Origin of the sequence: Stenotrophomonas sp. GD03794, assembly GCF_029842145.1 — a bacterium.
In the GTDB taxonomy this organism is placed as follows: Bacteria; Pseudomonadota; Gammaproteobacteria; order Xanthomonadales; family Xanthomonadaceae; genus Stenotrophomonas; species Stenotrophomonas riyadhensis.
The window spans coordinates 1-57,433 of sequence record NZ_JAOCFV010000010.1; the positions used below are offsets into that span (position 1 = coordinate 1).

49 protein-coding genes (1 of these 49 cut by a window edge) are annotated in these 57,433 nt (G+C 66.6%); 38 read left to right on the forward strand and 11 right to left on the reverse strand.

The annotated features are described in order from the left end of the window. The first annotated feature begins 343 nt into the window (after positions 1-343). A complete protein-coding gene (locus tag N5D91_RS07740) occupies positions 344-1,144 on the forward strand; it encodes a DUF6708 domain-containing protein (RefSeq protein ID WP_180854502.1) in 801 nt (266 codons plus the stop codon). Positions 1,145-1,380: 236 nt separating this feature from the next. Here N5D91_RS07740 and N5D91_RS07745 read toward each other — a convergent pair whose 3' ends face one another. Further along, on the reverse strand, positions 1,381-1,572 hold the full coding sequence (locus tag N5D91_RS07745; RefSeq protein WP_180854501.1) for a hypothetical protein: 192 nt from the start codon (positions 1,570-1,572) through the stop codon (positions 1,381-1,383). Between the two features lie 320 nt (positions 1,573-1,892). Here N5D91_RS07745 and N5D91_RS07750 point away from each other — a divergent pair, with 320 nt between their 5' ends. The 3 genes from N5D91_RS07750 (at position 1,893) to N5D91_RS07760 (ending at position 5,035) form a co-directional block, all read left to right on the forward strand. After that, the gene (locus N5D91_RS07750; RefSeq protein ID WP_180854500.1) at positions 1,893-2,834 is read left to right on the forward strand and encodes a DUF6708 domain-containing protein; all 942 of its coding nucleotides are present in this window, start codon (positions 1,893-1,895) and stop codon (positions 2,832-2,834) included. Between the two features lie 96 nt (positions 2,835-2,930). Next, positions 2,931-3,983, forward strand: coding sequence for a DUF6708 domain-containing protein (locus N5D91_RS07755; protein ID WP_180854499.1), 1,053 nt, complete (start codon positions 2,931-2,933; stop codon positions 3,981-3,983). Between the two features lie 2 nt (positions 3,984-3,985). Continuing rightward, positions 3,986-5,035 (forward strand): hypothetical protein, encoded by a 1,050-nt coding sequence (locus tag N5D91_RS07760; protein WP_279922664.1) that lies wholly within the window; start codon positions 3,986-3,988, stop codon positions 5,033-5,035. A 39-nt stretch (positions 5,036-5,074) separates the two neighbouring features. Here the strand turns inward: N5D91_RS07760 and N5D91_RS07765 are convergent, their stop codons facing one another. Next, positions 5,075-5,272, reverse strand: a complete 198-nt coding sequence (locus N5D91_RS07765; protein ID WP_180854498.1) for a hypothetical protein — start codon at positions 5,270-5,272, stop codon at positions 5,075-5,077. Between the two features lie 51 nt (positions 5,273-5,323). Next, positions 5,324-5,776 carry a hypothetical protein gene (locus tag N5D91_RS07770; protein ID WP_153855589.1) on the reverse strand — a complete coding sequence of 151 codons (453 nt, stop codon included), beginning with the start codon at positions 5,774-5,776 and terminating at the stop codon, positions 5,324-5,326. A gap of 500 nt (positions 5,777-6,276) precedes the next feature. Between N5D91_RS07770 and N5D91_RS07775 the strand changes: the two genes are divergently transcribed. The 6 genes from N5D91_RS07775 (at position 6,277) to N5D91_RS07800 (ending at position 14,500) form a co-directional block, all read left to right on the forward strand. After that, entirely contained in the window at positions 6,277-7,158 is an 882-nt protein-coding gene (locus N5D91_RS07775; protein ID WP_279907104.1) for a M15 family metallopeptidase, read from the forward strand. 102 nt (positions 7,159-7,260) lie between these two features. Continuing rightward, positions 7,261-7,521, forward strand: coding sequence for a PAAR domain-containing protein (locus N5D91_RS07780; protein ID WP_180854496.1), 261 nt, complete (start codon positions 7,261-7,263; stop codon positions 7,519-7,521). A 42-nt stretch (positions 7,522-7,563) separates the two neighbouring features. Continuing rightward, on the forward strand, positions 7,564-8,997 hold the full coding sequence (locus N5D91_RS07785; protein WP_180854495.1) for a hypothetical protein: 1,434 nt from the start codon (positions 7,564-7,566) through the stop codon (positions 8,995-8,997). 15 nt (positions 8,998-9,012) lie between these two features. Further along, positions 9,013-12,732, forward strand: coding sequence for a type VI secretion system membrane subunit TssM (tssM, locus tag N5D91_RS07790; RefSeq protein WP_180854494.1), 3,720 nt, complete (start codon positions 9,013-9,015; stop codon positions 12,730-12,732). Then, on the forward strand, positions 12,729-13,712 hold the full coding sequence (tagF, locus tag N5D91_RS07795; RefSeq protein ID WP_110712638.1) for a type VI secretion system-associated protein TagF: 984 nt from the start codon (positions 12,729-12,731) through the stop codon (positions 13,710-13,712). Before tssM ends, tagF begins: the two co-directional genes overlap by 4 nt. Before the next feature lie 2 nt (positions 13,713-13,714). Further along, positions 13,715-14,500: an OmpA family protein gene (locus tag N5D91_RS07800; RefSeq protein ID WP_110712637.1), complete on the forward strand. Its 786-nt coding sequence runs from the start codon at positions 13,715-13,717 to the stop codon at positions 14,498-14,500. A 51-nt stretch (positions 14,501-14,551) separates the two neighbouring features. Here the strand turns inward: N5D91_RS07800 and tssA are convergent, their stop codons facing one another. Further along, the gene (tssA, locus tag N5D91_RS07805; RefSeq protein WP_110712636.1) at positions 14,552-15,613 is read right to left on the reverse strand and encodes a type VI secretion system protein TssA; all 1,062 of its coding nucleotides are present in this window, start codon (positions 15,611-15,613) and stop codon (positions 14,552-14,554) included. Between the two features lie 236 nt (positions 15,614-15,849). Between tssA and N5D91_RS07810 the strand changes: the two genes are divergently transcribed. From N5D91_RS07810 to N5D91_RS07870, 13 genes are all read left to right on the forward strand, one after another. Further along, on the forward strand, positions 15,850-18,609 hold the full coding sequence (locus N5D91_RS07810) for a type VI secretion system Vgr family protein (RefSeq protein WP_258011547.1): 2,760 nt from the start codon (positions 15,850-15,852) through the stop codon (positions 18,607-18,609). A gap of 5 nt (positions 18,610-18,614) precedes the next feature. After that, entirely contained in the window at positions 18,615-19,181 is a 567-nt protein-coding gene (locus N5D91_RS07815) for an Ivy family c-type lysozyme inhibitor (protein WP_180854493.1), read from the forward strand. Further along, positions 19,178-20,632 (forward strand): hypothetical protein, encoded by a 1,455-nt coding sequence (locus N5D91_RS07820; protein WP_180854492.1) that lies wholly within the window; start codon positions 19,178-19,180, stop codon positions 20,630-20,632. The genes N5D91_RS07815 and N5D91_RS07820 overlap by 4 nt, the downstream gene beginning before the upstream one ends. Continuing rightward, positions 20,625-22,826: an SH3 domain-containing protein gene (locus tag N5D91_RS07825; RefSeq protein WP_180854491.1), complete on the forward strand. Its 2,202-nt coding sequence runs from the start codon at positions 20,625-20,627 to the stop codon at positions 22,824-22,826. The genes N5D91_RS07820 and N5D91_RS07825 overlap by 8 nt, the downstream gene beginning before the upstream one ends. A 2-nt stretch (positions 22,827-22,828) precedes the next feature. Further along, positions 22,829-23,422: a hypothetical protein gene (locus tag N5D91_RS07830; RefSeq protein ID WP_110712632.1), complete on the forward strand. Its 594-nt coding sequence runs from the start codon at positions 22,829-22,831 to the stop codon at positions 23,420-23,422. A gap of 113 nt (positions 23,423-23,535) precedes the next feature. After that, complete coding sequence (locus N5D91_RS07835; protein WP_279907105.1) at positions 23,536-24,189, forward strand: hypothetical protein; 654 nt, start codon at positions 23,536-23,538, stop codon at positions 24,187-24,189. A gap of 96 nt (positions 24,190-24,285) precedes the next feature. Beyond that, on the forward strand, positions 24,286-24,903 hold the full coding sequence (locus N5D91_RS07840) for a hypothetical protein (RefSeq protein ID WP_279907106.1): 618 nt from the start codon (positions 24,286-24,288) through the stop codon (positions 24,901-24,903). A gap of 118 nt (positions 24,904-25,021) precedes the next feature. Further along, on the forward strand, positions 25,022-25,639 hold the full coding sequence (locus N5D91_RS07845; protein WP_180854488.1) for a decarboxylase: 618 nt from the start codon (positions 25,022-25,024) through the stop codon (positions 25,637-25,639). Between the two features lie 119 nt (positions 25,640-25,758). Continuing rightward, positions 25,759-28,530 (forward strand): type VI secretion system Vgr family protein, encoded by a 2,772-nt coding sequence (locus tag N5D91_RS07850; protein ID WP_180854487.1) that lies wholly within the window; start codon positions 25,759-25,761, stop codon positions 28,528-28,530. A gap of 2 nt (positions 28,531-28,532) precedes the next feature. Next, positions 28,533-29,396: a DUF4123 domain-containing protein gene (locus N5D91_RS07855; protein ID WP_180854486.1), complete on the forward strand. Its 864-nt coding sequence runs from the start codon at positions 28,533-28,535 to the stop codon at positions 29,394-29,396. 19 nt (positions 29,397-29,415) lie between these two features. Continuing rightward, positions 29,416-29,913 (forward strand): hypothetical protein, encoded by a 498-nt coding sequence (locus N5D91_RS07860; protein WP_164161586.1) that lies wholly within the window; start codon positions 29,416-29,418, stop codon positions 29,911-29,913. Further along, positions 29,900-31,597, forward strand: coding sequence for a DUF2235 domain-containing protein (locus N5D91_RS07865; protein WP_180854485.1), 1,698 nt, complete (start codon positions 29,900-29,902; stop codon positions 31,595-31,597). The genes N5D91_RS07860 and N5D91_RS07865 overlap by 14 nt, the downstream gene beginning before the upstream one ends. Before the next feature lie 56 nt (positions 31,598-31,653). Continuing rightward, a complete protein-coding gene (locus N5D91_RS07870; RefSeq protein ID WP_180854484.1) occupies positions 31,654-32,427 on the forward strand; it encodes a CDP-diacylglycerol diphosphatase in 774 nt (257 codons plus the stop codon). Here the strand turns inward: N5D91_RS07870 and N5D91_RS07875 are convergent. Next, a complete protein-coding gene (locus N5D91_RS07875) occupies positions 32,424-33,023 on the reverse strand; it encodes a GNAT family protein (protein WP_180854483.1) in 600 nt (199 codons plus the stop codon). The two genes, N5D91_RS07870 and N5D91_RS07875, sit on opposite strands and share 4 nt — an antisense overlap. A 215-nt stretch (positions 33,024-33,238) precedes the next feature. Here N5D91_RS07875 and N5D91_RS07880 point away from each other — a divergent pair, with 215 nt between their 5' ends. Next, positions 33,239-35,965 (forward strand): TonB-dependent receptor, encoded by a 2,727-nt coding sequence (locus N5D91_RS07880; protein WP_180854482.1) that lies wholly within the window; start codon positions 33,239-33,241, stop codon positions 35,963-35,965. 341 nt (positions 35,966-36,306) lie between these two features. Continuing rightward, the gene (locus N5D91_RS07885; RefSeq protein ID WP_258011545.1) at positions 36,307-36,702 is read left to right on the forward strand and encodes a hypothetical protein; all 396 of its coding nucleotides are present in this window, start codon (positions 36,307-36,309) and stop codon (positions 36,700-36,702) included. A 29-nt stretch (positions 36,703-36,731) separates the two neighbouring features. Here N5D91_RS07885 and N5D91_RS07890 read toward each other — a convergent pair whose 3' ends face one another. Next, entirely contained in the window at positions 36,732-37,373 is a 642-nt protein-coding gene (locus N5D91_RS07890; protein WP_153855572.1) for a hypothetical protein, read from the reverse strand. Positions 37,374-37,556: 183 nt separating this feature from the next. Here N5D91_RS07890 and N5D91_RS07895 point away from each other — a divergent pair, with 183 nt between their 5' ends. Then, positions 37,557-38,717 (forward strand): amidohydrolase family protein, encoded by a 1,161-nt coding sequence (locus N5D91_RS07895; protein WP_180854480.1) that lies wholly within the window; start codon positions 37,557-37,559, stop codon positions 38,715-38,717. A 49-nt stretch (positions 38,718-38,766) separates the two neighbouring features. Here the strand turns inward: N5D91_RS07895 and N5D91_RS07900 are convergent, their stop codons facing one another. Further along, on the reverse strand, positions 38,767-39,204 hold the full coding sequence (locus N5D91_RS07900) for a DUF3806 domain-containing protein (RefSeq protein WP_153855570.1): 438 nt from the start codon (positions 39,202-39,204) through the stop codon (positions 38,767-38,769). A gap of 173 nt (positions 39,205-39,377) precedes the next feature. Continuing rightward, positions 39,378-40,259 (reverse strand): LysR substrate-binding domain-containing protein, encoded by an 882-nt coding sequence (locus tag N5D91_RS07905; protein ID WP_110712619.1) that lies wholly within the window; start codon positions 40,257-40,259, stop codon positions 39,378-39,380. 121 nt (positions 40,260-40,380) lie between these two features. Between N5D91_RS07905 and N5D91_RS07910 the strand changes: the two genes are divergently transcribed. The 5 genes from N5D91_RS07910 to N5D91_RS07930 all read left to right on the forward strand — a co-directional run bounded on the left by N5D91_RS07910 (position 40,381) and on the right by N5D91_RS07930 (position 45,907). Then, entirely contained in the window at positions 40,381-41,079 is a 699-nt protein-coding gene (locus tag N5D91_RS07910; protein WP_180854479.1) for an ankyrin repeat domain-containing protein, read from the forward strand. A gap of 52 nt (positions 41,080-41,131) precedes the next feature. Beyond that, entirely contained in the window at positions 41,132-42,589 is a 1,458-nt protein-coding gene (locus N5D91_RS07915; protein ID WP_180854478.1) for an amidohydrolase family protein, read from the forward strand. A 113-nt stretch (positions 42,590-42,702) separates the two neighbouring features. Next, the gene (locus N5D91_RS07920) at positions 42,703-43,758 is read left to right on the forward strand and encodes a histidine kinase (protein WP_248857886.1); all 1,056 of its coding nucleotides are present in this window, start codon (positions 42,703-42,705) and stop codon (positions 43,756-43,758) included. Then, positions 43,755-44,477 carry a LytTR family DNA-binding domain-containing protein gene (locus tag N5D91_RS07925; RefSeq protein ID WP_180854476.1) on the forward strand — a complete coding sequence of 241 codons (723 nt, stop codon included), beginning with the start codon at positions 43,755-43,757 and terminating at the stop codon, positions 44,475-44,477. The genes N5D91_RS07920 and N5D91_RS07925 overlap by 4 nt, the downstream gene beginning before the upstream one ends. Positions 44,478-44,527: 50 nt before the next feature. Beyond that, a complete protein-coding gene (locus tag N5D91_RS07930; RefSeq protein WP_258011544.1) occupies positions 44,528-45,907 on the forward strand; it encodes an acyl-CoA thioesterase/BAAT N-terminal domain-containing protein in 1,380 nt (459 codons plus the stop codon). Between the two features lie 182 nt (positions 45,908-46,089). On the opposite strand, the gene N5D91_RS07935 is transcribed toward N5D91_RS07930, so the two are convergent. Together N5D91_RS07935 and N5D91_RS07940 are read right to left on the reverse strand one after the other, a co-directional pair. Beyond that, on the reverse strand, positions 46,090-46,743 hold the full coding sequence (locus tag N5D91_RS07935) for a response regulator transcription factor (RefSeq protein WP_180854475.1): 654 nt from the start codon (positions 46,741-46,743) through the stop codon (positions 46,090-46,092). Beyond that, positions 46,736-49,765 (reverse strand): sensor histidine kinase, encoded by a 3,030-nt coding sequence (locus N5D91_RS07940; protein ID WP_180854474.1) that lies wholly within the window; start codon positions 49,763-49,765, stop codon positions 46,736-46,738. Before N5D91_RS07940 ends, N5D91_RS07935 begins: the two co-directional genes overlap by 8 nt. Positions 49,766-49,861: 96 nt before the next feature. On the opposite strand from N5D91_RS07940, the gene N5D91_RS07945 reads away from it, so the two are divergent. The 7 genes from N5D91_RS07945 (at position 49,862) to N5D91_RS07975 (ending at position 56,644) form a co-directional block, all read left to right on the forward strand. After that, the gene (locus N5D91_RS07945) at positions 49,862-50,197 is read left to right on the forward strand and encodes a hypothetical protein (protein ID WP_110712614.1); all 336 of its coding nucleotides are present in this window, start codon (positions 49,862-49,864) and stop codon (positions 50,195-50,197) included. A 77-nt stretch (positions 50,198-50,274) separates the two neighbouring features. Beyond that, positions 50,275-50,691, forward strand: a complete 417-nt coding sequence (locus tag N5D91_RS07950; RefSeq protein ID WP_258011543.1) for an AraC family transcriptional regulator — start codon at positions 50,275-50,277, stop codon at positions 50,689-50,691. Continuing rightward, positions 50,688-51,344 carry a hydrolase gene (locus N5D91_RS07955; RefSeq protein WP_100434852.1) on the forward strand — a complete coding sequence of 219 codons (657 nt, stop codon included), beginning with the start codon at positions 50,688-50,690 and terminating at the stop codon, positions 51,342-51,344. The genes N5D91_RS07950 and N5D91_RS07955 overlap by 4 nt, the downstream gene beginning before the upstream one ends. A 2-nt stretch (positions 51,345-51,346) precedes the next feature. Continuing rightward, positions 51,347-51,772 (forward strand): DoxX family protein, encoded by a 426-nt coding sequence (locus tag N5D91_RS07960; protein ID WP_049398467.1) that lies wholly within the window; start codon positions 51,347-51,349, stop codon positions 51,770-51,772. Between the two features lie 119 nt (positions 51,773-51,891). Continuing rightward, on the forward strand, positions 51,892-53,739 hold the full coding sequence (locus N5D91_RS07965; protein WP_180854503.1) for an amidohydrolase: 1,848 nt from the start codon (positions 51,892-51,894) through the stop codon (positions 53,737-53,739). Then, the gene (locus N5D91_RS07970; protein WP_180854472.1) at positions 53,718-55,001 is read left to right on the forward strand and encodes an alginate export family protein; all 1,284 of its coding nucleotides are present in this window, start codon (positions 53,718-53,720) and stop codon (positions 54,999-55,001) included. Before N5D91_RS07965 ends, N5D91_RS07970 begins: the two co-directional genes overlap by 22 nt. Then, the gene (locus N5D91_RS07975; protein ID WP_110712609.1) at positions 54,995-56,644 is read left to right on the forward strand and encodes an MFS transporter; all 1,650 of its coding nucleotides are present in this window, start codon (positions 54,995-54,997) and stop codon (positions 56,642-56,644) included. The genes N5D91_RS07970 and N5D91_RS07975 overlap by 7 nt, the downstream gene beginning before the upstream one ends. 123 nt (positions 56,645-56,767) lie before the next feature. Here the strand turns inward: N5D91_RS07975 and N5D91_RS07980 are convergent, their stop codons facing one another. Then, positions 56,768-57,433, reverse strand: partial view of an alpha/beta hydrolase gene (locus N5D91_RS07980; RefSeq protein ID WP_110712608.1) — the 3' portion only. The gene runs 159 nt beyond the window's last position; only the last 666 of its 825 coding nucleotides appear in the window; its start codon lies beyond the right edge, outside the window; the stop codon is at positions 56,768-56,770.

Consider the following 57,433-nt stretch of genomic DNA (forward strand, 5'->3'; position numbering starts at 1 on the left):
GCCAGAGTGAAGAGCTACTGCGCGCGCTTCAATCTACGGCTCAACAGGGGCAATTGATGGCAAGTGCGCGGGCGGCGCCGTTACTGATAGCGGAAAGGTCCAGGGCAGTTGCCGATGCGCCTATGGTGGCGCGCGCGGGCGCAGGTATCATCCAAGCAATGGAAGTTGCTAGAGCACAGCTGAAGATCGCCCGGCGAAGAGGATTGACGTGTATACAGGTTGGCTGACGAAATTCAGGACAAACAGGCCGATTGATGCGATTGAGCGACTGGAGAGGCTGCCGCGGGAGCGAGAAGAATGTTGCTCTGAGCGGCACTGTGTAATCAGTATTAATTCCACTTACATGGATGTAATCGATCGCCGCTATCGTTTGAGAGGCATGGTTGGTACAACGGTTGCAACGTTGGTATGTAGTGCGATGGCGCTGTTTGGTCTTTGGATGCTTTCTTTCTGGGTGCCAAACGCTCGGCCGGATGGCGTCTATGATTGGCGGGTCGCCGCTGTGTTTCTTTTGATCTTTGTTGGTCAGTGGCCCTTGGTTTGTTGGCTCACCTTTGGGCGAGATTTTTTTTCCTACAAGTACTATCCAATCAGGTTTAATCGACGCACGCGGATGGTGCATGCTTTCGTTGGAGGTGGAGACGGAGGCGTAATCAGCGTCCCTTGGGAAGATGCGTACTTTCACTTGGGTCACGGGGATCGTGAGAAGTACTTGCGTGATATTCGAGTGCACCTAATGGACGGTGATGTAGTGCGCCGCACTTTCGCCGTTGGTCACTACTTTGACGATGAGAAGAAGGTGAGGGAGATATGGGAGTTCATCCGGCGTTACATGGATGAGGGGCCGGAGCATTTGATTGGCCCTGTGGCACCGCGGCGATTGAACCTCTCCGTGGCAGATTCCTGGAAGAATTGCTATTTGACCGTGGTTATAAGCCTTGGTGAGTCCCTCCTTCAGTTGAGATGGCTGCTTATGCCTTTCCTCATTCCTCTGATAGCGTGCCGCTGGCTTGTACTCAAAAGTAGCAAAGCGCCCACCTGGCCAGCGTATGTCAGGAAGGAATCAATGATTGACGCAGATGACCCGAACCTTTGGCGAGAGCCTGACTATGTCGGCCAGTTCCATGAAGGTGAACGCTTCTGAACGAAATGCGGCGGCGTCTTCTTGCGAAGATGGGGGGCTCTCGTCGGCTGGCATTTGCGACGCCTCTATCGGCCGGATACACAACCATCTTCCTTCCCGCCCAAGCCGCAAGCTCTCATTGCGCCTCGGTTGGGAGCGTGAGCTTCCGGCCTGGCGCCCTTCCTGCCCACTCGCAGAAGTCCATCGCGTCCTGCCATTTCACTCCGGCGGCAGCCTTGAGGTCGGCACGCTACAGATCAGCGTCGATTTTCGACGTGCGCACCCCACGATCGGCCAGCAGCGTCTGTGAAGGCATCAAAATCCGCAATCGACACTTTGTGGGCCATGCTCGAGAAGCCGTCCAGCGTGATCCTCCGGAGGACGTCATCATTCATTGCACCGCAGTAGGGCAGCTTGTCTTCGTTGTGCACGGGGACAAAGTCGCCCATGAGGAACGAACCATAGGTCCGCCATGATTTTCTGCTGCATGGTTGCACCGGAGCCGCACTTCGCCGCGGATGAGAGTGCTTCCCCTCAGGCGGATGCGGATGCAGTGAACGGCAGGATGGCCAACAGAGCTGCGGTCTGGAGCGAGAGCGTGAACATGAGAGATTTCATTGACCCAGTCCCGCACGCTGGCGCGCCTGCCCAGCCAACTCATCCAAACCGGGCACGGTGCGCACTTGGGCAGCCCTCGCGATGACGCCACGAAGCCACCCAGTAACTCAATCCCGTGTCATGCTCACCGGGGACGCTGAAAGGAGATTCGATGTTCACCGGATGGATGCGGGAGTTTCCCCTGGGCCGTGGGCTTTCTCCACATGAGGACGCCACGCGTTTCGATGCCCATAACCCCCAATCCGTGACGCCTGCCGAGCGCGCCTGCCTGGTCCGCTTCAACTCGACCTACATCGATCTGATCGATCGTCGTTTCCGGCTGCGCGGCATGGTATCGACCACCGTGGTCCTGCTTGGCACGCTGGGGCTGTTCCTGCTTGGTTTCTTTCTTCTCTTCACTGTGGTCATCCCCAACCTTGAGGGAGACGGCTGGGACTGGGTGATGTATGCGATGGTGGCTGCGTGCGTGATCGGCGCCCCAGCACTGTTCTGGCATATCACCCTTCGATACGAGTTCTTCACCTACGTCTGGTACCCGACGAGATTCAATCGGCGTAACCGCACGGTCTACTTCTTCACCGGCGGGAAGGAGGGAGCCGTATCCGTCCGTTGGGATGAGGCCGTGTTCTACATCGGGCGAGGAACCAGCGAGGAGTTCCTGCGTGATCTGCGTTGCAGCATCATTGAGGATCACGTCGTCAAGCGGACCTTCGCTGTCGGCCACTACTTCGATGACGAGCAGAAGATACGGGCGATCTGGGAGTTCCTTCGTCGCTACATGGAGGACGGTCCTGCAGAAGTGGTCGACACTATCGACGGTAGGCAGATGAACCTGTCCGTGGTGCCTTCATTGCGCAACTGCTATCTGTTTGTGGTGGCCAGCCTCGGGCCAGCCATGCTGAGTGCCCGATTCATCCTGATGCCGCTGCTGTTGCCCCTGGTGTTCTGCCGGTGGCTGGTCCTGCGATCCTGTCGCATGCCTGTTTGGCCGCAGTGGGTAGAGGAGGCGTGTGCGGTTGATGCGGATGATTCACTTGGACTGGTCGAGACGGACGTCATGGCACAGGAGCAGGCCGTTGCATCATCTACTTGATCGAGCGCTCGTCAGGATGATTGTCGATCAACGCAGAGCGCGGCAGCGGGTGCCGTCCAGCTGCGACTTCGCTTTCATGCGCAGGGAGGATGGGCGATGAGCCAGTTCGCCGGCTGGCTTACCCAGCGGTATCGCAATAATCGTCCCCTTGCCGAGTACGAAAGGGCTGCCGATGTGCGTCATTTCGACTCATCCACGTTTGTCCCGATTGATAAGGGAATCATCGCCATTGATGATGATTGCATCGAGTATGTTGATCGTCATTTCTTGTATCGAGGTTGGGCGCTGATGGGGGCGAGCGTCTTCATCATGCTGGGGCTGTTGTTCGTCATTGCGATCCTGCACGCAACTTCATCGCTGGTTGATCGGACTGGGCCGCTCGAATCGAATGAGGTGTATGCAATCGCAGGCTTGATCGCCCTCGTTCTTGCATTCTTGGCGTTCATTCTATGGAAGATGCTCTTCCGGGATATCCTGCGTTATAGGTACTACCCCATCCGCTTTGATCGCGCTACGCGTCAGGTGCACGTCTTCACGGGTGGGCGCAGCAAGGTGGTGTCGGCGCCCTGGTCGGATGTCCACTTCATCATCGGCAGGGACAAGCCTGCGGGACCCGGCGAGGACTACACCTACGATCTCAGGGGCCTGGTGATGCGCGGCGATCAGGTGGTCCACACCTTCGCAGTCGGGTCGGATTGCGGCTCCAACCCCGCCGTCGTGCTCGCGCACTGGGAAATGATCCGGCGTTTCATGGAAGAGGGGCGTTCCGCGCTCCCGTTCCCGCCGTTGCAGCTCTACACCTCGGTAGCGCCGAGCTTCCGCAATGCATTCATCATTCATGTGTCTTCGGCCGGCTCAGGGCTGATGTGGATCGCGCTGCCGCTCACCTTGCCCTGGGCACTGTTCCGCTTCCTGGCGATGAAGCTGTGCCGCAAGCCAGTCTGGCCCGCGTCCATCGTCAGGGGCACGGCGGCTTCTTCGGGTACGCCGCCACTCCGCGCCCCTGGCGTGTACGGGCGGGTCGATCATGCGGAAGGGCGCGCGGAGAAGATGGAGCACTTCTGGAAGGAGTCGATAGCTGCAGCGAAGGCCCGGAACGATGAGGTGGGGCATCAGCTGAAGGAACGTGCGGCTGAGAGGGAGAGATGAAGGTGTCCGGATTCAAGGTGCTCCCAGGCCAGAACGGGCACTGGGGGCATTTCCTGCAGGAGGTGGGTCTGCCGGGGCGGGCGTCCACGAGCCCTGGTCGTGCGGTTCAGTGGATTGACGAGAGCTCCCTGGTGTTCGCAGGCTGGAAGCGACCCTCGAATCGGGGCTTTCTGTTCGTCCTGTCACTGGTCGCGTCGTTACCACTCATCAGTATGGCGATCAACGTGGCTTTGACGATCGAGAGCTGGGCGCAGGGCTGGCCGCATTTGATTCTGCTGGTCACCTTGTATGCTGGCGGGGCGATCGGTTGTCTGGCGTCGGTCTGTCATCTGTATCGCAAGCCTGCTGAGCCGCCGGTGGTACTCAGTCGCCGGCTTGGAAAGTTCTACTACTGGGTGGACACGAAAAGAGGCTGGGTAAGTCTGGATTACGATGCTGCGGTACCCATCAGCAGGAGAGATCTCGTCCGTGGCAAACATGGCTCCACGCCAGTCCAGGTACTCGCTGTTGTTGAGTTGACGCCAGGCAGTCGCCAGATCGACAAGTTCCTGCCCCTGTCGGAGCCGGAGCTCAACGACGCAGGTCCCGAAGAGCTTTGGGAGTTCATTCGTCATTACATGAACGGGAATATGCGAACGCTTCCTCAGGTTGCCTTCGCTCCGACGACGGGTGGAGTGCAGGCGGATCTGGCACGGATGGAGCGGCTCGTCTTCGATCCCTGGATTGATCCTGACCATCGTGTCAAAGGGCTTTCCGGCTGGTTGTCTGTCCTGTTTCTCGGCAGCCTCATGTTCTGGTTCGAGCTGGCGGGATTCTGGCTGCTGCGTCACGCACCTCGTGTTGCGTGGCCCGACGCCCTGGCCAGCGAGCTGGACTCCCTGACGATGAAGGCACCACTCAACCGGAGCGCATGCTCACAGCAGCGGACAAGCGAGGAACGGGCGCCACGCTTATGGGTCCGCTGGCTGCTGCCGGCATTGTTCAATGCAGTGATCGTGCTCGCGCCGATGGTTCTGCTGGCGCTTCTGCCGTGGACCTCCGGCAACGCCTGATACTCAACCCATGGGGGCTGGACCGGAAGCTCTACCCGGCTAGTGCGTAGCAACGTAGTACACCGTGAAGATGAGCAGCGCCATGGAGCCCAGCAGCGGACTGATCGCCAACCAGCGCTTCGTCTTGGATTGCCAGCGCGAGAAGCGTGCAAGGTAGTGAAAAACCGAGTGCGAGACGAGGCTGAGAAGGCCAAGCACCAACGCAATGTAGACAAGGCTTATCGGTTCGATCTTCACGGGCATTCGTCATCGCTGCGTCGGGCACGGCCCGACGCCGCAGGAGACCAACTACATCGCCGGGCAGGCCGGGTCCTTGCCGCTCACGGCGGCGCAGATCCGCCGGCGGCAATCCACGCCCTTCAGCGAGGTCGGGCTGGGGCAGCTGCGCAGCTGGGCCTGGATGTTCGACTCGGTCGACGCGGATTTCTTGCTGGCCACGCGCTCGAAGGCGGCACGCTCGTCCTCGGTGCGCTTGCGCTGGTCGGCCTCGATCTGCGCGATCAGGTCATCCATGCTCTGCGGCTGGGTACTGGCCTTCGCCTTGCCCTTGGCCTTGTCTTCTTCCTTGATGATGCCGAGCAGGGTGCCGAGCAGGTTTTCATCGCCCTTGCCCTGAGTGCCGGCCCGCGGCGCCTCGCGCGTGCTGCGTGACGCTGCTGCAGGGCTGCGCGCGCTGGTGCCTGTTGTTGCCGTGGCGGGGGCGGCGACTGCCGCGGCTGCATCAGCAGGTGCGGGCGCCATGCTCTCTGCGGGTGCAGGTAGCGCGGGCTCACCCACTGCAGGCGGCGCATCCACGATCATGGCCGCACCGTCGCGTGATGACGTGGCGGGGATATCCGGGTGCCCCGTTGCGTGAGCCGGATCCGGGGCCAGCGAATACTCGCTGGGCTCGGGGTAATCGGCGCTGCCGGAGAGGCCCCACGCAGCAAGCCCGGCAATTGCGACAACGGCGGCGCCGATGCCCAGCCATAGCCCGAGGCGACGGGTGCCACCAGACGATACACGCGCAGCACGAGGCGACGCGGTTGCCTGCCGGCCCTCCATGTCTGCCAGAATACGGCCCGCATTGGGGGCCTGGCCTTTGGTCTGCGCTCCCCCTGAGAGCAGACTTGGCCGGTTGATTCCGCCATTATTCAAGTGCTTCCAGCCCTTGGTTTGAGTCGGCATCTGCCGAAGCGAATTTTCGCATTCTTAGTGAAAGCGGTTGGGGCGTCAACCAGATCGCGTGTCAGGGAGGACCAGTGTTGCCAATCGTGGTTGCAGCCATTGCCGTCGTGCTGCTTGTGGCACTGGTGTGCTGGGTGTTGTTGTTCCCTGAGACGGTGGAGTCGCTGCACCAGGCGTTGGCGCGCCGGTTCGGCGGATTCCGGCGCAGGGCCGGGCGGGTCGGTGACAAGGTCGGTCACGGCGTCACGCGGGTGCGCAGTGGGGTTCGTGAAGAAGCCGGTGCGGCGCATAGCGCGATCCGGCGCCATTGGCCGATTCTGGCAATTGCCACGGCCGCTCTGGTGATTCCTCCAATTGTGATACTGGTCACGCGCCAGACGGTGGTGCTGGAAGATTTTCGCGGCGATGATCTGGCGGAATCCAGTTCGATGGTGGCCCAGCTGTTGCGTGGCGAGCGACTGACCCCGCCGCCGCCGCCGCCGCCGGAGGTGTTCACGACCGCCGAGGTGCGTCGTTTGCGGCCTGAAATTGTCACGGCGGACCGCAAGTGGAACCAGATCGATGCGGATCTGCAGCAGCGCGTGCTGGCCATCTACGAGGTGATGCGGCGCCAGTATGGCTACGAGATGGTGCTGATCGAGGGCTATCGCAGCCCTGAGCGCCAGGCCGAGTTGATGGCCGGAGGCAAGGCGACACGGGCCGGTGCGTGGCAGAGCTGCCATCAGTATGGCCTGGGCGTGGACAGCGCCCCGATCCGTGACGGCAAGCTGCAGTGGGACATGAATGATGAGTGGACCAAGCGCGGCTACTTCCTGTACGGCGAACTGGCTGAACAGGCAGGGCTGGACTGGGGCGGCAACTGGCGCAGCATCAAGGACTATGTTCACGTGGAAATGACATCCCGCTGCCGCGCGGCGCGTGCGGCCAAGCGTGAAGAGCTGTCACGCCAAGGGTGATAACCACACGGTGGTGCTGGTATGGTTATGGCGATGATCTGGGTCGCCGGGGCACAGGGGGCGATGGAGCGCCAGGTCACACAGGATCAAGGAGCATGATGGATGGCACGACCATTTATTGTCGTTGGTGACAAGCTCAGCCACGGTGGCAGCGTGGTGGCAGGCACTGGCGAGACCGACATCAATGGCAAGCCGGTGGCGCGCGTGGGTGACCGTGCCGTGTGCGCGATGCATGGCGCGACCACGATCGTCAGTGGTGACGCAACCGTCATGATCGACGGCCAACCGGTGGCGCGCGACGGTGACCGTACCGGATGCGGGGCGACATTGGTGGCTTCGCAGGCCGCTACCGGCCTGCGCTGATCGGCGCGGTCGACGGGAGCAGCGCATGGAGCAGGGCAACTGATGGCAGGATGGCTGGGCAAGGCAGCGTCGGTGGTGATGGTGTTCATCGCTACCTGGGGCGCGACGATTCTCTATTGGCGCAACAGCGGCACGGTACCGACCGGCATGCAGATGCTGGCCTACCTGGGCCTGCTGCCTGTTGGGCTGAGCAGCGCAGGCTTCATGCTGCGCGGCGCTGTGCGCCGTGGCGCAGAATCGGCGCTGGACAAGGCCACGTCTGATGACGCCAAGGCGGGAGCTGCAAAGCAGGAGGCGACCGATCCGCAGTCCGCTGCGCCGCCTTCGGTCGCGCTGCTTGCCGGCACCCTTCGGTTGGGCGTGGATCTGGATGCGCCGGCGCTGCTGGCGACGGCTGCGGCGCCACCGCGCCCTTCGCTGGATGGGCGCTTCCGTGACAACTACAACCTGCCGGTGCGGATGAGCGCGGCCCAGGATCTGGACGAGTTCGAGGTCGTGCAGGCGCGCCAGGATGGCATCGACACGGCGGCGCATGAACGCCGCGCACTGGCGTTGCTGCGACCGGTGCTGGAAGAGCTGCTGGAAACCGTGTTCACGGTGCTGCCGGAGATCGTGGCCTCTGAGGAAGTGGTGGTGGCAGGGCTGCGTCGTCGCGACGAACAGCGCGTGGAGAACGTACTCAGCATCGAGCTTCTGGTGCCCGGCAGCTGGTCCGATCCGCTGCGCCACTGGGCACAGGACTGGCTGCTGGAGCAGGCGCGCCTGGCGGGCCTGGATGCGCGCCGCTTCGATGTGCGCGTCACCACGCTGGATGGCGCCCGCGAAGTCTGGCCGCATCTGCAGCGGGTGATCGATGCGCTGTCGACGGGGCAGCCGCGCTGGCACCTGGTGCTGGCGGCCACCTCCTTCATCGATTCCGCGCTCGTCGCGGCCTGGCAGGCCTCGGGCGTGCTGGCGACCGCGCAGAATCCCGATGGCCGGGTGCCGGGCGAAGGCGCCGCCGGCGTGCTGCTGTCCAGCCGGGCGCTGGCGCACGACGGGGCCGGCCGCGTGTGGCGCCCGCAACTGGTGCGTGCCGAACAGATCGAAGCGCAGCGCCCGGCCGAGCAGCGCCGGCAGCTGGCGGCGTTGGCCACGCACTGGCATGCCTCCCTCGGCCAGGCGCCGGCGCAGGCGCAGTTCGTGCTGCACGATGCCGATCACCGCGGCGACCTGATGGTCGATGCCGCTGCCATCGCCGCGACGCTGGCGCCCGACCTCGATTTCAGTCCGCAGAGCCTGGCGCTGGCGATCAGTGCCGGCGAGCTGGGGCCGGTGCTGCCGATCGCCCAGCTGGCGCTGGCCCATGCACAACTCCAACGCCAGGTCGAACCGGTGTTGCTGCTCGGCGTTGCCGACAACCAGCAGCGCCTGTTCGGCCTGGTCGACCCTCTTCCTTCCCCGACGCTGCCGGCCGATGCGCCGTCGGCCTCCTGACCCCTGGATCCCTGCATGAGTTTGAGCAATTTCAGCTACTACCTGCGCGACTACCGTCTGTGGATGGTGATCGGCCTGGTCGGCGCCGCTGCGCTGGCCCACTACGGTGAAGCCGAAGCGCGGCAGATAGGCATCTGGGTGGCCGTCGTGCTGGCAGGCCTGCTGCTGCTGGCGCTGCTGGTCTGGGGCATCAAGCGGATCCTCGCGCGGCGTGCGGCCAAGCGGGTGGAGGCGATGGTCAAGGATGAGGCGGACAAGGCGGTGGCCTCGTCGCAGCCGGCGCAGCGCGCCGATACCGAGGCGCTGCGCACCCGCATGATGGATGCGGTCAAGCAGATCAAGTCCTCGCGGATGGGCGTGCTGAAGGGCAACGCCGCGCTGTACGAGCTGCCGTGGTACGTGATCATCGGCAATCCCGCGGCCGGCAAGAGCACGGCCATCCTCAACTCCGGGCTGCAGTTCCCGTTCGAGGACAACCGCGGCAACGTGGTGCAGGGCATCGGCGGCACCCGCAACTGTGACTGGTACTTCACCACCAATGGCATCGTGCTCGATACCGCCGGCCGTTACTCGGTCAGCGTCGAGGACCGCATGGAATGGCTGACCTTCCTCGGCCTGCTGAAGAAGAACCGTCCACGCGCGCCGATCAACGGCGTGATCATCGCCGCCAGCCTGGCCGAGCTTTCCGGCAGCAAGCCGGAATTCGCGATCGAGCTGGCCAAGAACCTGCGCCAGCGCGTGCAGGAAATCACCGAGCGGCTGGAAGTGTTCGCGCCGGTCTACGTGCTGTTCACCAAGGCTGACCTGATCGCCGGCTTCAGCGAATTCTTCCGCAACCTGGACCCGGGCGAGCGCGAGCACGTGTGGGGCGCGACGCTGCCGTTCGACGTACAGCAGCAGGGCGATGCACTGGCAGCCTTCGACAGCCACTTCGATGAGCTGGCCGAAGGCATCAAGGAAATGAGCCTGACCCACATGGCGATGCAGCGTGGCCGCGAGGTGTCGCCGGGCCTGCTGTCGTTGCCGCTGGAGTTCGTCGGCATCAAGCCGGCGCTGCGTACGTTCATCGCCACGCTGTTCGAAGACAATCCGTACCAGTTCAAGCCGGTGTTCCGCGGCTTCTACTTCTCCAGCGCGCTGCAGGAAGGGCGCTCGGTGCACCATGCTTCCGAGCGTGTCGGCCGCCAGTTCAACCTGGAGCGCGGCTCCAATGTCGATGAAGCGCCGACCGGCCACACCGCGTTCTTCCTCAAGGATCTGTTCCGCAAGGTGATCTTTGCTGACAAGGAGCTGGTGCGGCAGTATTCCAGCCCCCATCAGAACCGCCTGCGCTATGGCGTGTTCCTCGGCGCGGTAGGTGTGCTGGCGTTGGCGCTGGGCCTGTGGACCTGGTCGTATACGACCAATGCGCAGCTGGTGGCCAATGCGACCAAGGATCTGGACCAGGCCGTGCGGGTGCAGAAGGACCGCATGGACCTGAAGTCGCGCATCGACGCGCTGCTGCTGCTGCAGGACCGCATGGAGCAGCTGGACCGTTACGGCAAGGAGGGCGGCATCACCACCCACCTCGGCCTGTACCAGGGCACGGCGATCCGCGAGAAGCTGCTGCGTGAGTACAACCACGGCATGCAGCAGGTGATGCTGGCCCCCACCGTATCGAACCTGGAGAACTACCTGGGCCAGGTGGTAGCCGAGCGCGACAAGCTGGGGCAGGGCAACAGTACCGCCGCCGAGAGCGAAGTGCTGTACCAGAATGCCTCGCCGACCAGCACCAACGATGCCTACAACGCGCTCAAGACCTACCTGATGCTGGGTAATCCCAAGTACGTGGAAGGCGCGCACCTGTCGCAGCAGCTGACCCTGTTCTGGCGCACCTGGCTGGAGGCCAACCGCGGCCAGATGAGCCGCGAGGAAATGGTCCGCGCGGCCGAGAAGCTGATGACGTTCTACGTGGCGCAGGCCGGCAAGCCGAGCTGGCCGCAGGTGCAGAACAAGGTCACCCTGGTCTCCGATACGCGCCAGGCGCTGGGGCAGGTGATGAAGGGCCAGCCGGCGATGGAGCGCGTGTATGCACAGATCAAGGCGCGGGCCGGCGCACGTTTCGGTACCACCACGGTCGACAGCCTGGTGGGTGTCGAGCGCAATGGCCGCCTGATCAACGGCAGCTACGCCATTTCCGGCGCCTTCTCGCGCAAGGCGTGGGAGGAGTATGTGCAGGATGCGATCAAGGAGGCGGCCAATACCCAGCTGAGCACCACCGACTGGGTACTGGGCACCACCGAGCAGAGCGACCTGTCACTGGCTGGCAGCCCGGAGCATGTCTCGCGCGAGCTGGTGAACATGTACAAGAACGACTACGCCCGCGAGTGGACCAAGTTCCTGCAGGGCCTGAGCGTGGCGGAGTTCAGCACCTTCGACGAGGCTGTCGGTCGTATCAACAAGCTGGGCGACGCCAGCAACTCGCCGTTGCGCATGCTGCTGGAGCGCATCAACGAGGAGACGGTGTGGGACAACCCGCAGGCGCTGGCACGCTCCAGCAAGGCGCGCAAGGGCTTCGTGGCCTGGTTCCAGCGCACCATCCTGCGCAAGGACCCGGCGGCGACGGCGGCGGCGCAGCCGGTCGGCCCGATCGGCAAGGCCTTTGAAGGCATCGCGCGGCTGACCAGCGAGCGCGGCGACCAGCCTGCCGTCATCACCGCGTACTTCGAGACGCTGGCCAAGCTGCGTGCCCGCCTTAACGCGATCAAGAGCCAGGGCGAAATCGGTGTCGGCACCCGCAAGCTCATGCAGGACACCTTCAGCAACGAGGGTTCGGAGCTGAGCGTGGGCCTGGCACTGGTGGACGAGCAGGTGCTGACCGGGCTGGACGAGAAGCAGCGCGAGGCACTGCGTCCGCTGCTGCTGCGACCGCTGACCCAGACCTTCAGCACGCTGATCGCGCCGACCGAGGATGAGGTCAACAAGACCTGGAAGGCGCAGGTCTACGATCCGTTCAAGGCGCGCATCGGCCAGCAGTACCCGTTCAACCTCAACTCCGATGTGGATGCGGCACCCAGTGACATTGCCGGTATCTTCGGCGCCAGCGGCAGCATCGCCGCCTTCAACAAGGAGGCACTGGGGACGCTGGTGATCCAGCGCGGTCCGCTGCTGGAGACCCGGCGCTGGGCCGGGCAGGGCGTGAACCTGTCGGCCGAGCTGGTGGCCAACTATGGCAACTGGGTGAGCGGTTCGGCGGCTGGTGCGGCGCAGGACACCACGATCTTCGAGATCCTGCCGGCCCCGGCAGCCGGTGCGCTGGAGTACACCATCGAGATTGATGGCCAGGTGCTGCGCTACCGCAATACGCCGCCGCAGTGGACCACCATGCAGTACCCGAACGTCGGCCAGGTGCCGGGCGTGAAGATCACGGCGGTGACCGGCGATGGCAGGACGGTGGAAGTGTTCAGTGCGCCGGGCTCGAACGGCGTCAACCGCCTGATGTCGGCCGGCCAGGTCGAGCGCCTGGATGATTCCAGCCGCATCACCTGGACGGGCAATGGCGTGTCGGTTCCGGTCGAGATGCGCATCGTGCGCCGCGCCGGTGAAGCGGCGCAGGGTGGCGGTGATTGGCAGCGCGGCCTGCAGTTGCCCGAACGGGTAGCCGGTGGCGAACCCGGCGCACCGGCGGTGCCCGCTGCCGCGCCGCCGGCGACACCGGCCCCGGCCCCGGCCCCGGCCGCTGGAGGTGCCCGATGAGCCGCGTGGTCAGCGCAGGTGTGTCGTACTTTGGCAAGGTGCCATCGCGTGGCGATTTCGTGCGTGCGGCCGACAACCATCAGTTGCTGGGCTGGCTGGATCGCTGGGCCGGCGAAAGCCTGGAGCTGCTGAGCCAGAGCCCGGACTGGAAGCAGCGCTACGACGAAGCACCGGAGATCCACTACGCCTTCCTTGGCTCGCGCAGCAAGATGGTGTTGTGCGGTCACTTCCTGGCCAGCCGCGATGCGTCCGAGCGACGCTTCCCGCTGCTGTCGGCGCTGCGCCTGGATGCACCGGAACCGCTGCCGTTCATCGGCCGCAGCCCGCTGGCGATGTCCAACGCGTGGTCGGGCCTGGCCCGTCTCGCCCGCCAGGCCTACCAGGACAGTGATGCCGCACAGGCACTGGCGCAGCTGGCCGACGCGCGTTTCAGCATCAGCACCGATCCCGGTGACTACAACGGCAGCTTCCAGGATTTCCTGGAGAACACCACGGTCGCCGACCTCGAGCAGCGCCTGCGCGATTCCGGCCATGGTGACGTGGCGCTGCGCCAGGTGCTGCCGGCCCTGGGCCTGCTGCTGCAGCCGGTGCTCAGCGGCGGTGACGTCAACATCGACAAGGCACTGGTGTTCCCACTGGTCCGCGATCCCGCCTATCGCCCGCTGGTGGCGGCATTCTGGCTCGACCTGCTGTCCAGCTTCGTCGCCCGCGGTGATTTCGAACTGGCCGTGCTGATCCGCAATGATGCCGCGCCGAGCATGATCGTCGGCTTCAACGGCGCCGACCGCCAGGTGCTGCGCGCGGTGCTGGATCCGGCCGAGGCCGGCGACTTCCTGATCCGCATCCAGCACTCGGAATGGGTGGACGACTACCTGCGCGGCGACTACAACCTCAACCGCTTCGGCAGCTTCCTCGACCGTGACGACCTGGCCCTGGCCACCGCACGCAAGCTGTTCGGCGAGACTTTCCTGGGAACCTGACGATGCGCCTGTGCAATTCTCTTTCTCTCGTGCTGCCGCTGCTGCTGGCCGTCGCGCCACTGTCGGCGCAGAACGCGCCGGCTGCAGCCCAGGCGACCACGGAGCGCCCGGTGGTGATCGAAGGCGTGGTGCCTGACCAGGCAACCAAGGCCAAGCTGCTCAACAACCTGCGCGCGGTCTATGGGGCCGATCGCGTTGTCGACCGCGTCCAGGTCGAGACCATCGCCACGCCGCCGAACTGGGGCGATTACGTATCCGGCATGATCAACCCTGGCCTGAAGCGGGTGTCGCCCGGCAAGCTGGAAGTGAACGGCCAGGCCGTGAAGATCAGCGGTGAGGTCGGCAACGAGGCCCTGCGCCAGCAGGTCGCCAGTGACCTGAGCCTGGCCAGCAACACCAGCTACACGGTCACCAACGCGCTGAAGGTGGGATCGCAGCAGAACGTGCTGGACCAGACCCTGGCCAACCGCATCATCGAGTTCCAGAGTGGCAGCGCCCGCCTCACGCCGTTCGGCATGAGCATCCTCGACGAGATGGTGGCCAAGATGGCGCAGATGCCCGACAGCCGCTTCCTGATCATCGGCCACACCGACAACGTCGGCCAGCGCGAGTCCAACCTGACCCTGAGCCACGCGCGTGCGCTGGCGGTGAAGAACTACATGATGTCCAAGGGCATCCCGGGCAGCCATATGGACGTGCTGGGCAAGGGGCCTGATGAGCCGGTGGCGGACAACACCAGCAACGATGGCCGCGCGCGCAACCGTCGCATCGAATTCAAGATCCAGTAACCGCGCGGAGAGCGGGCCAGGCCCGCTCTCCGCTCGATGGCCCGGAAGCGCTCAGTCTTCCGGGTTCACGTCCAGCATCTCTTCCATCTGCTCCAGCGTGCCATGGTCCTTGATGACCCGCTTGAGCCACACGTGCAGCGGCATTTCGCCCCAGCGCGCGGCTTTCTCGGCCAGATAGGCCACGGGGCTGTGCGGTTCGGTACGACGGAAGAACTCGGCCACCTGGCGCAACTGCTGCAGGGCTTCCTTGCGTGAACCCGGAGCACCGGCCGGCCCACGCGGGGCGGCGCTGACCGGCGCCGGGTCGAATGCCGGGGCATCCGCGGCGAAGTCGGTGCCGCTGAACGTGTCCTCTGCCGGCCCGGTCTCGCCATCGAGCAGCACGCCCGCCTCGCGCGCGAAGCGCAGTACGGTGCGCTGCAGATGCTCGAGCTGCTCGCGGACCGCGCTGAAGCTGGGGCCATCCAGGCCGAGCCGGTTGTCGACCGCAGCCTGCAGCTCGGCCAGTGCCTGGCTGCAGTCCGGCAGGTCATCGGCCAGCTGGCGATAGAACCCGTGCTGGGTATCGCGGCGGGCGGCATTGAGGATGTCCAGTCCGGGGCGGCCGTCATCGTCCTCGCTGCTGTTGGCGCGGGCATGGGCGTGCTCGAAATCGGCCAGGCTGAAGCGGCCCTGGGGGGCGACGATGATCGGCACCGCCCGCAGCCACTGCAGCGAATTGGTCAGCAGCCAGCTGAGGTTGCCGATACGTTCCTCGAAGTCGCCGTCCGGTGCCTGTGGATGCACCTCTTCCCAGAACCGGTCGCACAGGCCGGCGGTGACCCGGTAGCCCGCGGCCAGGCCCTGGAATCCCTCCAGCTGGGTTGCGGCCTCGCTGAGCCAGCCAGCCAGCCGCAGATCCTTGGTCCGGGTCTGCAGCAGATCGTTGGCATCGCGCAGTACGCTGCTCCAGTCGGCGTACTTGATGTCGGTCTGCCACGCGCCCTGGTCCAGGGTCGGGTCGTCGGCACGACGGTTTTCGATGATCCGATCGAACTCGGCCGAGAATGACAGGTCTTCACCGGTCGGGGCGTGTTCGGAAATCGGGGCCAGCAGGGCTTCCTGATCCAGCATGGCAGGTCTCGTTGGGGACTGTGGTCGATTCTAGCGGTTGAATGTGAACGCGGTTACGGGATGAGGGAAAGTCACGGGGGCTGAATACGGCATTCCGTCAGTTATGTGACGGAGAACGCAGTTCATTGCCCGATCTTGCGCCGTGATTTTGACGAACACCACGATCTGGTAGATTTATTGGCTGGAAACCGACGCCGCGCACCCGAGAGTCGTGCGGCTTTCACTCTGGAAATGGCATGGATCAGCTGAACAACCTGATGGCGCAGGTCGCCGGTCTTGGCGACGCCCAGCGTCTGTATCGCCTGCAGTCCGACGCATTCACGGCATGCACCGTGGAGCGTTGGCGTGGACGTGACGCGTTGGGCGAACACGCGTGGACCGAAGTAGACGTGCTTTCCACCGATGCGGATGCTGCCCTGGAGGCACTGCCTGCAACGCGCGCCACATTGACCCTGCAACTGGCTGACGGTGGGCAATCGCAGCGCAGCGGACTGGTGGCCGACGCCGCCCGGGTTGGAGGCGATGGTGGGCTGGTCCGCTACCGTCTGCACCTGGTGTCATGGACCTGGTGGCTGCAGCACGCGCGCCACAGCCGCGTGTTCCAGGAGCAGGCCGTTCGCGCGATCGTTGACGCGGTTCTTGCCGGGCATGGGGACATCGCGCGCTGGCGCTGGGCCGAGGGGGTCGACGACTTCCTGGGCGAACGCGTGCGCAGCTACTGCGTGCAGTACCGCGAGAGCGATCTGGATTTCCTGCAGCGCCTGCTGGCCGAAGAGGGGCTGGGCTGGCGGCTGTACGCCGATGAAGAGGCTCCCTGCGGCAATGGCATGGAGATCTTCGCCGACAGCGTGGCGTTGCCGGAGGATGCGACCAGCGCCGGGTCCGGCGTGCGTTTCCATCGCAGTGATGCCACCGAAGCCAGTGACAGCGTGCAGGCCATCGGCATGTGCCGGAGCCTGGCCAGCACCACGGTCAGCCTGCAGAGTGATGATTACCGGCAGGTACGTGCCTTGGCCGGCCAGTCGCCGATGGACGGCGGTGGCAGCCAGTCGGCGCGCGAGGATTTCGATGCCGTGGGTGCCTACGCGTTCAGCGATGGCGCCGCCGCTTCGCGCCAGGCGCGGCTGCTGGCCCAGGCACGCGAAGCACACAGCCGACGCTGGCGCGGACAGGGCACCGTGCGTGGCCTGCGATCGGGGGCCTGGCTGCGGCTGCAGCAGGCGCCGGGCGCGACACCGCCGGAGCTGTTGCTGGTTGCCGTGGACCATGCCGGTATCAACAACCTGCCGACCGACCTGCGGCGCACCCTTGATGATGCGTTCGGTGTCGCGCCGGCCGAGAGCGACGACGCGACGCTGTGGCAGCAGGCCGATGCGGTGGGTTACAGCAACCGGTTCGAGGCGGTTGAACGCAGCACGCCGTGGCGGCCACTGCTGCTGGATGGCACCGGTGCCCGGCTGAATCCGCGCCCGACCGTGCCGGGCTACCAGACGGCCGTGGTAGTGGCCGGTCAGGGGGGCACCAGCAAGGATCTGCATGCGGACAGCCAGGGCCGTGTGCGCGTGCGCTTCCATTTCCAGCAGGGACAGGGCGAGGGCGCTCACGACAGTGCCTGGTTGCGCGTGGCACAGCGTTATGCCGGCCCTGGCGTTGGCAGCCAGTTCCTGCCGCGGATCGGCCAGGAAGTGCTGGTCGGCTTCCTGGATGGCGATATCGATCGGCCGCTGGTGCTGGGAACGCTGTACAACGGGCGTGGCGAGGCCGGTGTGGTGCCGACGCCCGCTGGTGCCAGTGGCCAGGGCGACGTGTCGGCCTATGGCCAGGCCGGCGATGCACGCCACAGCGCGCAGGCCAACCTCAGTGGTGGCCAGGCGCCGGCGTGGCATGCGGCCGGCGCGGGCGACCAGGCGCATCGGCATGGCGGTGCGCTGTGGGGTATCCGCTCGCGCGAATGGGATGGCGGTGAAGGCAGCAACCATCTGTTGTTCGACGATTCCAACCAGCAGCTGCGTGCGCAGCTGGCCAGCAGCCAGCAGGTATCGCAGCTGACGCTGGGTCATCTGCGGCACCAGGCTGACAACTTTGTCGGCAGCGTGCGTGGCACCGGTTTCGAACTGCGCAGCGATGCCTGGGGTGCGGTACGCGCGACGGCGGGCGTGTGGCTCACCGCCTATGGCCATCGATCGTCCGCGCCCGCGGGCGAGGCGGTGCAGCCCTCCGCGCTGCTGACCCAGCTGCAGACGCTGGGCGAGCGATTCACCCAGGCCGCGCGCAAGCACGTGACCAGCCCGCTGGCGATGCAGGAGGGGGCGAGAGGGGCGATGCGGTCGCGCATTGTGCAGAAGCAGGCCCCCTTGCCGGCGATGACGGCAGCTGTCCGAACGGTGGTTGCCGGGACGCAGTACACGTCGGGAGTCGCGGAAGCCCCTAAGCACAGTGCCGAGCCCGGTGAAGGACGGACTCCCCATAGCGGCGCTCCTCTGCTTGGGATGACGGCACCCGACGGGGTAGTGCACGTCGCCGGTCAGGGCATGATGTGGAGCAGCGGCGAAGCACTGCTTCTGGCCAGCGGCGGGCATTCCGATACCACGGTCATGGGGCAGGCCCGGCTGCATGCAAGCCAGTCGTTGGGCCTGTTGGCAACCACCGTCGAGGAAGGCGGTGCAGCTGCAGCGATGTCCGTTGTGAGTGGCACTGGGGCGCTTGAAATCCAGGCACAGGCAGATTCCATCCGCATCCAGGCGCGCTCGGGCCTGCGCGGTGCGAGTGGCCAGGCTCACATCGAGCTTGCTGCGGGCAAAACGCTGCATATCGCTACGTCAGGAGGCGCCAGCATCACCGTGGCCGATGGTGGAATCGTGGTCAACGCGCCCGGTTCGATCGCTGTCCACGCGCAGCGCAAATCCTTCCTCGGTCCCAGCAACTACAAGAGCGAGTTGCCGACGTGGGTGCTGGGCGACATGAAGCAGAAACGGATCATCGGTTTCTCAGGATGAAGAACATGAAGAAGACGATATTCCTGCTGCCACTGGTGGCGGCGTTGTCGTGGGAGTGCGCTGCAGCAGCGCCACTGGACGCGCATGCAAGCGGCGCCCGCCCGGGAGACGCCTCCATCGATCTTCCGCAGCCGACCTGCGCCAAGCAGCCCCTGGCGACATATCTGTTCGCCCTCGTCGGCAAGGGGCTGTCGGCCCCCGATGGCTGCGGGCGCAGCAATGCAGTGGTGACCCAGGCATTCGATACCCTTCTGGCAGAGGTGCCCGCCAAGCAAGCACCGTCGCTGAAGGCGCGACTGCTGACCGGGCCCAGTGCGGCAGGCAAGCCGTTGTCGATCGAAGGGCGTACCTGGTGGCTGTACTCCGCCTGCCAGGCACATGCCTGCGGCTCAACACAGCTGGCAGCGCTCTACGATCCTGCAGACAGGCACATGGTCGGCCGCTTGATCCTGAACTGTGAGGTGCGCTGGTTGGGCAATCCATCAGACGCGCAGCGCGCGGTGCTCGATGCACGCAAGCCCGTGAATCTCGAGATGGTCAGGCGGCTGAGTGACTGCGGGGGCGAGCCATGAGTGCTAAGAACCTGAAGGCGTTCCTGGATGCTGTCGGCTTCGAGGAATCGAGCGGAGACATCGGCATCATCAATACCTATAACTACATCGGCAAGTACCAGTTCGGTGAGCAGGCGCTGATGCAGCTCGGGTATTACAAGACGACGGCCGAGATCAAGAAAAAGCAGGAGTGGAAGGGCCACTGGACGGGCAAGAACGGTGCTACGAGCCGCGAGGTGTTCCTTGCGGACGAAGCAATGCAGGACAAGGCGGGCGAGGAGTGGATGCGCGAACTCTGCCGGCAGGGGCGCTATTTCGGCACGACCAAGTTCATCGGTCAGACCATGAAGGGCTTCGTGGTGACCGAGTCCGGCATCATTGCCGCCGCCCACCTGAAGGGCTACGGCCCGGGCAAGCCGGACAAGAAGACCGGGCAATGGGTGCGCCCTGCCGTGCTTGCGTTCCTGCGTACCGGCGGGGCGGAGGACGGTACTGACGCCTACGGGTCGAGTGTTTCGAAGTACATGAAGAAGTTCGGGGGCTACGAGCTGGGCTGCTGCGCGCCGGTAGAGGCGCAGACAACCTGGATGTATCCCTTCCCGAGGCAGGGCAAGAGCGATGCCTTTGATGGCGCGATGTACCTCGGCCTTCCTGCCCAGGAAGAAGGCGCCTTGGCGCGTGTCGACGATGGCTTCTTCCCGGTGGGGGCCAGCGGCCTGTGGCATGGGGGCGTCCATTTCGATGCAGGCAGTGGCACCGTGCTGGACCAGACCCAGGGCGTGCGCTGCATCAAGGACGGCGAGGTGGTGGCCTACCGGATCGACGAACGCTATCCGGAAATCACCTTCCCGCAGGTGCAGCGCAAGGCACTGTATTCGAAGGGCTTCGTGCTGGTGCGGCATACGCTGAAGCTGCCGGCCGATGCACAGGCGAAATTCGAGGCGGCCGACAAGGCGGCGAAGGAAGCACAGGACAAGAAGGTTGCGACGGCGGCGGACAGCGCTCCTGCGGCGCCGCAGACGGCGGCCGCTCCGGCTGCTGCCGCCACCGTTCCGTCCAAGGCGGTCGCGCCGGCACCCGCCACGAAAACTGCGAAGGACTCGAAGGATTCGAAGGATTCGAAGCCAGCCGCCGCGCCGGAGCCGGGAACCGAGCTTTCCTTCTACAGCCTCTACATGCACCTGATGGACTTCACGGGCTATCAGGAGGATCGCAAGCGCGCACGCCCCTGGTTCTGGACCGAGGGCAACGAGTTCGTGGTGGGCGAGAAAGCGAAGGACGCGCAGGAGGTGCCACCGCCGCCTGCGGCGGCGCAGGCATCGATCGATGAGGATGACCACATCGGCTGTGATTGCGGTGAAACTTCGGGTGAATCCGATGATGTCGCCGACGCTCTGGAGCAGTTGGGCTGGGGGCCTGGACAGGTGAAGGAATGGGACAACGTCGTGCAGGAGGCACACGCAGATGAGTGAGGCTGCACCCGCGCCGATCATCGGTTTGAACATCCGCAGCGAGGCCAGCGGCCGCTCGGCCCGGTTGGGCCTGTTGCCGCGCGGTGCCCGGATCACCGTGAAGAACCGCAAGGACAAATGGGCACAGATTGACCGGATCCTCGAAGGCGAGATCGCACCGGTTCGCCCGGGCGAGGCCGTTGACCCAGCCGCGAAGCAGGGCTGGATATTCATGCCCGAGCTTGATCCCGGTCCGAAGCAACCGGTCCAGCTGGACAAGGTGGTCATTCCCGAAAAGCCGATCGCGATCGGTGCAGGCGCACTGCTGGGCCATGTCGGCGAGTACCAGCAGTACGTGGATGCCCAGCCGTTGCCCAAGCGTGGCATACGCCCATTGATGCACCTGGAGGTTTTCGCCGGTAGCGAGCTTCCCGTATTCCTGGCCAAGTCGCGTCGCTATGCGTCGCTGCTGCCGCCGGGAACAGGAAGCCTGTTCGTGATCGAGAAGGGCGCGCGCCTGAAGAAGGCGGCCGATCCGGACGGCGTGATGGAGCCGGAGCCTGGCTTGATCCAGCTCAAGGACTCGGGCCTGGGCGCGTGGACGCTTGTCCAGCGTTCGGAGTTGAAGGTGTTCGATCGCAAGGCGCTGGGTGCCTATTCTGCGAGCAGCAAAAGTTATGCAAACGCAAAGGATGGACAGTTCACCGGTGTATTCGTAGGCCCTGCCGATACCCAGCGTACCCAGTCGGAGAAGGAAGCGCGAAAGCACAACTACCAGCGGCGCGAGATGCGGATGCCATTGGGAGAGCCGTTCTGGATCCTGCGCAAGGATCTGCAGCAGTGCTCGGCGGGTGGGATGAAGTGGTGGAAGAAGCACCCGTTGCGTGCCGATGGTCCCGACGGTGAGGCCGTGGGCCTGGTGCGGGTGATGTCCCGCGCAGAGCTGGAGCGGCTGCCTGCGCCGAAACGTGCGCTGGACAGTGATGGCAAGGCCTGGTGGGAAGTGGCTGCCTGCGGCGAGAAGCCGGGTAGTTTTGTGCTGGGCTGGGCATGCGAGGCGGGGCACGCCAAGGTGGGCTGGCAGTCGCCTTGGGCGTGGCCGGGATTCGAGACGGTGGAGGAGGGGGGCATCCAGCCGGTCGACATGATGGCGGCGACGCTGGTGAAGCTGGGGATGATGCAGCCCCATGAGGTGACCGACCATCGCATGCGTGCGGACAAGGTTGAGCGCAGCGCGTTGATCCAGAAGCTGCACGCCTTGCTGGACACCGACGGCAATGGGCATATCAGCAAGCCTGAACTGCAGGCAGCCAGCAAGCAGCCCCTGCTCGCGCAGGCGTTGAGCCGGATGATTGTCCGCTACGAAAGCGAGTGGGGCGGGGAAGACGCCAAGTGGAACGAGCTGGATCCGCTGATGCTCGACGGCGCTGTGGAATGGAGCGCGGAGAAGCTGCGCATCAAGAACCTGCGCTGGTGGAAGGATGTGGCGCCCAATGTGAAGGGTTTCCCGGGCGCGCCGGAGGTCTTCCACCTGCACCCGATCGGGTTGCTGAACAACTTCTACTCCGCGGTCGCCACGGCCAATGCCAACGCGGCACCCAGCAAGGACGACAGCTACAACGGCGAGCGTGAGAAGAGCGGTGCGCAATGGTACAAGCGGTTCAAGCAGAGCAAGAATGTTGCGGATCTGAAGGAGCCCTTCCAGTCGAACATCACCCGCTTCCTCGCGGCGCTGGATGAGGCCGGTGTGACCGTGAACATCAATACGACGCTGCGCCCGCCCCAGCGCTCGTACCTGATGTACTACGCACGGGAAATCGTCAATGGCACGGATCCAGCCACGGTGCCCGCGTTCGAGCCGCAGAATGGCGATGCGGCCGTGAACATCGATTGGCAGCACCTGGATGCCAATGGCAAGCCGGATCTCAAGGCCGCCAAGCAGGGAGCCAAGGCCATGGATAGCGCCTACGGGGCCGCGGGCGCCATCGGCAAGCCCTACCGATCCAACCACAATGGCGGTGAAGCAATCGACATGCGGTTGAGTCCTGCCTGGGGCATCGGCAAGACGGTGAAGAAGGCCGATGGCACCAGTGTGACGATCGGCAGCAAGCGTGACATCATCGACGTGGGTGCCAGTTACGATGTCCTGCATTGGAACTACGACGGCAAGCCGAAAAAGGTCGATGATCCCCATTGGTCCAAGACAGGCAACTGAAGATGGCGGGTTTCGTGATTAGAGCTGCTCTTTTGGTAGTGGGTGTCGCGCTCGCAGTGGGGTGCCATGCGCAGCCTCCCGAAGTGGGCGGCTGGCGCAGGGTCTCCGACAGTGATCTGGAGCGGCAGTTCCACTTCTCCATGCTGCCTCATGCCGCAGCTGCGGGAAGTCGCTGGGCGGTCTACGATGCCAAGGCGGGCAAGGTAGTGTGTTGCCTGTCAGTGGAAAGTGCCGAGGTGGGCGAAAGCGAGCTCCAGGATCGCTTTGACATTCCCGGGCCGTGGGTCACCGATCTGACCAATGGCTGGAATCTCGATGCCGCGCCCTATCGCCCGCATGTCCAGCTGCTGAAGGTGCAGGGTGCGATGAGCAGCTATACCTTCAAGGAAGAACGTGAAGCCGCCGGAGGCCTGCTGCTGCCGCCGGACGCGCGGGCGGTGGGGGCGAACATCCTGGAGATCGCCGGCGAGCGCTATACGGTCCAGCGCCGCGAGACCTCGCTGGCCGATGGAGACGGTGGTGTTCATACCTACACCTTGAAGCCCTCCAAGGGCGGGGCAGCCTTGAAGATCGAGGTTCCGTTCGGGACCTACTAGATTCGGGACCGGGCGTCAGCGGTGGCCCGCAACAGTGCGCGCGGTTGGCCGCAGGCATACGGGAATCGGCGTCGGTCTGCTGCGCCCGTGGGTGATGCGGCGCAGCGTTCTGCGTGCCAATCGGGCGCTTCACCTCTGGGAGGCCGGGAGTCATGCATCAGGACAGGTCAGTGAATCGTCAACGCCCCGCTGCGCTGCGTCAGCTGTTCCTGGCCAGCCTTGTGCTGTCGCTGGCGGCGTGCCGGCAAGCCACCTCACAGGATGTCGAGCAGGCCGACACCGCCCGCCGTGCGCAGGCCGCCATCGAGGCACAGATCAAGGCCGACGCCCATGCCGCGCAGGCGGAGCCGCCGCTGCCGGGTGATCCGGACAGCACTGAAACGCTCTTTGACGGATTGCTCGATTGCCAGCCGAAGGGCTGGAACCTCAGTGCTGAATCAGGCCGGCCCGCGAACCCTTACCTGGCCCTGCACACGCCGGAACCCTGCGAACGCGATGAGGCGTTCGGGATGGCGTACTTCTGCGTCAAGGCCGATTTCCATGGCCTGCCGGTCTACAGGGTGGTTGCCCATCTGGGAACCGCACCCACGCCCATCGGCATCCTGATCGATCTGCCATTGGACCAGGCGCGTGCGCGAACCCGCATGGCGCTGGGATCGGAGTTTCCCGATGATGCGCGCAGCCGGCGCGGCGAAAGGCCAATGCTGGGCCCCCAGGCCGGTGATGCACAGAAGTCACAGTTGATATGTACGCCCGATTGGGCCTGATCAAGAAGGGCAGGCGATGGCGCGAACAGGGAAAACGTGGAGTCCACTCCGGCGGTTCGCGCGCTTCTTGTCGAAATCCTGGAACGCAGAACGATGATGAAGGGCAATACCAGCGTCTGGCGGGGACTGCAGCCTGTGCTGTTGCTCGGCCTTCTTCTTTCGGCCGCCGCTTGCACGGGGAAGCCGAATTCATCGGAGAACCCGGCCGCAGTTGTGCCGCCGACGGGGGCGGTCACCACGACGAAGGAAGTGCCTGCAACAACAGCGGGCAACGCACGATATGCCGGCGTCAAGATGCTCTCCCCTCATTCCGGGTGCGCTTTCCTGAGCAGTCCGATCAACTTCTGTGATGATCGTCATCGTGCCCAGATCGACAAGGTGATCGCCGAGCAGCGGCCGAACTTCAATGGGCACTACATCGTGGCGGAGCTGGAGGAATGGCCTGAGTACTTCCAGCGCTCGGTGGTCGTCATCAACGCCCGGAGCGGGGTGGTTTATCCGTTGCCGATCGACGCATTGTCCGGCCCTTTGTCCAGCAAAGGAGAGCCGACCACTTATGGGAAGGTGGAAACGTCCGTGGATGCGCAGCAGTTCTGCCTGGTCGGAGCGATACTGGCTTACCGTTCAATCAACGACGGGCGTTTCTGCTTCGGATTCGACGGTGTCCGCTTTACCGGACACCAGACTGCATACATGGCGTCCGAAGGCCAGTGATGGGTTTTCAATGGGCGGGGGCGGGCTCGCCGGCCGGAGCGCATAGCATGGCAACCGCTCCACCTTCATGGCATCCTCACGAAACTGATTGGCCTGACGCCATCGATGGATGAACGACATGCAGAACTGGATCGGACGCGCCGCCGGTGGACTGGCGTTGGCTCTCTGCCTGGCTGCGCCGCTGGCGCAGGCCGCTGAGCCGACCTTCGGCGGTTGGCGCAATCTCGGTTCCCGCGATGGTGCCGAGCCTGCATTGCGGGACGTTCCGTTCGCGCTGTTGCCCACGGCCGTGGCCCGCGATGCGCGCTTCTCGATCTACGACCGCGAGAGCAAGCGCGTGGTGTGTTGCCTGCAGGTAGCCAGTGCCGAGCTGGATGACACCGCGCTGCGCAAGGTCTACCAGTTGCCGGAGCAGTGGGTGACCGATCTGCGCAATGGCCGTAGTGCGGCACCTCCCTGGCCGACGCGGGTCTACGAAATGCGTCGCACCGATGAACTCGTCGACTACGGTTTCAGTGATGCGCCGGAGGCTTACAGCGATCTGGGCGGGCTGCTGCTTCCGGCCAGCGCACGGCTGCTGCCCGATGGCAGCGTGCAGGCCGGGGCGACCTATCGCCTGCAGTTCCGCAGCACGCCACTGGGTGATGACAGCAGCGCGCTGGACCGCTTCATCCTGCAACCGGTGCAGGACGGGGGCAAGCCCGTGGCGGTGGAAGTCTCCTACGGAACCTATTGATCCGGAACGTTAATCCGGCGTGACGGCGCGGGCGTGCGCCGTGGTTTTCCATCTGCTACCGTCGTCCTACAGGGGAAGGACCTGCCTCCGGCTACCGGGGCAGCAACGGTAGGAACGCCATGGAAGCGATTCGCAACCTCATGGTGCAGGCAGCGGGCCTGGAGGCCGGCAGCCGCCTGTATCGGTTGGATCTACCCGGCACGCCGGCGGTCGTTGTCGACCATTGGCAGGGCCATGATGCCCTGTCGCAAGGGCGCCAGCTGCAGATCGATGTGCTCGCGCTGGACGCGTCGCTGCCACTGGCCAGCTGGCTTGGGCAACCGGCGTGCCTGCATGCACGGCTGGCCGATGGCCGGGACTGGCCGCGCCACGGCGTCATTGCCGATGCGCGATGCGTGGGCAGCGATGGCGGGCTGGCGCGCTACCGGGTCACCCTGCGTGACTGGACCTGGTGGCTCGACCAGGCGCGCCGCAGCCGTGTTTTCCAGGAACAGAGCGTGCGCGACATCCTGGATGCGGTGTTCCAGGCGTACCCCGAACATGCCCATTGGCGCTGGAGCGATGAGGTCGACGGGATGCTGTCCCGCTCACGGCCCCGCAGTTACTGCGTGCAGTACCGCGAGACCGATCTGGCCTTCGTACAGCGGCTGCTGGCCGAAGAAGGGTTGGGCTGGTGCGTGCAGGAGGCGGAGGACGCAACGGCGGGGCATGGCATTTTCCTGTTCGCCGATTCGACCCTGCTGCCGGAAGCCGCCGCGTCGCAGGCAGCCGGTGGCATCCGCTTCCACCGCGCCGATGGCACCGAGCAGAGTGATGGCGTGCAGCAGCTGGGGCAGCTGCGCCGCCTGCAGAGCACCGACGTGCAGCTGCACAGCAGCGACTACCGCAGCGTGCGCTCGCTGGCCGGCCAGCTGCCGGTGCAGGCTGCAGCGCAAGGGGCAAGGGAGGATTACGATCCGGTGGGGGCGCACGCCTTCGCCGATGCGGCCGAGCTGCAGCACCATGCGCGGCTGGTGGTGGAAGCGCTGGACGCGCAGGCCCGCCAGTGGTGCGGGCGCGGCAGCGTCCGCAGCGCCGATGCGGGACAGGCCTGGGTGCTGACCGGCACGCCGGGCGCCTTGCCGACGGAGCTGCTGCTGGTGACGGTCGAGCATGCGGGCGTGAACAATCTGCCGACAGACCTGCGCCATGCACTGGCCGCGGATACGGCGCCCGATCCGTTCGGTACGTTGCTTGGCCAGGCACGTGAGCAGGGCTATGCACAGGATTTCGTCGCCCTGCAGCGGGAGCAGCGCTGGCGCCCGGTGCTGGACGATGGCACCGGTGCCCGGCGCAATCCGCGACCGCTGGCGCCCGGTTACCAGACCGCGATCGTGGTGGCTGGGCAGGGCAGTGACGGCGGTGAACTGCATGCCGATGCGCTGGGACGGATCCGGGTGCGTTTCCATTTCCAGGGCGAGCAGGGTGATGCGGGCAGTGCGTGGCTGCGCGTGGCGCAGCGCTATGCCGGCCCCGGTGTCGGCAGCCAGTTCCTGCCGCGTATCGGCCAGGAGGTGCTGATCGGATTCCTCGAGGGAGACATCGACCGCCCGTTGGTCCTGGGCGCGCTGTACAACGGGCGCGGCGAGGCCGGGGTCGCGCCGACACCGGCCGGGGCGAACGCGGAGCTGGACACCTCGGCCTATGCGCAGGCACGCGATGGAGGGGGCAGCGCGCAGGCCAACCTGGGCGGTGGCCAGGCACCGGCCTGGCATGCGGCGGCGGCGGGCGAAGCGGCGCATCGGAACGCCGGCGCGCTGTGGGGCGTTCAGTCCCGCGAGTGGCAGGGCGAGGGCTGGAACCACCTGCTGTTCGACGACAGCGACCAGCAGCTGGGCGCACAGCTGGCCAGCAGCCAGCAGACCACGGCGCTGGCGCTGGGTCATCTGCGGCACCGGGCGGACAACTATCGCGGCAGCCTGCGTGGTACGGGTTTCGAACTGCGCAGTGATGCCTGGGGCAGTGTCCGCGGGCAACGCGGGCTCTGGATGGATGCTTATCAGCATCGTGGCGAGGAGCCGGCCGGCGCCGCCCCGCAGGCCGCGGCGCTGCTGCAGCAGTTGGCGACACTCGCCGAGCGCCAGGCCCGCGCCGCGGCGACCCACCTGACGGTGCAGCCCGCGTCGCATCTCGGGGTGCAGTCGCCACAGCACTCCCGGCTGGATGGTACGCGCGCGCCGCTGCCTGTACTGCTGGCCAGCGTACGCAGCACGGTGCCCGGCGAGACGATGCAGGCGGCGGTCGGCGCCGCCCCTCAACGCAGCGCGGAGGCGGCAGAAGGGTCCGTTCCGCATAGCGGCGACGCGCTGCTTGGCCTCTCTGCCCCCGCCGGCGCGGTGATGGTGGCCGGCCAGGGACTGCAGTGGGCGCAGGGTGAAACCCTGGTGCTGGGCAGTGGCCAGCACAGCGATGCGACGGTCATGGGGCAGGCGCGCTGGCACGGCCGCCAGGCCATCGGTGTGCTCGCCGCAACCCTGCAGGGCGCCGATGCAACGGTGCCTGCCTTGACCATGGCCAGTGCGGAGCAGGTGCTGGATATCAAGGCGCAGCAGGATCGTGTGGGCATGCAGTCGCGGCAGTCGCTGCGCGCAGCCAGCGCCCAGGGCGCTGTTGAACTCGGAGCGGGCCGCACCGTCCACGTGGCCACCTCGGCGGGCGCCAGCATCACCATCAGCGGCAGCAACATCGTCTTCAATGCGCCCGGGCGCATCACGGTGCACGCAGGGCGCAAGTCATTCCTGCCGGGGGGAGGCAGTCGCTACCCGCTGCCGGTGTTCCCGCAGTCCGTGTGCAAGGAATGCCTGCTGCTGGCGGCGCAACGCGCGGCGCCCTTGACGCCGAAGGGAGGCTGAGCGTGACCCGGGACTGGCATTTCCCACCTCTCGCGCTGCCGCCACTGGAAGCGGAAGCGCAGCGCTTCGTGCTGCTGGATGGCGCGCAGTGCGACCAACCCTCGCAGGTGCTGCGTACGCTGCCGTGGACGCCGCTGCGGTTGTTTGATGGCCTGCTGGCCGACGGCAGCGAGGACGCCAGCGTGTTCCTGGCACGGCTGCCGCGTGACATGGACATCGATCGCTTCCTGCAGCGGGCGGCTGCGCAGGCACGCTCGCCGGGCCTGCTCAGCCTGATCGACACGACCCTGACCGCAGAGGCGTTGCAGCAGCGCCTGCAACGGCGCCTGGATGCCAGCTACCCCAACGGCAAGGAGTTCCTGGCGCGCTTCTTCGATGCGCGCGTGCTGCCCTGGTGGGTGCAGGTGCTCGATGAGCCGCAGTGCCGTGCATTCCTGGCGCTGGGGGAGCGCTGGTGGTACCTGCGGCACGACCTGCAATGGGCGCACCTGGATCTGCACGACGCCGCGCAGGATCCGCATGAACCACCGTGGGTGCTGGAGGCACCGCAGCGGCGTGCCCTGATCGACGCCAGCTACCCCTATACCCTGATCGACCACTTCCAGCTGACCGACCCCGAGCTGTTGGCGCGCCTGCCACGGGCGCGCTGGTACACCTTCTTTCGGCGCGTGGTGGCGACGGCCGCTGCGGCCGGCATCGAAGACAGCCGCCGCGTGGTGATGGTGGCGACCTGGGCGCTGTTGGCCGGTACGGATCTCGGCGAGGACCCGGCATGGCAGCAGCGCCTGCAGGACTTCGCCAGCGGGCGGCGCAGCGCGGCCGATATCGGCGACGAAGTCTGGCCCCTGGAAGAAAGCTGGGATTGAACGGAGCGGGATCGCGATGATGAGCAACAAGTACCTGTGGTGGAGCATGCTGGCGGTGATCGCCGTGCTGGTGATGGGCGTGGGCTGCAGCCGGGCGATGGCACGCGGCAAGACGCCGATCATGTCGTTGTTTGCGTTCAACTACAGCCCGTACTACCTCGCCGACGTGCGCGTCGATGGGCAGTATCTGGGCGGGCTGGACGGGTACACCAATGGCGGCTCCGGGATGGGCCCGCGGGCGCCGCAGGGCAAGGGGCCGGACAGCGTGCGCGTGCGCTGGATCGAGGCCAATCGCTATGACCTGGCGACCAACCGCTACCTGAGTGAAGGGCACCGCGTGCCACGCGAGGCCGTGGTGCCGCTGAAGACCCCCTATCCGCCGAACCCCGCGACGTTGCTGCTGCATTTCTATCCGGACGGCCATGTCGAGGCCGAGCTGCTGGACAAGGGTGTCAACAAATGGAATGTGCGGCGCATGCCAGTGCCGAAGGAGCACAAGGACCATGACCAGTACTGATCCGACCGCGATTCCGGGGCAGGTGGATCTCGAGCCCGGCACTCCCGATCCGGTAGCCCAGGCCGAGGGCACCGCGCGCACGGCGCGGCTGGCCCGCGGCACACGCCCGTTGAGCGATGCCGAGCGTCGCCGTCGCCAGGAAGCGATGTGTAAAACGGTACCCGACAAGGAGGCCGCCACCACGGGCTGTACCCAGAGCCTGCACCTGAGCGTGTTCTTCGACGGCACCGGCAACAATCGCCAGGAGGAACTGGACAAGGACAAGGGAGAGCGGGCCCTTTCCAACATCGCCCGCCTTTACGACGCGCATGTAAGGGATCGCCCCAACAGCAAGCGCCAGTACCTGTCCGGTGTGGGGACGCCATGCCCGGAAGTCGGTGACAGCGGTGGCCTGCTGGGACTGTCGATCGGCAAGGGTGGGCGCGAGCGCATCGATTTCGCGCTGCAGGCGCTGGACGAACTGATCGATACCCAGCCGGAGCCGATGCGGATCCTGGTGGTCAGCGTGTCGGTGCTGGGGTTTTCGCGCGGGGCGGCCTCGGCACGGGCGTTCGCCCGCGACCTCGCCGCGCGCTGCCGGCGGCAGGCTGACGGCACCTGGCTGTACCGCGAACGCATCCCCCTGCGCATCGGCTTCATGGGCGTGTTCGACACGGTGTGCTCGGTGTGGCCGAGCCTGGCGGCGGCCGCGGTGAACTACCGCAATGGCCATACCGGCTGGGCCGAAGGCATGGGCGTTCCGGAAATCGTGGAGCAGTCGGTGCACATGACCGCTGCCCATGAACTGCGCGGCCAGTTCCCGCTGGATTCGACCCGCGAGCACGCGCTGTATCCGGCCAACACGGTGGAGATCTGGTTCCCCGGCGTGCATTCGGACGTGGGCGGGGGCTATGACCCCCAGCATCAGGGGCGGCAGAACAGCATCGCGCGCTTTGCGCTGAACGAGATGTACGACATGGCGCAGGCCGGTGGTGTGCTGCTGAATCCGATCAGCCTCCTCGAAGATCAGGTCAAGGCCGAGTTCGACAAGCAGGATCCTGAGCTGCAGGCGGTGTTCAACGCCTATCTGCAGGCGGTGCGGGTCAAGCGTGGACGCATGGAAGACGTGCAGGCTTCGCACATGGAGCTGCTGTACCGCTGGCTGCGCGTGCGCGTGGCGCGCGGTGACAAGCTGCCATCGATGCAACGCCTGGCCGCGCGCGAGGATGCGCTGCTTGAACAGGTGCGGACCCTGCGTCGCCGCCAGTCGCAGCTGCCGTCCCCGTGGAGCAATGACAATCTGCATCTGGCCGAGCAGGGCAATGCGGACAGGACCGCCGAGTGGAACCGGGTTTCCGACGAACTGAAAGCCCGCGATGACGAGCTGTCTGCCGTGCGGAAACAACGCCGCGGGCTGGAGAAGGAGAACGACACGATGCTGGGCAAGATCGTCGGGCTGCGCCGGCGCCGTGAACGCGGTGCGACGCTGACGATGGCCGAGCGCGTCACATTGGAATCGTGGGACAACACCACGCTGCTGCCGCCGGAGGTGGAGACGTTCTTCGATGGCTATGGCCATGACTCGGTGGCGCACTGGTTCATCGGCAACCTGAGCCAGTGGCGCGTGCTGTACTTCGGCGCGACCAAGTACACGCCGGGCAAGGTGGAGGAAAAAGCCGAGGCGCCGGAGGCGCTGCCTGGCTGAGGGCGCAGGCTACACTAGGCGGCGCGGCCGTGGGTCGTGCCATCGATGTGAGTGCCGTGTCCCGTCTGTTGCTGCTGTTGTCCCTGTCCGTTCTGGCTGGCTGTGCCAGTACGCCTCCGCCGCCGGCCCATTCCGATGCGCTGTGGCGGTTGATCGAGCGTGACTGCCGGGGCGCCGAGGGCCCGCGCGGCGACTGCCTGCGCGTGGAGACGGCGGCGGATCGGCGCGATGTGCTGGTCAAGGATGCGCATGGCGACTACCAGTTCCTGTTGATGCCGCTGGACAAGATCAGCGGGATCGAGAACCGCGGTCTCTACCAGCGGGGGGCACCGAACTACTTCGCGGCGGCCTGGCGGGCGCGCAGCCATACCGAGCAGGCGCTGGGCCAACCGCTGCCGCGCAGCGTCGCCAGCCTGGCACTGAATTCACCGCATGGCCGCTCGCAGCATCAGCTGCATATCCACGTGGATTGCCTGCGTGCCGACGTGCTGCAGGCACTGGAGGCCCATGCCGGTGAGCTGGGCACCCAGTGGGCAGCGCTGCCGGTGCTGCTGCGCGGTCATCAGTACCAGGCACGCCTGCTGCCGGGGGCGGAGCTGACCGCGAATCCGCTCAATCTGCTGGCCCATGACCTCGCAGGCGTGGACGACGTGGGCCAGTGGAGCCTGGTCGTGGCCGGCCGGGACGCAGTGCAGGGTGGCCCCGGCTTCATCCTGCTGGCCACCCGCGTGGACGCCGGCACCGGCAACGAGGCCAGCGCCGAAGAGCTGCAGGACCACGCCTGCTCGGTGCTGACCGGTGCCGGCAACGCGCTGGAGCGGGTGCGCTAGTCCAGCGCCGGATGCTGGCGGCGCCACATCGGCGCGGTCAGTGCCAGCAACTGGCGGTCCTGCCATCCGTCCAGGCCCAGATGATGGTCGCGCAGCACGCCTTCCTGTTCGAAGCCGAAGGCTCGCAGCGCGTTGGCGAACGGCGCGCTGCAGTCCGGCGGCAGCATCACGAACAGGCGATGCAGGCCGACATCCTCGAACAGGAACGGGCACAGTGCCCGCAGCGCGGCATCGGCATGAGGGTGCCAATGCTGCAGCGACAGCAGTTCGGCGCTGCGCGCGTGCAGCGACTGCAGCCGGATGTGCAGCTGGTCCAGCACCGTGCTGTGTTCATCGTCGAACACCCCCAGCAGCAGCTGGTCGTTGTCCTGCTCCAGGCGGGAACGATGCATGTGGGCGAGAAAGCGGGCTTCCTCGTCGATGCCGCCGGGGTGACGGCGGCCGCGCCGGCGGCGGTCATCGAACAGGCGCCAGCGTGGCAGATCGGTGCGTTGGAACGGACGCAGGGTGACCGGCGCTGCCTGCAACTGCAGCAGGTGGCGGCGCAGCACCGGGCGCAGGGGGGGAAGGGTAGGGGTCGGGTACGAGGTCATCATTCCGGCAACGATGGCCTCGCCCGCAGAGCCAGACCATTCAAAACATTGCAAAAACGGCGCGGGCCTGGGGCCGGGTCTGATTCGGTTCAGGCATAAGCCCATCAGGGCTGGTCATTTCCGTTGAAACCACCCATTCAGGACACTTTCGTTACGGGATCGTTATGTGCCGCACAGGCCGCTGGCCCCGTACCACCACCCACTCCCCCAGGAAGCCCATGTCCGCCTCTCACAAGGCGCTGCGCCCGCGTCCGCTGGTGCTCGCGCTGTCGTCCCTGATGCTGGTCTCGTTGCCGGCCTTCGCGCAGGAAAGCGCACCCACCTCGCTGCAGGAAGTGAAGGTCACCGGCTCGCGCATTCCACGCGCCAGCGTCGAAGGGCCGTCGCCGGTGACGGTGATCAGCCGCGAGCAGATCGACGCGCAGGGCTACCGCAACGCGTTCGATGCGCTGAGCGCGCTGACCGAGAACACCGGCAACGTGCAGGGCGAGGACTTCGGCAACACCTTCACCCCGGCCGCCAACACCATCAACCTGCGCGGGCTGGGCCCGAACCGCACGCTGGTGCTGGTCAACGGCCGCCGCCAGGCCGACTACCCGCTGGCCTACGAGGGCTCGGTGAACGTGGTCAACCTGGCCAACATTCCCAGTGCGCTGATCGAGCGCATCGAGGTCCTGGCGGCAGGTGCGTCGGCGGTATACGGCTCCGATGCGATCGCCGGCGTGGTCAACATCATCCTCAAGGACCGCTTTGAGGGCGTGGACGTGAACGTGCGCGCCGGTGGCACCCAGCAGGGCGGTGGCGACAACCAGCGCGCGCAGGTTGTCGGTGGCAGTTCCGGCGAGCGTTGGGACGCGCTGTTCGGCTTCGAGTTCGATGTGCGCAAGGCGATCCATGCGCGCCAGCGCGACTTCATGGATTCGCTGGACGATGATCCGGCCGGCAAGGCGCCGCAGGCGACTGCGATCGCCTATCGCCGCAATGCCGCCACTGGCCGCAACATCGATCCGGGCGTCACTGGCTGCGACGCGGCGTCGGGCATCTATGGCGGCAGCGTGTTCCGCGCCAACAACCCGCGCCAGGGGTGGTACTGCGGCAGCAACGAGGCCGCCGCCAGCTACTGGACCGTGCAGACCCAGAAGCGCAACCTCAACGGCTATGGCCTGCTGACCTTCCACGTCAACGAGACCACCGATCTGTTCGCCGATCTGGCGGTGGGCAGTGCGCGCATCACCAACAACACCCGTGCGCCTACCTGGACCTCGGCCCGCAACTACTTCTACAACCGGACCACCGGCAACCTGGAAAGCTGGTACCGCCGCTTCGCGCCGGAAGAAATCGGTGGCCTGCCGCGCAACGCGAACCGTTTCCTGGAAAACTCGTGGTCGTTCAACGTCGGCGCGCGTGGCCAGATCGGCGACAGCGGCTGGGACTACGAAGCGGTCTACAGCCGTTCGCGCTACGAGAACCGTACCCGTCGTCCGGTGCTGCTGGCCGGCATCAACGAATACCTGCTTGGCCCGAAGCTGGGCGTGCGCAACGGCGTCGAGATCTATGCACCGGACCCGGCACGACTGTTCAAACCGCTGACGCCGGAGGAGTACCAGGGCCTGTCCGGCTACCAGGAAAGCCGCAACGCGGCGTGGCTGCAGACCTTCAGCGCCAGCGTCAACGGCCGCCTGTTCGCGCTGCCCGGTGGTGACGCTGCGTTGGCAGCGGTGGTCGAAGCCGGCAGCCAGGGCTACCGCAACCGCCCGGACCCGCGGCTGGGAACCGGTGAGTTCTGGAACACCAGCGCCGGTATCGGTGCCGGCGGCGAGCGTGACCGCTACGCCGCGGGCGTGGAACTGCAGCTGCCGCTGCTGCAGTCGCTGACCACCACGCTGGCCGGACGCTATGACCAGTACCGTGCCGGCGGCGAGCACATCGGCAAGGCGACCTGGAGCTTCGGCGTCGAGTTCCGCCCGATCGAGAGCCTGCTGATCCGCGGCTCTGCGGCGACCAGCTTCCGTGCGCCGGACATGAACTACGTGTTCGCTACCGAGACCCGTGGCTACAACCCGGGCATGACCGACTACTGGCGCTGCCGCACCGCCGGCCAGTCGTATGACAACTGCGACTACAACGGCCTGTCGATCGACTACAGCAACCGCGCCAACGCGCAGCTGCAGCCGGAAACGGCCAAGTCGTATGGCTTCGGTGTGGTCTGGTCGCCGCTGTCCGGCCTGGATTTCAGTGCCGACTACTACGACATCCGCATCGACAACGAGGTGACCAGCCTCGATACCAGCCGTATCCTGCGCGACGAGGCCGATTGCCGGCTGGGCCGCACGCTGGGCGGCGAAGCGCGCGATATCGGTTCGCCGCTGTGCCAGGACGCGCTGTCGCGGGTGATCCGCAATCCGTCCAATGCCACCGTGCAGCCGGACCAGGTGACCCGTGTGCTGATCAATCCGATCAATGCGGCCTCCGAATCGGTCCGCGGCCTGGACCTGAAGGGCAACTGGCGTTTCGATGCCGGCCGCTATGGCCGCTTCACCACGCGCCTGGCCTACACCGTGGTGCTGGAGCACAAATACCGACAGTTCTCCGATGATCCGGAGCGTGACATCCGCAATTCGCTGGATGACTACCAGTGGCGCAGCAAGGCCAACGGCAGCATCACCTGGAACCAGGGTGACTGGACCACCACGCTGTACGGCAACCGCTTCGGCTCGCTGCCGAAGACCGATGGCAGTGGCCGCATCGCGCCGTACATGACTTACAACGCCAGCGTGTTCCGCCAGTTTGGCGAGAATCTGTCGGTGGGTGTGATCGTCAACAACCTGCGTGACAGCCGCCCACCGGCGGACAAGAACGGAGGCGGCTGGCCGTTCTATCCGGTCGGCAACTACGATCCGTATGGCCGCCAGTACTGGGTGCAGCTGGACTACCGGTTCCGTTGATCCCGCAGGCGAACGAAAGGCCCGGCATTGCCGGGCTTTTCTTTGTGCAGCGCACCCGTGTAGCCGCTGCGTGCGTGGCATGCTGTGACGCTACCCGGAGGAGGATGCGCATGGATGTCAGGGTGTGGAGCGTGATTGCAGTGCTGGCTGTTACAGGTTGCAGTGGCAAGCAGGCGGCCAGCGTGGAGGATGCCGCGGAGGTGGCCAATGCTGGGCCTGCGCAGCCTCACGCGCAGCCAGCGGAGCACGCTGGGCCATCGCGCGCGGCAACGGCATCGAGCGCCACGACGGCTGCCGCTGGGCCCGCGCGAACGGAGGGGCACTTCCTCGAGGGCGAGCGCATGCTGCTGAGCGAGGGTGCGGTGTCCGTGCAGAAGAGCGAGGCGCTGCTGGGTTCCGACAAGGCTTTCGCGCAGGCAATCAGCCAGTTCGAGCGCGATGCGGCCGGCCACCCCGAAGTGCAGGACCTGACCCGCCTGTACAGGACGGCCGCCAACCGGCTCATGGGCCAGGACGGCACGCTGGTGTCCCTTGCCTGCGGCTACAGCCTGTGTGTTGGCGAGATCCGCAGCCGCACCGATGAGGATTTCAGTGCCTGGTCCGAAGCAATCGGCATGGACAAGGCGGCCCCGGTCTACAGCCTTGCCACGGCGCCGATGACATGGGGCAGGGACCAGCACGGTGGGCGTTTCGTGTTCTCGGTGGACCCGGCCGCCAACGGCATGGCGGGCCCGTAGCACCGGCGGATGCCCGGCGCCAGGGCGCGTTACGGAAGCGCCTGCAGCAGGTACGACTCGATGACGTAGCTGAAAGGCTGCTGCTGGCGGTCACGCAGCAGGGCGCGCACTTCCAGGATCACGCCGTGGTCGCCTTCGCCGCGTGGCGGCCAGAAGGTCTGGTCGGCCAGGGTCTGGCGCTGGAAGCCCAGCGGACCGACCACGCGACCGAACGGTTCGTCGGTGCTGTCCAGTACCTGGTTCATGGCCGGGCTGAGGTGGCCAGGCAGGTACCAGTTGTCGGCCTCGGACAGCACGCGGCTGCCGCAGACCAGCTGCACGCGGCGATAGCGCAGGTCGGTGCCGGGTTTCGCGCCCAGTGCCTGCAGCACGTCGGCCGGTGCCGTCTTGTCCTGGCCGTGCACGCGCACCGCGCGGACCCGTGCCTGTTCGGCCAGCCCATGTTCGGCGCACCAGTGTTCCAGGGTGGCGGTCGCGCTCTGTCCGGACAGCACGCGCTGGTGCAGGCGCTCGACGAGTGCAGCCGGGGCGATGCGCTGCTGGCCCGGCGGCGACTGCAGCGGCGCAGCGGCCGCAGCATCAGTGGCGGACAGGCTGGCGATCGGCGCGGCGGCGAGCAGGGACGCGGCCTGCCAGCGGCGGAGACGATCGTGGCGGTCGGACGGGCCCATGTGGCATCACAGCGGAAACAGGCGCCTATGGTACCTGTTCAGCGGTGTGCACGGTGTCGCTGCGACCGGCGGTCGCAGGGGCATTCATCGCTCTGGTGAATGCGTGCCATCCAGATATTTCGTTGGCCGATGGTTGTGTCGAGGCGCAGGATGGCGCCAGTCCTGGCTTTCCTGGAGTTCCCGATGACCCTGCAGTTCGTCCACGGTGGCGTTGACCGCGATGGCGCACCGCTGCATTTCCATATCCGTGATGGCCGCATCAGCGGGCTCAATGGCGATGCTGCGCCTGCCGATGAGGCGGAATGCGTCGATCTGAAGGGCTTCGCGGTGCTGCCCGGGCTGGTCGATGGCCACATTCACCTCGACAAGAGCTTCGTCGGCGACCGTTGGCACCCGCATCAGCCGGTGAACAGCCTGCGTGAGCGGCTGGCGGTGGAAAAGGCGGCAGTGGCGGCTGCGGCGCCGATGGTCGATCGTGCCGAGGCGCTGATCCGCCAGTGCAGCGGCTTTGGCACCGTGGCGATGCGCTGCCATGTCGACATCGATGGCAGCACCGGCCTGCGTCATCTGGAAGCGGTGCGCGAGGCCGCACTGCGCTGTGCCGACATCATGCATGTCCAGCTGGTGGCGTTCCCGCAGGCCGGCGTGATGTCCTGCCCGGGTACCGCCGCCGTACTGGAGCAGGCGCTCGCCGCTGGCGTGGAGGTGCTCGGTGGCATCGACCCCACCACGCTCGATGGCGATGCCGAGGGCCAGCTGGCACTGTTGTTCGGCCTGGCCGAGCGCTATGGCGTGCAGCTGGACATCCACCTGCATGAGCCCGGCGAAACCGGCCTGGCCCAGCTGCTGCGTATCGCCGCGCGGACCCGGGCCGCCGGCCTGCAGGGAAGGGTGGCGGTCAGTCATGCCTATTCGCTGGGCGAGGTGCCGCTGTCGCGCGCGCTGCAGGTGGGCGAAGCATTGGCCACGGCCGGCGTAGCGATCATGAGCAACGCGCCGGGTGATCATGCGTTCCCGCCGCTGCGCGCGCTGCATGATGCCGGCGTGCGCGTGTTTGCCGGCAACGACAACATCCGTGACTGCTGGTGGCCGTATGGCAACGGCGATCTGTTGCAGCGGGCGATGCTGCTGGGCTACCGCTCCGGCTTCCATACCGATGCCGACCTGATGCTGGCGCTGGACATGGTGACCACCCATGCCGCGCAGGTGATCGGCTTGCCGCAGTACGGTCTTGTGGAAGGGCATCCGGCCACTTTCGTGGCGGCGCGTGCCGATCACGGCCCGGCCGCTGTGGCCGGGGTGCCGGTGGAACGACGCGTAGTGGTTGACGGTCGCTGGCTGTAGATCCGCGCCGGGCCAACCCGTGTAGCGCCGAGCCACGCTTGGCGGCTTTTCAGACGTAATCGTCGGCGCGGGTAGCGACGAACTCTTCCAGCCACGCCAGCAGATGGGCGATGTCGATGACCTCGCCCTGCTCGACGCGCTTGAGCAGCAGCGTGCTGGCGCCGATCTGCAGGCTGCTGTCGGCATAACGCAGCACCGCATCAATGCCCCAGGCATCGGTGACCTGCATCCAGGCCAGGCCCGGCACGCGCTGGGCCAGGGTGTCACCGAACGCCACGCCCAGCGCTTCCCAGCCATCGCAGTCGTTGCGGTCGATCAGCTCGGCATCGACCACGCGCTGCAGCGTGGCGGCCGGCAGCGGCCACTGCACCGGTAGCGTCGGAAAGCCGGCGGCCACGCGCGCAGCGATCAGCGAACGCTGGTGCTGCAGATGTGTCTGCAGGGCAGCGGGCAGGGGATCGAAGCGGGCGGGGATTTCGTCGGACATGGCAAGGCGCCGTGGAGCACGGAAACAACAGGCACCGTAGCCGGCGATGTAGTGCCCTGGTGCGGCGGGTCTGATCAGATATCGATGATCAATGCGCGAGATCCATGCCCGCGCTGGACAATGTGGCTGTCGAGGTTGCCGGCCAGCGGCCGGCACTACCTCTGGTGCGGTGGTCAGTCCGGTTCGCGCTGCACCTGGCGCCACAGTTCGCTGGCCAGCGCACGCACCGCATCATCGGCATCGGCGCGATGCAGCAGGCCGATCTCGTAGTTGTCGATCACCGGCAGCTCGCGCTCGCCATCGATGATGCGGTGATCGCGGGTGACCGCGCGGCGTGGCAGCAGGCTGATGCCGATGCCATCGGCCACCGCGCCCTGGATGCCACTCAGCGACGAACTGGTGAAGGCGATGCGCCAGCGCAGGCCCAGCGCCTCCACGGCGTGGATCATCTCGTCGCGGTACAGCCCGCGCGGCGGGAAGGTGACCAGCGGCAACGGGTCCTGCTGCAGGCAGCTGCTGCGCAGGCTGTCGATCCAGTGCATCGGCTCGCGCCGGCAGTGCACCGCCTGGCGCGTGTTGCGGCGTTGCTTGACCAGCACCAGGTCCAGCTCGCCATGGTCGAAGCCGTGGGCCAGGTCGCGGCTGAGGCCGCTGCTGATCTCCAGTTTCACCTGTGGGTGGCGGCGGCTGAAGGCGGCCAGCATGCGCGTGGTCTGTGCGTTGACGAAGTCCTCGGGCACGCCGATGCGCACTGCGGTTTCCACGGTGGCGCCGGCCAGCGCCTGCGCCATTTCCTCGTTCAGGTCGAGCATGCGCCGCGCGTAGCCAAGCAGGGTGTGACCGGCGTCGGTGGGGTGTACGTCGCGGTGGCCGCGTTCGAGCAGGCGATGCCCGGCCAGTTCCTCCAGTCGGCGCACCTTCTGGCTGACCGTGGACTGGGTCGAATGCAGGCGCGTGGCCGCCGTGGTGAAGCTGCCGCAGTCGGCCACCATCACCAGCGCCCGCAGCAGGTCCAGTTCGAACAGCGTTCTATTCGATTTGGCACTGTCTTGCATTTGAACATTTCACTTCTGGATGCGCGTGACGACTTCTACCATGCAGGGGAGGGGGCAGCAAGCACCGCGCCCCGGTTGTACCGGCATCGCCCGCAGTGCTCGCCGCACAGGAGAACCGAAGATGCGAATCCATCGTTGCCATCGCTGGCCCGCTCCGATGGGGCGCCTGTTGCTGCTGTGCCTGCTGGCGATGGGCATTCCAGCCTGTTCGGCCACCGCGGGCTCGGCTGATGGCCGCCTGCGCGATGCCGCCACCCGCGGCGATGCCGAGGCGGTGCGCGGAGCGCTGGAAGACGGCGCCGATCTGGAGGCGCGCGATGGCCAGGGCCGCACCGCGCTGCTGCTGGCCACGCACGGCAACAACGTGGATGCCGCGCGTGAACTGATCGAAGCCGGCGCCGACGTCAACGCCAAGGATGCGTTGCAGGACAGCGCCTACCTGTACGCCGGCGCGCGTGGACTGGACGAGATCCTGGCGATGACCCTGGCGCATGGCGCTGACCTGCGCAGCACCAACCGCTACGGCGGCACCGCCTTGATTCCCGCCGCCGAGCGCGGCCACGTCGCCACCGTGCGCACGCTGCTGCGTGCCGGCGTCGCTGTGGACCATGTCAACCGCCTGCACTGGACCGCGCTGCTGGAAGCGATCCTGCTCGGGGATGGCGGCGCGCGCCACGTGCAGATCGTGCAGCTGCTGCTGGAGGCCGGCGCCGACCCCGAACTGGCCGACGGCGACGGCGTGACGCCGCTGGCGCACGCGCGCCAGCGCGGCTATACCGGAATTGAAACCCTGCTGCGCCAGCACGGCGCGGCACGCTGAAGACCGTCCCCTTCCACCCTGCACGCTGCGCGTGCCCACCAGGATGCTGTCCATGTTCCGTTCCCGTCCGTTGTCCCTTGCCATCCTCCTTGCGGTGGCCCCGCTGTCGGCCTCGGCCGCCGAGCGCGCTGACCTGTTGATCCGCAATGCCACCGTGGTCGATGTCGAGCACGCCAGCACCCTGGCTGGGCAGAGCGTGGTGATCCGTGGCGAGGACATCGTCGCCGTCGGCCCGGACGCCACGATGCACAGCCAGTGGAGCGCTGCCCGCCAGATCGATGCCAAGGGCAAGTACCTGATCCCGGGCCTGTGGGACATGCACGTGCATTTCGGCGGTGGCCCGGCGCTGATCGAAGAGAACAAGGCGCTGCTGCCGCTATATATCGCGCACGGCATCACCACCGTGCGCGACTGTTCCGGTGACCTGCCCGAGCAGGTGCTGCAGTGGCGCGGCGAGATCGCAAAGGGCACGCTGTTTGGTCCGCGCCTGCTCAGTTCGGGCGCGAAGATCGAAGGCATCAAGCCGGTCTGGAAGGGCACGATCGAGGTGGGGAGCGAGGCTGACGCCGACAAGGCGATCACCCGCCTGCAGCACGACAAGGTTGATTTCGTGAAGATCACCGACAGCACGCTGAAGCCGGAACTGTTCCTGTACTCGGCCAGTGCTGCGCGCAAGGCCGGCTTCAAGGCCTCGGGGCATATTCCGATGGCACTGACCGTGGAGCAGGCGGTCGATGCCGGCCTGGCCTCGATCGAGCATCTGGATTACGCATTCAAGGCCGGCAGCAAGGACGAAGCGCAGATCGCTGCCGACTTCGGTGCCGGTCGCATCGACCGCGCCGAAGCCAACCGGCGCCTCGACGCCAGCTTCGACCGCGACACGGCGATGCACGCGTACCGCGATTTCGCAAAGCGCGGCGTATTCGTGACCCCGACCCTCAACGGCGGCCGCATCCTCGACTACCTCGACCAGGATGACCACGCCAACGATCCGTACCTGGCCTATATCGGTCCGGGCCTGCGCGCGACCTACCAGTGGCGCGTCGACCGTGCCGCCAAGGCCACGCCGGCACAGATCGAAGCGCGCCACGCGCAGTATCACCAGGTCGCGGCGGTGCTGCCGATGCTGCAGGAAGCCGGTGTGACGATCATTGCGGGCACCGATGCGGGTTTCCTCAACTCGTTCAACTTCCCGGGCATCGCCCTGCACCAGGAGCTGCAGCTGTTCGTGAAGGAGGGCCTGAGCGCACCGCAGGCGCTGTCGGCCGCAACCCGTTCCGGCCCGTCCTGGTTCGGCCAGATGGACCGTTATGGTGGAGTCGCGCAGGGCAAGGCCGCCGATCTGGTGCTGCTGACCGCCAACCCGCTGCAGGACATTGCTGCCACCGAAAAAATCGACAGCGTGATCCTGCGCGGCAACGTGTATGACCGCGCCGCGCTGGACAAGATGCTTGCAGATACCAAGGCCAAGGTCGCGGCGTGGAATGCAGAGGCTGCGAAAGCCAACTGATTGCGGGGTTGGAGGGAATCCACGCCATGCGTGGATGAGCCCCTTGCTTCCGGCACGGGAACGATCCGGTGCGGGCACCTAGCATGGTGCCCGTTTCCGGTTTGAATCCCTGCATGCCTGTTTCCCCTGACTTCCTGCTGCCTGCCGCAGAGCCGCCACTTTCGTTGCCACGCCCGTGTTGGGTGATGCTGGCCCTGTGGGGGCTGTTGATCGCCACCGCGGTGCCTGCAGTACACCTGAGCCAGACACCCGGTGGTCTGCTGCCGGCGGCGTTGTTCATCCTGGGCGCCGAGCTGCCCTGGATGCTGGCGACGCCGGCGTTGTGGGCAGCGTGCCGGCGCTGGCCACTGCCTGGACGCCGGCATCTGATTGGCTGGCTGGGTCTGGGCCTGCTGCTGACCCCATTGCTGACCGCACTGGGATGGACCTTGGGCCACCTGCTGCTGCAACAGTGGCAGGCGCGACCCTGGCCTGCACCGGCGCAGGTGATGCGTGCGATCGGTATCACGGCGTTGTTCGCATTGCCGACCTTCATCGCGGTGGCGGGCGTGGGTCATGGCCTGGCCGGGTTGCAGCGCTTGAAGGCGCAGTCGGAGGTGCTGCGGCAGGCCCGTGAAGCCGCCCTGCGCCAACATCTGCAGCACCACTTCCTGTTCAATGCACTCAACGCCATTGGTGGCCTGGCCCTGCAGCACCCCGGCATGGCGGACATGGCGTTGGCACAGCTGTCCTCGCTGCTTCGCGATACCCTGCAATGCCCGCCGCATCGCGCCCTGGCCGATGAGCTCGGAGCCGCCCAGGACTATGTGGCCCTGCAGTCGCTGCTGCGCGACGAGGCGCTGCAGCTGCACCTGCAGGCCAGCGCCCAGGCCCTGGCGTGGCAGGTGCCGGGCCTGCTGCTGCAGCCGTTGATCGAGAACGCGGTCCTGCACAGCGGCTGGCAGCCCGGTGATGCGCCCTTGCGGATCGAGCTGCATGCGCAGGTGGAAGGAGGCCTGCTTGAGGTGACGCTGTTCAATCCCTGCATGCGCCCCTCTACGAGCGATGGCCTGGGTACTGGCCACGCTGCGGTGCAGCGGCGGCTGGCGTTGTCGGGAGGCAGGCTGCAGGCCGGCAGCGAGCACGGTGGCTACCGTGCACGGCTGGTCCTGCCGGAGGTCGTCGCATGACGCGTCCATTGAGTGTCCTGCTGGTGGACGACGTTGCACTGGCGCGTGGCCGCCTGCGCCAGTTGCTGGTTGACATTCCGCAGGTCCGGATCGATGCCGAAGCCGCCACTCTTTCGCAGGCACGCGAGCAGCTGCGGGGGCGCCGATTCGATCTGTTGCTGCTGGATCTGGTGCTGCCCGACGGTCGCGGCTGGGAGTTGCCGCAGCAGCAGCCGGCGCTGGCGGCACACACCATCTTCGTCACCGCGCTACCACAGCACGCGCTGCGCGCCTTTGAACTGGGCGTAGCCGACTATCTGCTTAAACCGGTGGCGGCGCCGCGCCTGCAGGAAGCGATCGAGCGCGTGCGCCGGTTGGCGGGGCTGGCACCGGCTACGGACCACGGTGCGCAGGCGCTGGCAGTACCTGGTACCGGTGGCGTCCAGTATGTGCCGCTGGCGCAGATCGACTATGTCGACATGGCCGGACACTACGCCTGCGTGCACGTAGGACAGCAACTGCATCTGCTTCGCGAACCTCTGGCACAGCTGGCCGGGCGACTGGCGGGGGGAGGGCTGCTGCGCGTGCATCGTTCGATACTGGTGAATCCGCTGCGGGTGCGATCACTGATCGAGCGTCACAATGGCGATGCGCTGCTTGTGTTGGCCGACGATGTGCAGCTACCTGTCAGCCGCAGCTACCGGCCGGCGCTGGAAGCAGCACTGGCGACACGTACCTGACGCACGGCTGGTGCCAGAGATGGAACGGTTGGCGCCATCGTCGCCGAAGTATGCAATCCACGCGCTGCGGGCAGTGCACCCTGCGGTTTTGCAGAGCGAGGCGGGATATGCGGATGCGTTGGAGCGTGGGGGTGTTGCTGGGCGTGCTGACGCTGCCTGCGTTGGCTGATGTAAGGGTCAACGTCGAGGATCATCAGGGGCGCGCCGATCGCGTGCCCATCATTACCGTCGAGGGGCTGGCGGCGGCCGAAGCGATCCAGCTGCGGTTGTCGATGCAGGACAGTGCCGGCCAGCGCTGGCAGTCACAGGCCGTACTTCGCGCGGACCTCCAAGGGATTGTCGACACCTCACGCAGCGGCTCCGAGCAGGGCAGCTACCGGGGTATCGACGCCAGCGGGCTGATCTGGTCGATGCAGCCGCAGGAAGGAAGGGCCCGTGCACTTCCCGTGCAGTGGCAGCGCTCCGGCGATGGCGTGGGGTTCCAGCCACAGACCTTCGAACTGGAGGTGGAGCGTGCAGGATCGGTGGTTGCACGGCGTTCCCTGCAGCGCCACCTGATGCTGCCTGGGGTGCGGGTGCAACGGGTCCAGATCGAGGGTCGCCCCGCGCACCTGTACCTGCCGGCGGACCTGAAAACCGATGCAGGGGCGCCCGCAGTGGTGGCCTTGGGCGGTGCGGAAGGTGGATTCGACGGTGGTGACCTCTATGCCGCCTGGTTGGCGAGCAACGGCTACGTCGCGCTGTCGGTGGCGTGGTACCGCGGGCCGGGGGTGCCCAAGGACCTGATCGAGGTTCCGCTCGAAACCGTGCGCGATGCAGTGCATTGGCTGCAACGGCATCCCTGCGTGGACCCGCAGCGGGTGGGGCTGATGGGAGGCTCCTGGGGCGGCATCGTGACCATGGCGACGGCGGTGCATCTGCCCGGGCTGCGCGCCGCGGTGTCCTGGGTCGGCAGTCCAGCCCCGTTCCGCGGTATTGCACGCGACGTGGCTCCTGCGGATTTCCGCGCGGTGGAGCGATCACCATTGAGCTGGCAGGGCCGGCCGCTGCCGTGGCTGCCGTATCGCGAGGAGATTGACTGGGGTAGGCCGGGGCCGCAGTGGGAACCGGCATTGCGTGCGGCGATGCTGCCCATCGGGAACATCGCTGCACGCACGCTGTGGATTGGTGGAGGGGATGATCGCCTCGGCGATTCAGGTGTGATGATGGCGGTGGCGCAACGCCAGCTGGCGGCGGCCGGGCGGGGAACGCGCGATCGCTTCCTGTATTACGCAGACGCCGGACATCTGCTCACGCCGATCCTGCAGCCGACCACCCATCGCCATGATGTGGGCCCGTTCATTGACGTGGGGGGTACCGCTGAAGGTCACGCGCTTGCGGACCGTGAGGTAGGGCCCGCGGTGCTCGCGTTCCTGGCCGAGGCGCTGTAGCTGGAAGTGCGCCGCCTTGTCCTTGGACCGAACGTCGGGATGGTCGACCCCGATTGCGATTCATCCACGCATGGCGTGGCTCTACCGCCATCCCACGGATTCCATGCTGTTGCCGTTGAGGTTGCCGGCCAGCGGCCGGCACTACCGCAGGTGCAGGGCCGCAGGCCCTGCCGAACAACCCCCTAATCGTGACCGCTGTCGTCCAGGCTGATGATCCCGCGCCGCAGCGCCTGGGTGACCGCGTGCGTGCGATCACCCACGCCGAGCTTGTCCATCAGGCTCTTCATGTGCGCTTTCACCGTCTGCTCGGAAATCTGCATGCGCTCGCCGATGCGCTTGTTCGACAGCCCGCTGGCGACGTGCCGCAGCACCTCGGTTTCACGCGGTGACAGCCGATCCTCGACGACATGCGCCGCAATGCTCGCCGCCACTGCCGGCGGAATCGGTGCGCGCCGGCCACCGGCGACGATGCGGATGGTGTCGATCAGTTCGTGACGCAGCATGTCCTTCAGCAGGTAGGCGCTGGCACCGGCCTGCAGCGCGCGGACCGCGCGTACGTCACCACGGTAGGTGGTCAGCACGATGATGCGCGCGCGCGGGTCCATCGCGCGGATCCGCGCGATCGCTTCGACGCCATCCAGCCGTGGCATCTGCAGGTCCATCAGCACCACGTCGGGCTGCAGCCGCTGGTAGCAGGCGATGGCTTCCTCGCCATCGGCGGCCTCGCCGAGCAGGCGCAGATCGGGTTGTGCGCCCAGCAGGGCGGCCAGGCCGTCGCGCAGCAGTGGATGGTCGTCGACCACCAGCACGCCGATCGGGGCAGGGGACTCAGTCATGGTTTGCTTTACTCCAGGGCCAGCGCCAGCGCGATGGACGGCGGTGATACAGGCGCCGTGCCGGGACCGCCAGCGCCACTTCGGTGCCCAGGCCGGGCCGGGTCCACAGCTGCAGTTCGGCGCCAAGACGTTGTGCACGTTCACGCATGCCCTGCAGCCCCCAATGGCCGTGGCCGGCGTCTTCATCGGTGATGCCGACGCCATCATCGCGCACGTGCAGCAGGAAGCACCGCGTGCCGTAGGACAGCTCCACTTCGATGGCGCTGGCGTTGGCATGGCGCAACGCATTGCGGATGGCTTCGCGTCCGATCAGGAACACTTCTTCGGCGGCATCGGCCTGCAGTGGTGGGGTTGCGCCTTCCACGGTCAGGCGCAGTGGATTGGTGCCATGCCCGGCGTACTCGGCATGCACATCGGCCAGCGCTGAAGCGAGGTCACGGCCGGCGAAGGGACCATCACGCAGTGCGTTGACCCGCTCACGGCCCTCGGCCAGGTTGCGCTCGGCCAGTTGCATCGCCGATTCCAGCTGGCCGCGCACCGTGTCCGGGGTCTGCGGCGACTGGCTGATCGCGTGCAGGCGCAGGATCAGGCCCTGGCTGCCCTGCAGCAGGGTGTCGTGCAGGTCGCGGGCAATGCGTTCGCGTTCGCCGTTGCGCTCCTGCAGGCGTGCGCGGAACAAGGCCGCCAGTTGCCCGCTGCGGATTCGCACCGCCATCACCAGCAGCGCGAGGATCGCGGCTGCGCACAGCAGCTTGAACCACACGGTCTGCATGAAGGTGGGCGCGATGCGGAAGCTGCGGCTGGCAGGCGTAGTGCTCCAGATACCGTCTTCGTTGGCGGCCTCCACGTCGAACCGATAATTGCCCGGGGCGAGGTTGGTGTAGTACGCCCGCGTGCTGCTGCCGGCATCCTGCCAGCCATCGTCAACGCCGGACAGGCGATAGCGGTAGCGGTTGCGCTCCGGACGTGCCAGCGACAGCGCCACGTAGTCGATCTGCAGCTGGCTGGTGCCGGCCGGCAGGCGCAGGCCGTCACGCAGGGGCTCGTGTGCGCTGCCGTACAGCACTTCGCCGATGCGCACGCTGGGCGCCATGGTGTTGATGTGCGAGCGCGTGGTATCCAGCCAGGCCAGGCCCTGGTTGGTGGCCAGCCACAGCAGTCCGTCATCGGCCAGCGCGGCGGTGGCGATCGGTCCGCTCTGCAGGGCGATGCCCGGCATGCCATCCACCGCATCGAACAGGCGTGGCGTCACCGGCTGCCCGGTACGCAGCGCCCGTCGCAGCTGATCGCTCCCCAGCCGGACCAGGCCACGGCTGCCATTGAGCCACAGGTGACCGTGCGCATCGGCAACCATGCCGGTGATGCCCTCCAGCACGCCGGCCATGTCGGTGTTGACCGGCATGAAGCGGCCCTTGCCGATGCGGGCGGCCAGCCCGGCCTCACCGGCCACCAGCAAAAGATCCTCGTGGTGTAGCAGTGCGGTGACCGGGCCGACCGACAGCCCGTGGTTGGCATCGAAGGTTTCGATGCGGGTCGCTCCCATGCTGCGCAGCCGGCCGTCGGCATAGCCGAGCAGCAGCTGGCCATTGGCATCCAGCGCCAGTGATGAGCAGGCCTGTTCGGGCAGGCGCGTTTCGCGCTGCCACTGGCCGTGCAGATAATGCAGCACGCCACGTTCACCGGTGCAGACCCAGGCCTGGTCGTCATCGGCGAACAGCAGGGCATGCAGCGGTTGCCCGGTGAAGGGCTCGGGCAGCGGAATCAGCGTGGAGTGGCCAGCCACCGTGCGTGCCAGGTTGACCCAGTCGAACTGCCAGATCGGCGTGGGCGCCCGGCGCGCGGCCGCCTGCAGTTGTGCGGCGCTGCCTTCCAGCAGTGGCCGGCGCAGGTCGTACGGCTTGAGGTCCTCGCCGTAGCCGTACACACGCCCATCGCTGGCCCGCACCAGCGAGCGATAGGGATCACTGGGGCCGACCGCCAGCGTGTGCACGCTACGCGCGCGGAAGCGGTTGAGGCCGAGATTGGTGCCAACCCAGAGATTGCCTTCGCGGTCGGCGATGATCGGCACGGCCGAGGTGGCGGTCAGCCCGTGCGGCGAATCGAAACGCTCCATGCGCACGGCGCGGCTGCCGTCGAACGTGATCCGCGCGACACCGCCATGCGGGCTCATCGTGGCCCATAACGCGCCGTCGGCAGTGAACTGCAGGCGTGCGGCGACCAGGTCCGGCAGGCGTCGCGCTTCGCGTTCGCTGTCCGGCAGCAGGCCCTGCGCGTTGGCCAGCGGCGAGGTGCCGCGCACACGGTCGGCCAGCCAGACTTCGCCCTGCGGGCTCTCGGTCAGCGTCGCCATCTGGGATACGGCGATGCCGGTGTCCTCGAAACGCGGCTGGCCTGCAGGGCGCATCCAGATCCTGAGGTCGGCCAGTACCCAGAAGGTGCCGCGGCTGTCGTGCAGCACCCATTGCACGCGGTGTTCCGGCACCCCGGCGCCCGCGGGCAGCGGCTGCCAGCGCTGGCCATCGAACTCGCGCAGCCCTCCATTGATGGCCGCCCACATCCGGCCGTCGCGGTCCTGGCTGAAGTGCGGGACCACGCCAACCGGCACGCCCTGGCCGCGGCCGTAGTTGTACAGCTGGCCGCGCGCGAACTGGCTGATGCCTGCCTGGAAATAGCCGATCCACAGTGCGCCATCGGCGCTGTGTTCCAACGTGACCATGTTGGTGGACGGGTAGCGGGTGCCAGCCGGTGGCGCCTGCCGTTCGAAGCGGCGTCCATCGAAACGGTACAGGCCCGAACCGGTGGCCAGCCACAACAGGCCGTCACGGTCCTGGCTGATGTCCCAGATGTCACCGGGTGCACCCTGGCCGACCCGCCACGCGGTGTGCTCGTAGCCAGGCAACCCGCTGCTCACGGCCGGTCGCTGCACGGCAAGGGCGGGCAGGGCGGTCCACAGCAGCAGGCACGTCAGCAGCGCCGGCAGGCGACGCAGGAACGGGAAGGGGCGGCCACGCATGGCGCGCATTCTGGCAGGTGCGGGGCAGCCCCGGGTGACCCGAACGGGGTAGGCGCCTGGTGCCGAGGTCGGCTATCACGCCGGCATGTCCTGTGGAGCCCGGCCATGCAGCGCCTGTTCGTGATGTTCCCCGACCGCGGGCCGGGCATCGGCCTGCTGTGGCTGCGGCTGTGCGTGGCCGCTGCGTTGTGCACGCCGGGCACGCACGCCGCGGGCTGGCTGTCGGCGCTGTGCCTGCTGGCGGTGGCGATGCTCGCGCTGGGCGTACTGACGCCGCTGGCGGTACTGCCGGCAACACTGGGCCTGTATGCACAGGCACTGCCGTGGCCACTGGTGGTGTTGCCGCTGGCCTTGCTGGCGCTGGGCCCGGGTGCCTATTCACTGGATGCGCGGCTGTTCGGTCGTCGCCGGCTCGGCCATCGGCCTCCCCCATTCGGGTAGGTGCTGGCCTCGACCGACGGGGGTAGGGCATCGCCCGGCGTACACGCACCATGGGCCACCCCTTCGCGGCGCCCCACATGGCCACTGTTTCCCCGTCGGCTTCGCCTGCTGCATCGCTGGCCCCGCACCAGGCGGCGGCATTGCAGCGCGCCCTGCGCTACGTCGACGAGCATCTGTCACAACCGTTGCGGGTGACCGAACTGGCGCAGGCCGCCTGTGTCAGCCGTTTCCATCTGGTGCGCCTGTTCCTCAGCGGCACCGGTGCAAGCCCGCTGCGCTACGTGCGCCGTCGCCGCATCGAACGTGCGCGCCAGTTGTTGCCGGTCGCGCAGCTGCCGATGTCCTGCCTGGCGCAGCAGCTGGGCTTCTTCGACCAGAGCCATTTCGTCCGCAGCTTCCGCGCCGAGACCGGCTGCAGCCCCGGCCAGTACCTGGCCGGCGATGCAGCCCTGTTGTTGCCCCCTGATCGTGTTTCCAACGGAGTCCAACCATGAGCCTTGCCACCGCCACGCCCGCCCCGGCCCTGTTGTCGCCCACCGACCATGCCCTGGTGCTGATCGACTTCCAGTCGCAGATGGCGTTCGCCACCCACACCATCGACATCTCCGCGCTGCGCAACAACGTGTCGCTGATCAGCAAGGGCGCCAAGGGCTTCAACGTGCCGGTGCTGCTGACCACCGTTGCCGAAGCGTCGTTCTCCGGCCCGATGTTCCCGGAACTGCCGGAAATTTTCCCGGGCCAGCCGGTGTTCGACCGCACCTCGATGAACACCTGGGAAGACCAGCCGGTGATCGATGAGATCAACCGCATCGGCAAGCGTCGCCTGGTCGTTGCCGGCCTGTGGACCAGCGTCTGCATCGTCGGCCCGGCGCTGTCGGCGCTGGCGCAGGGTTTCGAGGTCTACGTGATCACCGATGCTTGCGGCGATGTCAGCGAAGAAGCACACGAGCGTGCGATCACCCGCATGGTGCAGGCCGGTGCGGTGCCGATGACCAGCGTGCAGTACCTGTTGGAGCTGCAGCGTGACTGGGCGCGTGGTGAGACCTACGACCTGACCACCGGCATCGCCCGCGACCACGCCGGTGGCTATGGCATCGGCATCCAGTACGCCAAGCGCATGTTCGGCGCGCAGGAAGGCGGGCACTGAGCATGCTGGCTGGCCATGGCCTCGACCTGGCCCTGCTGATGCTGCGCGTGGCAGCCGGGGGATTCCTGCTGCCACACGCGCTGGGCAAGCTGTTCGGCTGGTTCGGTGGCCCCGGGCTGGCCGGCTTCGCCACCGAACTGCGCGGCTTCGGCCTGCCAGCGGTGGCACCGCTGCCGCTGCTGCTGGCCCTGCTGCAGGTGCTGTCAGGGCTGGCCGTGCTGCTGGGCTGGCAGACCCGCGTCGCCGCGCTTGCAGCGGCGGCCTTCATCGGCTTCACCGTACTGTTGGCCCTGCCCAAGGGCTGGTTCTGGATGCGCGGCGGCAGCGAGTACCCGTTGATGTGGACCACGGTACTGCTGGCCCTCGCGCTGACCGGGCCCGGCGCCTGGGCACTGGACGGCCAACGCCTTCCGGGAGACCTCGCATGAGTCACGATCCACTCGATCACGGCCGCCGCAACGTGGTGCTGGCCGGCAGCGCCGCGGTGGCGCTGGGCCTGGCCGGCCGTGCCGGTGCCGCACTCGATTCCACTTCCAAGGAGCGTCGCATGAGCACGCTGGTCATCCGCAATGCCCGCATCACCACCCTTGACCCACAGCAGCCGCATGCACAGGCGCTGGCCGTGCAGGAAGGGCGCATCGTTGCCGTCGGCAGCGACGAGGAGATCATGCGTGGCTGGGGCAATGAAGCGACCCTGATCGACGCCCAGGGCCGGCGCCTGCTGCCTGGCCTCAACGACAGCCATACCCACCTGATACGTGGTGGCCTGAACTACAACCTGGAACTGCGTTGGGACGGCCTGCGTTCGTTGGGCGATGCCTTGGACATGCTGAAGGCGCAGGTCGACCGCACGCCTGCACCGCAGTGGGTGCGCGTGGTCGGTGGCTTCACCGCCACCCAGTTCAACGAGAAGCGCCTGCCCACGCTGCAGGAGCTCAACGACATCGCGCCGGATACGCCGGTATTCCTGCTGCACCTGTACGACCGGGCGCTGCTCAACCGCGCCGCGTTGCGCGCCTGCGGCTATACCAAGGACACGCCGGATCCGCCGGGCGGGCAGATCGTGCGTGATTCGTTCGGCAACCCGACCGGGCTGCTGCTGGCCAAGCCCAACGCGCTGATCCTGTACGCGACCCTGGCCAAGGGTCCGAAGCTGCCGATCGAGTACCAGGCCAATTCGACGCGCCACTTCATGCGCGAACTGAACCGGCTCGGCATCACCTCGGTGATCGACGCCGGCGGTGGTTTCCAGAACTACCCCGAGGACTACCAGGTCATCGAGCAGCTGCACCGCGATGACCAGCTGACCGTGCGCATCGCCTACAACCTGTTCACCCAGAACAAGGGCAAGGAAGTGGATGACTTCCGCGGATGGAGCGAGATGCTGCAGCCGCGGCAGGGTGATGACCTGCTGCGCCACAACGGTGCCGGCGAGATGCTGGTGTTCTCCGCGGCCGACTTCGAGTTGTTCAACGAGCCGCGCCCGGAACTGCCGCCGGAGCTGGAGCCGGAACTGCACGATGTGGTGAAGCTGCTGGTCGAGAAGCGTTGGCCGTTCCGCATCCATGCGACGTACGACGAGAGCATCACCCGCATCCTCGATGTGTACGAACAGGTCAACCGCGAGGTGCCGTTCGATGGCCTGCACTGGTTCATCGACCACGCCGAGACCATCACCCCGCGCAACATCGAACGCATCCGCGCGCTGGGCGGCGGCATCGCCGTGCAGCATCGCATGGCCTACCAGGGCGAGGCCTTCGTCGAGCGCTACGGCGTGCAGGCGGCGCGGCATACGCCGCCGGTCAAGCGCATGCTGGCCGAAGGCGTGCCGGTCGGTGCCGGTACCGACGCCACCCGCGTGGCCAGCTACAACCCCTGGGTGGCGTTGTCCTGGCTGGTGACCGGACGCACCGTGGGCGGGCTGGCCCTGTATGGCGATGAGAACCTGCTCGAACGCGAGCAGGCGCTGCGCCTGTGGACCCAGGGCAGCGCCTGGTTCTCCGGCGACGAGGCGGTCAAGGGCACGCTGAAGGCCGGCCAGCTGGCCGACTTCATCCTGCTCTCGGCCGATTTCTTCCGCGTGGATGATGCGCAGATCGCCGACATCACCAGCGTGTTGACCGTGGTCGGTGGCCGCATCGTGCATGCCGACGCCGACTATGCCGGGCTTGCGCCGCAGCTGCCGCCGGCGATGCCCACCTGGTCGCCGGTCAACAGGTTCGGTGGCTACCACGTCGGCGGTACCGCCACCGGATTGGCCGCCGCGCACCATCACCATCACGGTGTGGCCTGCAGCACCCACGGCGCGCACGGCCATGCGGCCCGGCATGCTGCACCCACCGACGACCTGACCGCGTTCTGGGGCGCGATGGGATGCTCGTGCTTCGCGTTCTGAGCCTGGCGCTGCTGGCCGCACCCTCGCTGGTGCAGGCCTGCGACGGCGGCCGCTGCAGCGACGCGGGCGACGGCCAACTGCAATGGGAGGCGTCGCTGCGCGTGCGTGGGCTGTACTACGACCCGAGCCGGTTCGGCATTGGCGGTGGCGAGGATGGCTATGGCCTGCTGCGCGCGCTGGCCTCGGCCACCTATGTGGAAGAGACCTGGCAGGCGAAGCTGCAGCTGGGTGTGCATGGTGAAAGTGGCAAGGCCGGCGGCCCGGGTCGTACCGACCGCAGCGCGCTGGATGTGCAGCAGGCGTATTGGCGCTGGCAGCAGGGCGCGTTCCATCTGCAGCTGGGCCGGCAGGAAGCCGGCTATGGCAGTTCACGGCTGCTGTCGGTGCGCGATGGGCCGAACATCCGCCTGGCGTTCGACGGTGCACGTGCAGGCTGGAAAGGCCGCTTCGGCACGTTGGATCTGATGGCGCTGCGGCCGGTGGAGAACCGACCAGGTGCCTTCGATGATCGCGGCGAACACGGCGCCCACCTGTGGGGTGCCTATGCCACCACGGCGCGCGGGCAGCGGGCGGGTCAGTGGGATATGTACCTGCTGGACTACCGCCGCGACGGCGCGCGCTTCGCCGCGGGTGTGGGTGCCGAACGTCGGCAGACCCTGGGCACGCGCTGGTTCGGCCAGACCGGTGCACTGGACTGGAACAGTGAGCTGGTGGCGCAGGGCGGTGAACTGCGGACGACCGCCGGCACCCTCAATATCCGCGCCTGGACGCTGGCGACCGATACGGGGTGGCGCTGGACCAACCTGCCGCTGCAGCCGCGGCTGGGGCTGAAGGCCGACATCGCCAGTGGCGATGGCAACCTGCATGACGGCCGGCTGGGAACCTTCAACGCCTTGTTCCCGAAGTCGGCCTATTTCAGCGAGGCCAGCCTGCTGGCCCCGGCCAACCTGATGGACGTCCAGCCGACCCTGACCCTGCGCCTGCACGACGCGGTGACGACGGAGCTGGGCGTACAGATGGCGTGGAAGCATCGGCGCGCCGATGCGGTCTACACCACGCCGGCACCGCTGGTGGCCTTGCCGGGCAGCGCCGGTGGCGCGCGCCGCATCGGTAATCAGTACAAATCCGAAACCCGCTGGCAGGCCAGCGAACACTGGCAATGGCAGCTGCAGCTGGCCTGGGTCGACGCCGGTCCTGCGCTGAAGCAGGCCGGAGGCCAGGACACGTTGTTCGCCTCGATCGTTGGAGCATGGCAATGGTGAACGCAACCGCGTCGCAACCTTCCGCACAGGCCGCAGGCGCCTGGTCCCCGCTGAAAATCCGGATGTTCCGCTCGATCTGGCTGGCGATCCTGGCCAGCAACATCGGCACCTGGGTCAATGACGTGGCCGCCGCCTGGGTGATGGCCGAGCGTACCGGTTCGCCGTTGATGGTGGCCCTGGTGCAATCGGCCACCACGGTGCCGATCGTGCTGCTGGCACTGGCCGCCGGAACCTTGGCCGACATCGTCGACCGCCGCAGGTACCTGCTGGCCACCCAGGGCTGGATGCTGCTGGTCGCGGCGGTGATGGCGGCGCTGACTGCGATGGACATGCTGACCCCGCAGTTGCTGGTGCTGCTGACCTTCTGCATGGGCTGCGGTGCGGCGATGGCGATGCCGGCGCAGGCAGCGATCGTGTCCGAACTGGTGCCGCAACCGATGCTGGCCTCGGCGGTGGCGCTGAACTCGATCGGCATCAACATCGCGCGCTCGATCGGCCCGGCCATCGGCGGCGTGATCGTCGCCCAGCTCGGTGCGGTCTGGGCGTTCGGCTTCAACGCCATCACCTTTGCCGCGATGCTGTTCGTGGTGTGGGGCTGGAAGCGCGACCCGAAGCAGTCCAGCCTGCCGCCGGAAGGCTTCGGTGCCGGCCTGAAGGCGGGCCTGCGCTATGCCAGCCGTGCCGGACGGTTGCAGGCGGTGTTGATCAAGTCGGTCGGCTTCTTCTTCTTTGCTGCGGCAATGAATGCACTGCTGCCGGTGGTGGTGCGCGGCCAGATGCAGGGTGGGGCGGGGCAGTACGGCATGCTGCTCGGCTGCATCGGGATCGGTGCCGTGGGTGGTGCGTTGCTGCTGCCGAAGCTGCGTGCGCAGATGGACCGTGACCTGCTGGTGCTGCTGGCCACCCTGTCGCTGGCGCTCAGCCTGGTCGGGCTGGCGCTGACCCGCAGCTGGTACGTGCTGCCATTGGTGATGCTGATCAATGGGTTTGCCTGGATCACCGTGCTGTCGTCGCTGCAGATTGCCGCGCAGACCGCAGTGCCAGCGTGGGTACGGGCGCGTGCACTGGCGCTGTACATCATGGTGTTTTCCGCTGGCATGGCGGCGGGTGGCCTGAGCTGGGGTGCACTGGCGCAGCGCACCTCGCCGGAGCTGGCCTTGCTGGTGGCTGCCGCGGGTGCGGTGATCGGCGGATTGCTGGTGTGGCGCGTCCGCATTGCCGGTACTGAAGACCTGAACCTGCGCCCGGCGGGACACTGGCCGGCACCGGAACTGTCGGTGCCGGTATCCAACGATCGCGGCCCGGTGCTGGTGACCATCGAGTACCGCATTGACGATGCTGATCGCGCCGCGTTCCAGGCGCAGATGCGCGCACTGGGCACGATCCGTCGCCGCGATGGCGCCGTGGTCTGGGGTGTGGTGGAGGACGTGGCCAGCCCGGGCATCCACCTGGAGTATTTCGTGACCCCGTCGTGGCTGGAGCATCTGCGCCAGCACGAACGCATCACTGCCGATGACAAGGCGATCCAGGAAGTGCTGCGCGGGCTGCATCGCGGCGAACGTGCGCCAGTGGTGCGCCACTTCGTGGGTGGGCATGACCCGCTGCCGAAAACCGGTGTCCCGCACCACCACAGCGATATCTGACGTTCTCGTGGTAGAGCCGGCCGCTGGCCGGCTGCGCTGGATCGCGATGGATGATCGGATTGCCGGCCAGCGGCCGGCACTACCGAAGGGGCGGCGGCACCATTACGGCGCCGCCGCGGCACATCAACTGCGTGCGAACGCCAGCAGGTCGGCGTTGAACCGGTCGGCGTGGGTGACGGTCAGGCCGTGCGGCGCTCCGGCGTACACCTTCAGTTCGGCGTCCTTGATGATCTGCGAGGACAGCTTGGCCGAAGCATCGAATGGCACGATCTGGTCGTCATCGCCATGCACCACCAGCGCGGGCACATCGATCTTCTTCAGATCCTCGGTGTAGTCCACCTCCGAGAATTCGTGCACGCAGTCGTACTGGCCCTTGACGCCGCCGAGCATGCCCTGCAGCCAGAACGAATCACGCATGCCCTGGGTAACGCTGTTGCCGTCGCGGTTGGCGCCGAAGAACGGCGTGGTCAGATCCTTGAAGAACTGCGAGCGGTCACCGCCGGTGCCCCTGCGGATGCCGTCGAAGGCCTCCAGCGGGGTACCGGCCGGGTTGGCATCGGTCTTCAGCATCAGCGGCGGCACGGCGCCGACCAGCACCACCTTGGCCACGCGCTTGCTGCCGTGGCGGCCGATGTAATGGGCCACTTCGCCGCCACCGGTGGAGTGGCCGACCAGGATCGCTTCCTTCAGGTCCAGCGCCTCGAGCACGGCGGCCAGGTCATCGGCGTAGGTGTCCATGTTGTTGCCGTCCCAGGTCTGGCTGGAACGGCCGTGGCTGCGGCGGTCGTG

Bases quoted from the DNA above. Each gene is read 5' to 3' on its own strand.
- N5D91_RS07740 (WP_180854502.1), top strand. From the start codon at position 344: ATGGATGTAATCGATCGCCGCTATCGTTTGAGAGGCATGGTTGGTACA.
- N5D91_RS07745 (WP_180854501.1), bottom strand. From the start codon at position 1,572: ATGGGCGACTTTGTCCCCGTGCACAACGAAGACAAGCTGCCCTACTGC.
- N5D91_RS07750 (WP_180854500.1), top strand. From the start codon at position 1,893: ATGTTCACCGGATGGATGCGGGAGTTTCCCCTGGGCCGTGGGCTTTCT.
- N5D91_RS07755 (WP_180854499.1), top strand. From the start codon at position 2,931: ATGAGCCAGTTCGCCGGCTGGCTTACCCAGCGGTATCGCAATAATCGT.
- N5D91_RS07770 (WP_153855589.1), bottom strand. From the start codon at position 5,776: ATGGCGCCCGCACCTGCTGATGCAGCCGCGGCAGTCGCCGCCCCCGCC.
- N5D91_RS07780 (WP_180854496.1), top strand. From the start codon at position 7,261: ATGGCACGACCATTTATTGTCGTTGGTGACAAGCTCAGCCACGGTGGC.
- N5D91_RS07785 (WP_180854495.1), top strand. From the start codon at position 7,564: ATGGCAGGATGGCTGGGCAAGGCAGCGTCGGTGGTGATGGTGTTCATC.
- tssM (WP_180854494.1), top strand. From the start codon at position 9,013: ATGAGTTTGAGCAATTTCAGCTACTACCTGCGCGACTACCGTCTGTGG.
- tagF (WP_110712638.1), top strand. From the start codon at position 12,729: ATGAGCCGCGTGGTCAGCGCAGGTGTGTCGTACTTTGGCAAGGTGCCA.
- N5D91_RS07800 (WP_110712637.1), top strand. From the start codon at position 13,715: ATGCGCCTGTGCAATTCTCTTTCTCTCGTGCTGCCGCTGCTGCTGGCC.
- tssA (WP_110712636.1), bottom strand. From the start codon at position 15,613: ATGCTGGATCAGGAAGCCCTGCTGGCCCCGATTTCCGAACACGCCCCG.
- N5D91_RS07810 (WP_258011547.1), top strand. From the start codon at position 15,850: ATGGATCAGCTGAACAACCTGATGGCGCAGGTCGCCGGTCTTGGCGAC.
- N5D91_RS07815 (WP_180854493.1), top strand. From the start codon at position 18,615: ATGAAGAAGACGATATTCCTGCTGCCACTGGTGGCGGCGTTGTCGTGG.
- N5D91_RS07820 (WP_180854492.1), top strand. From the start codon at position 19,178: ATGAGTGCTAAGAACCTGAAGGCGTTCCTGGATGCTGTCGGCTTCGAG.
- N5D91_RS07825 (WP_180854491.1), top strand. From the start codon at position 20,625: ATGAGTGAGGCTGCACCCGCGCCGATCATCGGTTTGAACATCCGCAGC.
- N5D91_RS07830 (WP_110712632.1), top strand. From the start codon at position 22,829: ATGGCGGGTTTCGTGATTAGAGCTGCTCTTTTGGTAGTGGGTGTCGCG.
- N5D91_RS07840 (WP_279907106.1), top strand. From the start codon at position 24,286: ATGAAGGGCAATACCAGCGTCTGGCGGGGACTGCAGCCTGTGCTGTTG.
- N5D91_RS07845 (WP_180854488.1), top strand. From the start codon at position 25,022: ATGCAGAACTGGATCGGACGCGCCGCCGGTGGACTGGCGTTGGCTCTC.
- N5D91_RS07850 (WP_180854487.1), top strand. From the start codon at position 25,759: ATGGAAGCGATTCGCAACCTCATGGTGCAGGCAGCGGGCCTGGAGGCC.
- N5D91_RS07860 (WP_164161586.1), top strand. From the start codon at position 29,416: ATGAGCAACAAGTACCTGTGGTGGAGCATGCTGGCGGTGATCGCCGTG.
- N5D91_RS07865 (WP_180854485.1), top strand. From the start codon at position 29,900: ATGACCAGTACTGATCCGACCGCGATTCCGGGGCAGGTGGATCTCGAG.
- N5D91_RS07875 (WP_180854483.1), bottom strand. From the start codon at position 33,023: ATGATGACCTCGTACCCGACCCCTACCCTTCCCCCCCTGCGCCCGGTG.
- N5D91_RS07880 (WP_180854482.1), top strand. From the start codon at position 33,239: ATGTCCGCCTCTCACAAGGCGCTGCGCCCGCGTCCGCTGGTGCTCGCG.
- N5D91_RS07885 (WP_258011545.1), top strand. From the start codon at position 36,307: ATGCTGCTGAGCGAGGGTGCGGTGTCCGTGCAGAAGAGCGAGGCGCTG.
- N5D91_RS07890 (WP_153855572.1), bottom strand. From the start codon at position 37,373: ATGGGCCCGTCCGACCGCCACGATCGTCTCCGCCGCTGGCAGGCCGCG.
- N5D91_RS07895 (WP_180854480.1), top strand. From the start codon at position 37,557: ATGACCCTGCAGTTCGTCCACGGTGGCGTTGACCGCGATGGCGCACCG.
- N5D91_RS07900 (WP_153855570.1), bottom strand. From the start codon at position 39,204: ATGTCCGACGAAATCCCCGCCCGCTTCGATCCCCTGCCCGCTGCCCTG.
- N5D91_RS07905 (WP_110712619.1), bottom strand. From the start codon at position 40,259: ATGCAAGACAGTGCCAAATCGAATAGAACGCTGTTCGAACTGGACCTG.
- N5D91_RS07910 (WP_180854479.1), top strand. From the start codon at position 40,381: ATGCGAATCCATCGTTGCCATCGCTGGCCCGCTCCGATGGGGCGCCTG.
- N5D91_RS07915 (WP_180854478.1), top strand. From the start codon at position 41,132: ATGTTCCGTTCCCGTCCGTTGTCCCTTGCCATCCTCCTTGCGGTGGCC.
- N5D91_RS07920 (WP_248857886.1), top strand. From the start codon at position 42,703: ATGCCTGTTTCCCCTGACTTCCTGCTGCCTGCCGCAGAGCCGCCACTT.
- N5D91_RS07925 (WP_180854476.1), top strand. From the start codon at position 43,755: ATGACGCGTCCATTGAGTGTCCTGCTGGTGGACGACGTTGCACTGGCG.
- N5D91_RS07930 (WP_258011544.1), top strand. From the start codon at position 44,528: ATGCAATCCACGCGCTGCGGGCAGTGCACCCTGCGGTTTTGCAGAGCG.
- N5D91_RS07935 (WP_180854475.1), bottom strand. From the start codon at position 46,743: ATGACTGAGTCCCCTGCCCCGATCGGCGTGCTGGTGGTCGACGACCAT.
- N5D91_RS07940 (WP_180854474.1), bottom strand. From the start codon at position 49,765: ATGCGCGCCATGCGTGGCCGCCCCTTCCCGTTCCTGCGTCGCCTGCCG.
- N5D91_RS07945 (WP_110712614.1), top strand. From the start codon at position 49,862: ATGCAGCGCCTGTTCGTGATGTTCCCCGACCGCGGGCCGGGCATCGGC.
- N5D91_RS07950 (WP_258011543.1), top strand. From the start codon at position 50,275: ATGGCCACTGTTTCCCCGTCGGCTTCGCCTGCTGCATCGCTGGCCCCG.
- N5D91_RS07955 (WP_100434852.1), top strand. From the start codon at position 50,688: ATGAGCCTTGCCACCGCCACGCCCGCCCCGGCCCTGTTGTCGCCCACC.
- N5D91_RS07960 (WP_049398467.1), top strand. From the start codon at position 51,347: ATGCTGGCTGGCCATGGCCTCGACCTGGCCCTGCTGATGCTGCGCGTG.
- N5D91_RS07965 (WP_180854503.1), top strand. From the start codon at position 51,892: ATGAGCACGCTGGTCATCCGCAATGCCCGCATCACCACCCTTGACCCA.
- N5D91_RS07970 (WP_180854472.1), top strand. From the start codon at position 53,718: ATGCTCGTGCTTCGCGTTCTGAGCCTGGCGCTGCTGGCCGCACCCTCG.
- N5D91_RS07975 (WP_110712609.1), top strand. From the start codon at position 54,995: ATGGTGAACGCAACCGCGTCGCAACCTTCCGCACAGGCCGCAGGCGCC.